Source organism: Streptomyces sp. NPDC058051, from assembly GCF_042885475.1.
Lineage (GTDB): Bacteria > Actinomycetota > Actinomycetes > Streptomycetales > Streptomycetaceae > Streptomyces.
In genome coordinates this window covers 1-57,070 of sequence record NZ_JBHVRW010000029.1, presented here as the reverse complement: position 1 = coordinate 57,070, position 57,070 = coordinate 1, and the positions used below count along the sequence as shown (strand labels likewise).

Genomic DNA, 57,070 nt, shown 5'->3' with positions numbered 1-57,070 from the left:
GCTCCGCGACGAAGATGACGTCGACGTCGGAGACGTAGTTCAGCTCGTGCCCGCCGCACTTGCCCATCGCGATGACCGCGAGCCGGCACTGGGCGGCGTCGGCGGGCGTGGCCGTACGGGCGATGGCGAGCGCCGCCCGCAGGGTCGCCGTGGCCAGATCGGCCAGTTCGGCGGCGGCCTCGGCGACGTCCGTGGTACCGCACACATCGCGGGCTGCTATGGCCAGCAGGCACCGGCGGTAGGCGACGCGCAGCGAGTCCGGGTCGTCGGCCCCGGCGAGTTCCTGCTCGAACTCGGCCACGCCGGGGTGCAGATCGGTGGCCTCGTAGGTGACGAGCGCATGCCAGTCGCGGGGGTGGCGGGCGAGATGGTCGCCGAGTGCTTCGGACGCCCCGAGCACTCCGAGCAGCCGGTCCCGCAGCGGTTTGGCGGTGACGAGGGTGTCCAGGAGGATCTGCCGCGCGTCCGGTTCCTCGGCCTCCACGAGCCGGACGACTCCCCGCAGGGCCAGATCGGGGTCGGCGGTGGCCCCGAGGGCGTCGAGAAGCACCGGATCGGAGCGTACGGAGGACAGCTCGGGCAGGTCGAGCAACCGCTCGGCGGCGGAGGGATCGGTGAAGCCGTGCCGCAGCAGTCGGGTGAAGGTACTGCTCCTGCGTCCCGGCACCGTCGTCATTCCGCGCTCTCCTGCTCGCCGCCCACACACCTTCCAGCGTTCCGAGCCTAGCCCCGCACCGGGGAATTCGTTGCGGGTGCGGGCCCGTACGTCGGAGGCACGACCGCGCGGAGCGACCCGGCCGGACGGCCCGGGTGTCCGGAACCGACCCCTTCGGGGGCCGGCCGCCTCCTACGGCACCGAGGGCGCGACGGCAGGTCCGTGACCGTCGGCGGACCGGCCAGCCGGCCCAGGTGTGGTCGGACTGACCGAGCACGGACCGCCCGGCCGGCCGGCCGCACGTCGCTCCTCTGATCGGGGCGTACTCGGACGGCGGGCCGCACGTCGCCACGGAGTCACCCGGCGCGAGGCCGGAATCCTGCCGTCCACCCTGACGTGGCGGTGACGGCCGGCGGCAAGCCCCTTTCGGACGAGTGGACGCGGTGGTCGAGCGCCGGACGGACGGCCACGGCCCGAGGCCGGCAGGGTGCCGGGCGGACCGGTCGCGTACAGCCGTCACAGGCCGGGGCCGCAGGGCGCCCTCAGCCTCGGGACGGGGCCGGCGGGCACGGTCTGGTCGCTACGACCACGGTCGCGTACAGCCGTCACAGGCCGGGGCCGCAGGGCGCCCTCAGCCTCGGGACGGGGCCGGCGGGCACGGTCTGGTCGCTATGACCACGGTCGCGTACAGCTCGCCGGAGGTGATGACGCGCGGGATCAGACCGCTGCGGGCGACGACCTCCTCGGCCCGTGCCGCCTGCCGTTCGCTCGTCTCGACCAGCAGATGCCCGCCGGGCGCCAGCCATCGATCGGCCTCGGCGGTGACCCGCCGCAGGACGTCGAGGCCGTCCCTCCCCCCGTCGAGCGCCACGCGCGGCTCGTGGATGCGGGCCTCCGGGGGAAGCAGCTCCACGTCCTTCGTCGGTACGTACGGCACGTTGGCGAGCAGAATCTCCACCCGGCCGCGCAGCGCTCCGGGAAGCGGCTCGAAGAGGTCGCCCTCGTAGACCCGGCCCGCCTCTCCGACGTTGCGGCGTGCGCACCGTACAGCCGCGGGATCGACATCGGCGGCGTGCAGCTCGATCCGGTCCAGCGTCGCGGCGAGCGCGGTACCGAGGGCCCCCGAACCGCAGCAGAGGTCGACGACGACCGTGCCGGGCCCGGCGAGCGCGGCGGCCTGCCGGACCAGGAACTCGGTGCGGCGGCGGGGTACGAAGACGCCGGGATCCACGGCGATCCGGAGGCCGCTGAACTCGGCCCAGCCGAGGACGTGTTCCAGGGGCAGACCGGCGGCCCGGCGTTCGGTCATGGACGCGAGCTCGGCGTGGTCGGCGGCCGTGGAGAGGATCAACTCCGCCTCGTCCTCGGCGAATACGCAACCGGCGGCGCGGAGTGCGGTGACGAGGGAGGCAAGGGTGAGCGGTGAAGCGGAAACCGGCATGAAGCGGAGCCTTTCGGGAAAGCCGATGGGCGCTCCGCAGCCGATTATGTCGGGTCGACCACGCGATCGTGCGGGATGAGCACCCAGCCTGACACAGCGTTGATGGGGCTCACCTCCTCGGTCGGTCCCGTATGGGGGACAGTCACATTACCTGACGCGTGCCCCGGCGTCTGCCGCACGCCGACGGGGAGTCATCTGCGGCGCCCGCCACCGCCGTCGAGGAACCGGTTGCGGACCGCCGCCGAGGTGTTGTTCGCGCGGGTGTGCCGGATCGTTTCGAGAGCCTGCCGCTCGACCTCCAGGCCGTCGAAGTTCTCGGTCCCGCGCCGCGCCCTCAGATGCAGCTTCACCACGAGCGCGACGGTCAGCGTCAGCAATCCGCCGAGCAGCACGAAAACCCCTGTCATGGAACTCCCCCGTCCGCGACGACCAGGCACTGTGCGGATTGTCCCCCGAGAACCCGTTCCGACGCGAGCGCTTGAACCACCGCACGGAATTCACCGGGCTCGGGCCGGCCGGAACGGGCTGTGCCCCGCGCTGTCGGGCGCGGGGCACAGGGAGGGACGCGGGGCCTGCTACAGGTCCACGCTGTCGCGCAGCTTCGTCGGCGTCAGGAACAGGGAGGCGATCACTCCGATCACCGCGATGCCCGCCGAGATCAGGAAGATGGTGCCGGTCGCGTCGCCGTACGCGGAGCGCACCACTTCCTGGATCTGCGGCGGCATCGCGGCGATGTTCAGGGTGGATCCGCCCGAGGAGGAGGCCGCCGGGTCGACACCGAGCTTCTCCAGGCCGTGGGTGATCTTCGTCGCGACCTGATTGGCGAGCACCGCCCCCAGCACCGAGACACCGATCGTGCCGCCGAGCGAGCGGAAGAAGGTGATCGCACCGCTGGCCGCGCCGATTTCACCGAGCGGGACGGTGTTCTGGAGGACCAGGACCAGGTTCTGCATCGACATGCCGACACCCACGCCGACGGCGAGCATGCCGATCGAGACGAAGACCAGCGACGTCTCGTGGTCGATGGTGGACAGCGCCAGGAAGCCCAGGGTGAGGACGATGACACCGGTGATGATGTACGGCTTCACCTTGCCGGTCTTGGAGACCAGGCGTCCGGCGACGGTGGAGGAGATCAGCACACCGACCATCAGCGGGATGGTGAGGAGTCCGGCCTCGGTCGGTGAGTAGCCGCGGCCGATCTGGAAGTACTGGCCGAGGAAGACCGCGCCGCCGAACATCGCCATGCCGACCGCGAGGCTCGCGACGATGGCGAGTGCGGGATCGCGGCGGCGCACGACGTGGAGCGGAACGACCGGCTCCTTGACCCGGTTCTCGACCACGACGGCCGCGATCAGGATCAGGGCGCTGGCGCCGACCATGACGAGGGTCTGCCAGGACACCCAGTCGAAGTCGTTGCCGACGAACGTGACCCAGAGCAGCAGGAGGCTGACGCCGCCGGCGATCAGGGCGGCTCCGAAATAGTCGACCTTCGTCTCGGGGCGGCGGACCTCGGTGAGGTGCAGGGTGCGGGTGAGCATCACGAAGGCGATCAGCGTGAACGGTACGGCGACGAAGAAGCACCAGCGCCAGCCGAGCCACGACGTGTCGGTGATGAAGCCGCCCAGCAGCGGACCGCCGACGGTGGCGACGGCCAGGACGCCGCCCAGGTATCCGTTGTACCGGCCGCGCTCCTTGGGGCTGACCATCGCGGCGATGATGACCTGGACGAGCACCTGCAGAGCGCCCATGCCGAGGCCCTGAACGGCACGGAAGGCGATCAACTGACCGGTGGACTGGGCGAATCCACAGGCCAGCGACGCGATCACGAAGATGCCGATGGATATCTGGAGCAGCAGCTTCTTGCTGAACAGGTCGGCGAGCTTGCCCCAGATGGGAGTGGAGGCCGTGGAGGCCAGCAGGGACGCGGTGACGACCCAGGTGTACTGCGACTGAGTGCCGTTGAGCGAGCCGATGATCTTCGGCAGCGCCACGGAGACCACCGTGGTGCTGATCATGGCCACGAACAACACGATCAGCAGCCCGCTCAGCGCCCGCAGCACGTGACGGTGATCCATCGGCGCCGCTTCGGTCGGCGCAGCCGTTTGTGCGCTCACGCGCAACCTCCGGAAGGTTCGAACAGGGGTTCAGGAAAGTTGACTTCACCTTACATGCTCATTGAGCAATTTTTCCCAACGTGCAATTATTCCCGGCCTGGAGATAATGAACCCATGGAGAGCTCTGTGGGACTGCGGGAACGCAAGAAGGAAGCCACCAGGCAGGCTGTGCACAAGGCGACCTTGCGGCTCACCATCGAGCACGGCTTCGACCACGTCACGGTGGAGGCCGTCGCGGACGAGGCCGGGATCTCCCGCAGAACGTTCTCCAACTACTTCACGGGCAAGGAGGACGCCCTCCTGTACGGGGAGGAGCAGCAGATCAGGGAACTCGTCCGCACCGTCCGCGAACGGCCCGCCGAGGAGACCGCGTGGGAGGCCCTGCGGGCGGCCATGACGCAGTTCGCCCAACGGGTTTCACCACCGGAGCGCGCATGGGCCCTGCGGACCCGGCTGGCGATGCGTCACCCTTCGCTGCTCGCCCGTCAGCTCGCCAACCACGCCGCCCTGGAACGGGACCTGGCCGACGCCGTGGCGCCCCGCCGGGGTCCGTCGGACGGGCCGGTCCGCCCCCTGGTCCTGGCCGCGGCGTTCCTCTCGTCGCTGCGGATCGCCATGCGCATGTGGATCGAGGAGGGCATGGCCCGGGAGCCCGCCGACGTGATCGACGAGATCCTGGACGAGATGGCCTGCCGGTTCGACTGAGCCCGACACATCGCGCAACGGCCGGAGGAAGAGACCACCGAAGAGCGGAAGAGACCGCCGAAGAGCCGCACGCCGACCTCGGGCGGGGACGGCCGCGGAAAGCCGGCACACCGACCTCGGGCGGGAACGGTCGCAGAAAGCCGGCACGCCGATTGGACGGGAACGGCCCGGAAAGCCGGCACACCGACCGCCGGGGGAAAATCGCCAGGGCGTCGAGCCGTCCGACCGCGGAGCAGCGCTCACGGGCCTGCCGGAAACCGTCCAGCACGCTCGCCGGACTGCGGGCCGGAGGCACGCCGCCCCCGGCCCGGATCGCACGAGGTCGCCGCGAGCGGCCGACCTCGTGTCACAGCACCGGCAGCAGCGCCTTCAGCTCGAAGGCCGTGACCTCGCTGCGGTACTCCTCCCACTCCTGCTTCTTGTTCCGGAGGAAGAAGTCGAAGACGTGCTCGCCGAGCGTCTCGGCGAGCAGTTCGCTCTTCTCCATCAGCGAGATCGCCTCGCCCAGGTTCTGCGGCAGCGGCTCGATGCCCATCGCACGGCGCTCGGCGTCGGACAGTGCCCAGACGTCGTCGTCGGCTCCGGCCGGGAGTTCGTACCCCTCCTCTATGCCCTTGAGGCCCGCGGCGAGCAGCACCGCGTACGCCAGGTAGGGGTTGGCTCCGGAGTCGATGGAGCGGACCTCGACGCGGGCGGAGCCGGTCTTGCCGGGCTTGTACATCGGGACGCGGATGAGCGCGGAGCGGTTGTTGTGGCCCCAGCAGATGTACGAAGGGGCCTCGCCGCCGGCGCCCGCGGCACGGGTGGAGCCGCCCCAGATGCGCTTGTAGGAGTTGACCCACTGGTTCGTCACGGCGGAGATCTCCGCGGCGTGGGTGAGCAGGCCGGCGATGAAGGAGCGGCCGACCTTGGACAGCTGGTACTCGGCACCCGACTCGTAGAAGGCGTTGCGGTCGCCCTCGAAGAGGGAGAGGTGGGTGTGCATGCCCGAGCCGGGGTACTCGGAGAACGGCTTCGGCATGAACGTCGCCTGCACGCCCTGCTCCAGCGCGACCTGCTTCATCACCAGCCGGAAGGTCATGATGTTGTCGGCCGTGGAGAGGGCGTCCGCATACCGCAGGTCGATCTCCTGCTGGCCGGGGGCGCCCTCGTGGTGGCTGAACTCGACCGAGATGCCCATGGATTCGAGCATGGTGATCGCCTGACGGCGGAAGTCCATGCCGACGTTCTGCGGGGTGTGGTCGAAGTAGCCGGAGTTGTCGGCGGGGGTGGGGCGACTGCCGTCGACCGGCTTGTCCTTCAGCAGGAAGAACTCGATCTCCGGGTGGGTGTAGAAGGTGAAGCCCAGGTCGGAGGTCTTGGCGAGGATGCGCTTGAGGACGAAGCGCGGGTCCGCGAAGGACGGCGAACCGTCGGGCATCAGGATGTCGCAGAACATCCGGGCCGTGCCGGGGGCCTCCGCGCGCCACGGCAGGATCTGGAACGTTCCCGGGTCCGGCTTGGCGATCATGTCGGACTCGTACACCCGGGCGAAGCCCTCGATGGCCGAGCCGTCGAAGCCGATGCCCTCGTCGAACGCCTGCTCCAGCTCGGCGGGCGCGACGGCAACGGACTTGAGGTAGCCGAGGACATCGGTGAACCACAGCCGCACGAAGCGGATGTCGCGCTCCTCCAGCGTCCTGAGGACGAATTCCTGCTGCTTGTCCATAGCCACATCCTTGCAGTTCAGACGGTCCGTGCACCACCGCCCGGGGTAGGGGAGAAGCTCCAGTATCACGACCCGGGATTTCACCCAGATTACGCACACGACGTGAGATGAAGCACCCGGCCACCCACTACGATCGGCGCCCATGGTGCGCACGGGGCGAAGCGGCCTCGCGACTGCCCGGTACGCACCGGTTTCACCCCCCTGCTTCTCGTCCCTGCCCACCCCCTCGCAGAAGGACCTGACGACATGAGCTTCGACCGCAGGACCCGTATAGAGCAGATGCGCAACGCCGACCGCACGCGGGACCGCCGCAACCGTGTCCTGGCCATAAGCCTGAGCGTCCTCGTCGTCGCGGGCCTGGTCGGTTTCGGCTCGTACCTGGTGCTGGACAAGTCCGAGGCGTCGGAGAAGAAGCAGGCCGCCCGGGCGGAGGACCAGAAGGCGTCCGCGGAGGAGCAGAAGGAGCTCGCCGCCGAGTCGATCGAGGGGCTGAAGACGTGGGACGCGAAGAAGCTCACCCGCAACCACGTCGACGAGACCGTCACCTACCCGATGAAGCCCCCGGTGGGCGGTGACCACAACCCCGTATGGATGAACTGCGACGGCGAGGTATACAAAAAGGCGATCCGTGATGTGAACGCCGTGCACTCACTGGAACACGGATCGGTGTGGGTGACGTACACGGACAAGGCGTCGGACGCCGACGTGGCGAAGCTCGCCGAGCGGGTCGGCAGGACGCCGTACACGCTGATGAGCCCGTACGAGGACCAGGCCGGGACGATCATGCTGAGTGCCTGGGGCAATCAGGTGACGGTGGACAGCGCCGACGACCGGCGGGTCGACCAGTTCTTCGCCAAGTTCGTCCAGGGGGCGCAGACACCCGAGCCCGGTGCGGCGTGCACGGGCGGACTGGGGGCCCCGTGACCGCTGTGGGACGTGGTCGGCGCGCCCGGTGGGCGGCGGGCTCCGCCGTCGTGGTCGCACTGCTGTTCGCGGGGGCGGCGACGGTCGCCTCCGCACGGGACGACGGGGCGGACCACGCCGCCGCCCCCGCTCCCCGCACGCCCGCGGTGGACTCGGCGGACGCCGGTTTCGCCCGCGACATGGCGGTCCACCACCAGCAGGCGGTGGAGATGTCCTTCATCGTGCGCGACCGCACGGGGGACGAGGAGGTTCGCCGTCTCGCGTACGACATCGCCAACACCCAGGCCAACCAGCGCGGCATGATGCTCGGCTGGCTGGATCTGTGGGAGCTGCCGAAGGCCGCCGCGGGGCAGGAGCCCATGGCGTGGATGGCGACCGGTCACGAGGGGCACACCAAGAACGGCACAGACGGCACAGACGGCATGGACGGCATGGACGGCATGGACGACATGGACGGCATGGACGGGATGGCGGGCACGGGGACCGGGTACCGGCCCCATGACGGTTCCCTCATGCCCGGCATGGCCACCAGGACCGAGCTGGACCGGCTCCGCGGCGCGAGCGGCAAGAAGGCCGAGGTCCTGTATCTCCAGCTGATGACCGACCACCACAAGGGCGGCATCGACATGGCCCGCGGCTGCGCACGACTGTGCACGGTGAAGGTGGAGAAGCGGCTGGCCCAGGGAATGGTCGAGGCCCAGCAGTCCGAGCTGGACGTGATGGCCCGCATGCTGGCCGCGCGGGGCGCGAAGCCCCGGCCCTGAAAGATTCCCTCCGCGCCACATATGCACCCGAACGGGTGATAGCGGTCGCGTACCCCGAACGGGCCCATGACGATGGGTTCGCTCGGGGTCGAACAGCATGCCCGACGGCACGCAGGAGGAATCCCTCATGACCACCGCCAAGGACATCATGCACACCGGGGCCACATGGATCCCCGCGCACGAGACACTCGACCGCGCCGCGCAGCTGATGCGCGACCACAAGGTGGGCGCACTGCCCATCTCGGCCCACGGCGAAGAGGACCGGATGATCGGCATCCTCACGGACCGCGACATCGTGGTCGGCTGTGTGGCGATGGGCCACGACCCGTCGAGGATGACCGCGGGCGACCTCGCCCACGGCACCCCTCGCTGGATCGAGTCGAACGCGGAAGTGGAGAGCGTTCTGGAGGAGATGCAGACCCATCGGATCCGCCGGCTCCCGGTGGTCGAGAACAAGAAACTGATCGGCATGATCAGCGAGGCCGATCTGGCACAACACCTCTCCGACGAGCAACTCGCCGCCTGGGTGGAGAAGGTCTACGCCCCCAGCTGACCCGCTCACGGACACGCTCCGAAGGCCCGGCACCCCTTGGCCACGAGAGGTGCCGGGCCGCCGCACATCCACCCATCGGGCCCTCCCCCGTTGTGGCGATACGTTTCCGCGCGCGGCACATACGGAGCGGGGGTAGGGTGCGAACATGACTCTGAGTGGATGCGTGGCATACGGACAGTTGCCTCCGTCCGTTGTGCTGCCCGCAGGATCCACTCGCCTCCTCGGGGGTGTCGTGCAGCGGGTGCGGTCGGCCGCGCGGCCGGTCCGGGCCCGTCTCGCCCCGTTGTCGGAGTTCCGCATAGGGAAGGGGTGCCTGCCCCTTCCCCAGCGGCCCGAACACCGACAACACCCCGAGGTGCCCCGCCATGCGTACTCCACCCACCCGACGTGCCGTGCTCGGCGCCGCTGTCGCCACTGCCGGAACGGCGGTCCTGGCCTCCTGCTCCGGTGAAGCCGACACGGGCCGCAGCGGTACGAAGTCCGGCGGCCCGAACGCCGGCGGCACGAGCCACGGCGGTGCGAACCACGGGGCCGCCCCCCGCGGGAAGGCCCAGGGCGAGTACGTCTCCCCGGACGGGGAGGAGGTCGCCGCGGCCGAGGCCCGGCGGGTCTCCGGCCCCGTGCACAAGGTCGACCTCATCGCGACCCCGTCACGCCTCGATCTGGGCGGCGGCCTCGTCGTCAGCTCCTGGGCGTACGACGCCCGGCTGCCCGGCAAGGAACTCCGGGTCAAGGTCGGCGACACCCTGGCGCTCACCCTCGCCAACCACCTTCCGACGACCACCAGCCTGCACTGGCACGGGCTCAATGTGCGCAACAACATGGACGGCGTACCCGACCTGACCCAGGCGCCCATCAAGCAGGGCGCGGCATACGCGTACCGCTTCAAGGTGCCGCATCCGGGAACGTACTGGTTCCATCCGCACACAGGTGTCCAGCAGGACCGCGGCCTGTACGCGCCGCTGATCGTCGACGACCCCAAGGAGCCCCTGAAGTACGACAAGGAGTGGGTCGTCGTCCTCGACGACTGGGTCGACGGGGTGGACGGCTCCACACCGGACGGGGTGCTCAACCAGCTCAGCGGGGGCAGGGGCGGCATGAACCACGGCGGGTCGGGACACGGCGGCGGGAACGGCGCGGACGGCGGGAGCGATGCGGGCCACGCCGGGCACGGGGGCTCCCCCGGGTCCGCCCAGGGCCGCTCCGGTCCCTCGCGGATGGCGAAGGATTCCTTCAGCGAACTGCTCGACAGCCACGGGGGCGATGTCGCCTACCCGTACTACCTGATCAACGGCCGCGTCCCGACGGACCCCACCTCCTTCGCCGCCAGGCCCGGCGACCGGATCCGGCTGCGCATCATCAACGCGGGCGGCGACACCGCGTTCCGTGTCGCGCTCGGCGGCCACCGGATGACGATCACCCACACCGACGGCTACCCGGTCCGCCACACCCCGACGGACGCCCTGCTGCTGGGCATGGGCGAGCGGTACGACGTGCTGGTCACCGCCGGGGACGGGGTGTTCCCGCTGACCGCGCTCGCCGAGGGCAAGAAGGCGTCGGCGCTGGCCCTCCTGCGCACCGGACAGGGCGCGGCACCCTCGTCCTCCGTACGGCCGAAGGAGCTGGACGGGGAGCTGGTGCAGGCGCACGACCTGTCACCGGACGAATCCGTGGCGCTGTCCGTCCGCGAGCCCGACCGGACGCTGCGGTTCAGGATGACCGGCGACATGGGCGCCTACAACTGGGCCTTCGACCACAAGCCCTACGACCCGCGGCAACGCCATCCGGCCAGGGAGGGCGAGCGGGTCCGGATGGAGTTCTACAACGTCACGGAGATGTGGCACCCCATCCATCTGCACGGCCACTCGTTCGGGGTGGTGGGCGCGGCGGGGCCGAGTCGCAAGGCCTCCCACCGGGGCCAGTCGGCCTGGGCGCGCAAGGACACCGCGATCATCCGGCCGAACAGCTCGCTGGCCGTGGAGTTCGACGCGGACAACCCGGGCCTGTGGATGCTCCACTGCCACAACATCTACCACTCGGACGTGGGCATGATGACGGTTCTCGGCTATCTCCGCTGAGCCGTTCCGGCGGGCGGCGCGGCGAACACGCGAGCCGTAACCGGCGGGCGGCGCGGCAATCACGCGAGCCGTTCCCAGCGGGCGGCGCGGCAATCACGTGAGCCGTTCCCGGTGGTGGGGCGCGGCAATCACGCGGCCCGCCAGGACATCGCGTCAGTCAGACGATTACACTGGTGCGCGTGCCTCAACTACGCCTCGCACTGAATCAGATCGACTCGACCGTCGGTGACCTCTCCGGCAACGCCGAGGCGATCGTCCACTGGACCCGGCACTCCGCCGAACAGGGCGCCCATCTGGTGGCGTTCCCCGAGATGATGCTGACCGGCTACCCCGTCGAGGACCTGGCCCTGCGGTCGTCCTTCGTCGAGGCCTCGCGTCAGGCGCTGCGCGCGCTCGCCGCCCGCCTCGACGCGGAGGGCTTCGGGGAGCTGCCGGTCGTCGTCGGCTACCTCGACCGCTCCGAGACGGCCCAGCCGCGCTACGGGCAGCCCGCCGGCGCCCCGCGGAACGCCGGCGCGGTGCTGCACCGCGGGCAGGTCGCGCTGACCTTCGCCAAGCACCACCTCCCCAACTACGGCGTCTTCGACGAGTTCCGTTACTTCGTACCGGGCGACTCGATGCCGGTCGTACGGATCCACGGCGTCGATGTGGCGCTCGCGATCTGCGAGGACCTCTGGCAGGACGGCGGCCGGGTGCCGGCCGCGCGGGCCGCCGGTGCCGGACTGCTGTTGTCGATCAACGCCTCGCCCTACGAGCGGGACAAGGACGACACCCGGCTGGAACTGGTCCGCAAGCGGGCCCAGGAGGCCGGCTGCACCACCGCGTACCTGGCCATGATCGGCGGCCAGGACGAGCTGGTCTTCGACGGTGACTCGATCGTCGTCGACCGGAACGGCGATGTGATCGCCCGCGCCCCGCAGTTCGCCGAAGGCTGTGTCGTGCTCGACCTGGACCTGCCGGCCGCCGCGGCCGACGCCCCCTCCGGTGTGGTGAACGACGGACTGCGCATCGAGCGCGTGGTGCTCTCCGAGGAACCTCTCCCGGCGTACGAGACGGAGCTGACCGGCGGTTACGCGGAGCGGCTCGACGACGACGAGGAGCTGTACTCGGCGCTGGTCGTGGGCCTGCGCGCGTACGCCGCGAAGAACGGCTTCGGCAGTGTGCTGATCGGGCTCTCCGGCGGGATCGACTCGGCGCTGGTCGCGGCCATCGCCTGCGACGCGCTGGGCGCGCAGAACGTGTACGGCATCTCGATGCCGTCGAAGTACTCCTCGGACCACTCCAAGGGCGACGCGGCCGAGCTGGCCCGCCGTACCGGGCTGAACTTCCGCACCGTGCCGATCGAGCCGATGTTCGACGCGTACATGGGCTCGCTGGGGCTCGTCGGCCTCGCCGAGGAGAACCTCCAGTCCCGGCTGCGCGGCACGATGCTGATGGCCGTCTCCAACCAGGAGGGTCAGATCGTCCTCGCCCCCGGCAACAAGTCCGAGTTGGCGGTCGGCTACTCCACGCTGTACGGCGACTCGGTCGGGGCGTACGGCCCGATCAAGGACGTCTACAAGACGTCGGTCTTCCGCCTCGCGAAGTGGCGCAACCGCGCCGCCGAGGAGCGCGGGCAGACCCCGCCGATCCCGGAGGCGTCCATCACCAAGCCGCCGAGCGCCGAGCTGCGCCCGGGACAGGTCGACACGGACTCGCTGCCCGATTACGACGTGCTGGACCGGATCCTGGAGCTGTACGTGGACCGGGACCAGGGTCTGGACGAGATCGTCGCGGCCGGCTTCGACGAGGCGCTGGTGGCGAAGACGCTGCGGATGGTGGACACGGCGGAGTACAAGCGACGGCAGTATCCGCCGGGCACGAAGATCTCTCCGAAGGGCTTCGGCAAGGACCGGCGGCTGCCGATCACCAACCGGTGGCGCGAGTCGGTGTGAGCGGTGGATCACCGGGCCACCGGTGATCGTTCTGTCCTCCGCCTCCGGGCGGGCTTGATATCAGGCCCGCCCGGAGACGGAGGGACGCGTACGGCCGCGCTTCAGCGTGCTTCAGCGCGCGTCTGCTCCGGCCTCGCTCAGCGTGGTCCGCGCCTCCGCACTCGCACTCGCACTCGCACTCGCACTCGCACTCGCACTCGCACTCGCGACGATCCGCGACACGCCCCGGCTCTCCCGGTCCAGCACACCCGCTGTGACCGCCACCGCCAGGCCCGCGACCGCGAGAGCGGCGCCGACCAGGGCCGGGGACGTCCAGCCCCAGCCCGCCGCGATCGCCGCGCCGCCCAGCCACGCGCCGCCCGCGTTGGCCAGGTTGAACGCGGAGTGGTTGGAGGCGGACGCCAGGGTCGGGGCGTCCTTGGCCTTGTTCATGACCAACATCTGGAGCGGGGTGGTCGTCATGAAGCCGACCCCACCGAGCAGCACCACCATCACCAGCGCCGCCCACCGCACGTGGACGACGAAGGGGAAGACGACCAGGACGACGGCGAGCGCGCCGAGCGCGCCGTACAGCGTCGGGCGCAGTGCCCGGTCCGTGAGCGGGCCCGCGGCGAGCGCCCCGAGGGTCATGCCGATGCCGAAGAGCGCGAGCACCAGTGTCACGGAGGTCTCGCCGAAGCCCATGACCTCGGTGGTCATGGACGAGAGGTAGGAGTACACGGCGAACACTCCGGCGAAGCCGAGTACGGCGGTGAGCAGGCCGAGCAGCACCTGCCGGTTGCCGAGGGCGCGCATCTCGCGGCCCAGGCCCTGGTGCTCGTCGACGGGTACGTGCGGCACGAGCCGGGCGAGCGCCGTCATCGCGCAGAGTCCGATCACCGCGACGACCAGGAACGTGGCCCGCCAGCCGAGGTGCTGGCCGAGCAGGGTGGCGGCCGGGACGCCGACGATGTTCGCGACGGTGAGGCCGAGGAACATGGTCGCCACGGCCCGCGCCCGGCGCCCTTCGGAGACCAGCCGGGCGGCGACGACCGCGCCGACGCCGAAGAACGCCCCGTGCGGCAGCCCGGCGAGGAACCGGCCGGCGAGCAGCCAGCCGAAGCCCGGAGCGAAGGCGGAGGCGAGGTTGCCGACCGTGAAGAGGGCCATCAGCAGCAGAAGCATCCGCTTCCGCGGGATCCGGGAGCCGACGGCGGTGAGCAGCGGGGCACCGAGGACGACGCCGATCGCGTACGCCGACACGAGATGGCCCGCGGTGGGTACGGAGGTGCCCAGGTCGTCCGCGACGTTGGGCAGGAGGCCCATCATCACGAACTCCGTGGTACCGATGCCGAAGGCGCTCACAGCGAGTGCGAGCAGGGCCAGGGGCATGAAGAAGAACCTCTTTCGGGGTGGGGCCGCCCGGCCCGGCTCAGGCGGGCGGCAGCAGCGGAGCGTCGGCTTCGTTGCCGGCCCAGATTAAGTATTCGCGCGGAACAAAGTGTGACAGACGATGTGCACCTGGAGGTAAACGGGCCGTTGCGACGGAGGGCGCGGCAGGCGGCGATCACGATTCGGCCGAGGTGCGCCGGAAGCGCACCGCCCCCTGCCCTTCAAGCCGATGCCCGCTCGACCGGTGGATTCCCGTCGCCCATGCGTGGCCGACCAGACCGCCGTGGCAGGCCGGGCGCCCTGTGGACTGTGGCCTGTCCGGCCGCCCCTGATCGTCCCTGCTCTGCGCGGTGCGGTGGGCCCGGGCGAGGTGGACAGACCCGGCCGTCCGCCGCTCAAAGCTCCGCAAACGCCCCGACCGGGCCCGGTCGGGAACCCCGCCGTCCCGCCGCTCACACCTCCACGCGCGCCCTGACCGGGCCCGTCGGGAACCCCGCCCTCCCGCCGCTCACACCTCCACGCGCGCCCCGACCGGGCCCGTCGGGAACCCCGCCCTCCCGCCGCTCAAAGCTCCACGGACGCCCCGACCAGGCCCGGTCGGGAACCCCGCCGTCCCGCCCGTCACACCTCCACGCGCGCCGCGATCGGAAGGTGGTCGCTGTCCGTCGCCGGGAGCGTCCACGACGACATCGGCTCGACACCCTTCACCATGATCTGGTCGATCCGTGCCATCGGGAACGACGCGGGCCAGCTGAAGCCGAACCCGTCGCCGGCGGCGCCCTGGGTGGACCTCATCTGGGAGGTGACCTCGTGGAGCGAGCGGTCGTTCATCGTGCCGTTGAGATCGCCGAGCAGGACCACCTTGCCGAGCCGTTCGTCGGCGATGGCCTCGCCGAGGGCGTCCGCGCTGGCGTCGCGCTGGTTCGCGGTGAATCCGGCGTGCAGCTTGACGCGCACGGACGGCATATGAGCCACGTAGACGGCGATCTTGCCCTCGGGTGTCGCCACCGTGGAACGCATCGCGCGGGTCCAGCCCATCTTGATGTCGACCGGCCGCGTCTGGCTCATCGGGTACTTGCTCCACAGTCCGACGGTCCCCTGCACCGAGTGATAGGGGAAGCGGTCGGCGAGCGCCGCCTCGTACGCCGAGACCTTGCCGCTCGGCAGCTCCTGAAGGGCGATGATGTCGGCGCCCGAGCCCGCGACCTGCCGGGCCGTGCCCGAGGGGTCGGGGTTGTCGGCGTTGACGTTGTGGGTGGCCACGGTGAGATCCCCGCCGCTGCCCGACTTGTCGGTGAGCAGCCCGCCGAAAAGATTGAGCCAGACCGCGACCGGCAACAGCAGGGCGATCAGCGCGGTCGCCGACCGCCGCACCAGGCCCAGGATCAGCAGCAGGGGGATGAACACCGCGATCCACGGCAGGAACGTCTCGGTGAGGCTGCCCAGATTGCCGATGGTGTTCGGGATGTCGGAATGCAGGAGCATCACGAGGGAGAGGAGGACCGCGCAGACGGCGAGAACGATGCCGCGCCGCCAGGTGCCCTTGTCCCGCGTCCAGCGGGTCCAGCGGGTCCATCTGTCCCGCAGGCCGCGGAACCGGGATCCGGCCCCTGTGCGCTGCGGCTCCGCACGGCCGTTCCCGGTGTCCGTTCCGTACGCCTGCACCATTGCGCTGTCCTCACTGCCTTGCCGTGCATGTCGCCGCGCCCTCGACCCTAGGCGATGCCCGGCGCGTTTCCCGCCGTCCACGACGGCGGTACTGCCACGAGGACGAAGGACGGGGTGCGAGGAGTTCCACCGCGGAGGAATCCGCGGGCGGCTTGTGACAGAACGATCACATACGGGCGGGTCCGGGTGCGTCAGTCGTCGGCACGGGGCCGCGGGGCGAGGCCCTCGGTCAGGGCCCGGATGATGCTGTCGGCGAGATCCTCGGGCAGCGGCGCGTCGGGCCGGTGAATGGTGCGGACGAGCATGGGGCCCAGGAACAGGTCGTCCAACAGCTCCGCATCCAGATCCCCGCGGAGTTCACCCGCGTCGACCGCCCGCCGCACGGCGGCCAGCATCGCGGCCCGGCGGGGCGCCACGATGGTGCACTGGTATTCGGACCACAGCTTGGGGTGGCTCTTCATCTGCACGAAGACGTTGTGGAGCAGGACGGAGGAGCGCTGGGCCAGGCCCCGTCTGCGCATCGACTCCAGCAACAGCCGCAGGTCGTCGAGGCCCGCGGTGCCCGAGACGTCGGGTTCCGGGAGCTCGATGTCGCGCAGGACGTCGACGAAGAGTTCTTCCTTGCCGTGCCACCGCCGGTAGATGGTCGCTTTGCCGACCCCCGCGGTCCGGGCAATACGCTCGATGGACAGGCCGGCCAGGGGCTCTCCGGCCTCCAGCAGTTCGACGACGGCGTCCAGGATCGCCCGCTCGGCCGCGGCGCTGCGCGGTCGGCCCCTGCGTGGTTCCGGATCCTCCCGGACCGGGAAGCCCTGGCCCTGTGCCTGTGTCCGCACGTGAATCCACCTCTCGCCGCACCGTCCGCCGTCCCGATTCTCCCCGACGGGGGCGGTGCCCCGGTGAGCCGCCTTCGGATTCCGGGGACTTCCGGAATCCGAAGGCGGCGTCGTTCGGTCGTCCGGGGCCAAACGCCGTCACCTGCCCGCCGTGGCACCCACCGGCTGTTCGCCCTTCTCCGCCCCGCCGGGCTTCTCTCCGTCGGGCGTCTTCCCCGGCAGGAACGCCACCACCACGAGAGCGCCCACGAGAGCGACGGCCGCCGAACCGATGGCGGTGACATGCATCGCCTTCAGGAAGGCGTCGTTGGCCGCGGTGACCAGCGGGGCGCCCGCCGGCCCCAGCTTTTCCGCGATGCCGAGCGTCGCCTCGATCGACTCCCCTGCCGCCTCCCTGGCACCCGCCGGAAGCGCACCGAGGTGGCCCTCGATGTCACCGCGGTAGACCGTGGACAGCACCGAGCCGAGCACGGCTATCCCGAGCGCCCCGCCGACCTGCCGGAAGGTGTTGTTGATGGCCGATCCGGAACCGGCCTTCTCCCTGGGCAGCGCCTGCATCACGGCGACCGTGACCGGCGTCATCACGTGCGCCATGCCCGTGCCCTGGACGAAGAACAGCACGCACATCACCCAGACCGGCGTGGTGGCGTCGAACAGGGCGAACGCCGCAAGGCCGATCGCGACCAGCAGCATGCCGACGGCGCAGACCGCACGGACGCCGAACCGGGCGACGACCAGCCGGGCGCGCGGCGCGAAGACCATCTGGGCGATGGCCAGGGGCAGGATCAGCAGGCCGGTCTGCAACGCGCTCCAGCCGCGCACGCTCTGCATGTAGAAGGCGGAGAAGAAGGTCACGCCCATCAGCGCGAAGAAGACCAGGGTGATGGCGGCGACAGCCGCGGAGAACGACGGCTGCTTGAAGTACGAGACGTCGATGGCCGGGTGGCTGGTGCGCTTCTCGTGCCAGACGAACGCGGCCAGGACGACCAGACCGCCGACGATCGAGAGGAGCACCACGGCGTCGGTGAAGTCGGCGAGCTCGCCACCGCGGATGATGCCGAACACCAGCAGGACCAGACCCACGACGGACAGCACGACACCGAGCGGGTCGATCCGGCCCGGGGCGGGGTCCTTGGAGTCCGGCACGAGCAGCACCATCGCGATCAGCGCAACGACCACCACGGGCACGTTGACCAGGAAGATCGAGCCCCACCAGAAGTGTTCGAGGAGCAGTCCACCGGTGATCGGGCCGATCGCGATGCCCAGGCCCACGCCGCCGGCCCAGATACCGATGGCCTTGGGCTGCTCGTCGCGTTCGAAGACGTTCATCAGGACGGCGAGCGTGGCCGGCATGACGAACGCCGCTCCGAAGCCCATCACGGCCCGCCAGGTGATCAGCTGGGCCGGCGAGTCGGACAGGGAGGCCAGGGCGGATCCGACGCCGAAGAGGAAGATGCCGAGAAGAAGGACCTTCTTGCGGCCGATGCGGTCGCCGAGCAGACCCGCGGTGAAGAGGAGACCGGCGAAGACGAGCGTATAGGCGTTGATCGCCCATTCCAGCTCGCTCTGCGTGGCTCCGAGACCGGTGGGTGCGGGGCTGGCGATCACCTTGATCGCGACATTCAGGATCGAGTTGTCCAGCACCACGATGAGCAGGCTGAACATCAGAACGGCGAGGATTGCCCAACGGCGGCGGTGTACCGCCTCGGGGACTTGGGGCTGGGCGACGCGAGCGCCCGACGGTATGGACATGGCGACGAGGCTATAGAGGTTTCGATACGAGACCGTCTCGTATTATAAAATCTTTACCAGGCGTATGCCTTCCGAAGGTGTGTACGCAGATTCCGGCCCGGGGTGCACGGGTTCCGGCCAGAGTGCGCGCGGGATTCGAGGGTGTGTGCGCGGGCCCACGCCCTGCGGCGTGCGGGCCCACTTCCCGTGGACGGCCGCGGGATGCCACCATGGAACCGGTCCGGGGACGCCGTCAGGGCGCCTCGAGATGACGAAGGAGCCGTCAGGCAATGTCGCTTCAGGCTGCGCAGAACAAGCCCGCCACACCCTCCTCGGGTGCCCCCGCCGACAGCAGCAAGGCGCTGTACGGAGGCAAGAGCACCCGCCGTATCTCCATCCACGACATCGCCGCCGCCACGGAGCGCGGCGAGAAGTGGCCCATGCTCACCGCCTACGACGCGATGACCGCGTCCGTCTTCGACGAGGCCGGCATCCCGGTCATGCTCGTCGGCGACTCCATGGGCAACTGCCACCTCGGCTACGAGACCACCGTCCCGGTCACGATGGACGAGATGGCCGTCCTCTCCGCCGCTGTCGTACGGGGCACCAAGCGCGCCCTGATCGTCGCCGACCTGCCCTTCGGGGCGTACCAGGAAGGGCCCGTCCAGGCCCTGCGCAACGCGACCCGGCTGATCAAGGAGTCCGGTGTCGGTGCGGTCAAGCTGGAAGGCGGCGAGCGCAGCCACGAACAGATCCGGCTGCTGGTCGACGCCGGTATCCCGGTCATGGCCCACATCGGCCTGACCCCGCAGTCCGTCAACGCGATGGGCTACCGGGTGCAGGGCCGCGGCGAGGAGGCCGCACAGCAGTTGCTGCGCGACGCCAAGGCCGTGCAGGACGCGGGTGCTTTCGCCGTCGTCCTGGAGCTCGTACCGGCCGAGCTGGCCGCCGAGGTCACCCGCACCCTGCACATCCCGACCGTCGGCATCGGTGCCGGTCCCGGCACGGACGCCCAGGTACTGGTCTACACCGACATGGTCGGACTGACCGGTGGCAAGGTGCCGCGCTTCACCAAGCAGTACGCGAACCTGCGCAAGACCCTCGGTGACGCGGCGAAGGAGTTCGCCGAGGAGGTCGTGGGCGGCGACTTCCCGGCAGCCGAGCACACCTTCCACTAGTCACGTCCGGCTCCACCAGTCACGTCCGGGCCCCGGGTCACGTCCGGTTCCCCCGGCCACGAGCCACTGCCCGCACCACCGACAGCCCGCCGACATCCCCCATCGGCGGGCTGTCGGCCTGTTGTCGGCGGACTGTCGGTGGCGCCTGGTCCCATAGGGGGCATGACGCGAATCGACAAGAACCCCAGGAGCGGCTCGAACGCCGTCGAGGTCCGGGGGCTGGTCAAGCACTACGGCTCGACCAAGGCGCTGGACGGCGTGGACCTCGATGTCCGCGAAGGCACCGTGCTCGGTGTGCTCGGCCCCAACGGCGCAGGCAAGACCACTCTCGTGCGCTGCCTGTCCACCCTGATCGTCCCCGACGCGGGGCACGCCGTCGTGGCGGGCTACGACGTGGTGAAGCAGCCCCGGCAGCTGCGCCGCGTGATCGGTCTCACCGGCCAGTACGCCTCGGTCGACGAGAAGCTCTCCGGCTGGGAGAACCTCTACATGATCGGACGGCTGCTCGATCTGCCGCGCAAGGCGGCCCGGTCCCGGGCCGACGAGCTCCTGGAGCGGTTCTCGCTCACCGACGCGGGCAGGAGGGCCGCGATGGACTACTCCGGCGGCATGCGGCGCCGGCTCGACCTGGCCGCCTCGATGATCGGCAGCCCGGCCGTCCTCTATCTGGACGAGCCGACGACGGGGCTCGACCCCCGGACCCGTAACGAGGTCTGGGACGAGGTCCAACGGATGGTCGCGGAGGGGGCGACCGTCCTGCTCACCACCCAGTACATGGAAGAGGCCGAGCAGCTCGCCAGCGAGCTGACGGTCATCGACAAGGGCAGGATCATCGCCAACGGCGGGGTGGACGAACTCAAGGCGAAGGTCGGCGGACGCACCCTCCAGATCCGGCCCTCGGACCCGGCTCAGCTGCCCGCGATGGCACAGGCCCTCAGGGAGGCCGGCCTCGACGGGGTCGCGGGCGCGCAGGCCGTCCCGGACGAGGGACTGCTGTACGTACCGATCCTCAGCGACCAGCAGCTGACCGCCGTCATCGGCCTGCTCGGCACCCGGGGCTTCTCGCTGGCGCACGTCGCCACCGCGCTGCCCAGCCTGGACGAGGTCTTCCTGGCCATCACCGGCGAGAAGAGCGCTTCCGCCGTCGACACGACACCCGAGGAGGTCGCGGCATGAGCACGACGACTCTGAAGCCCGCTCCCGCCGGCACCACCGCTTCCCCCCGGCCGCCGGCGGCCGGCGGCGAGGGCCGGATCGGGCTGCGGGGCAACCTGCGGCACATCGGGGCGCTGATGCGCCGCAATCTGCTCCAGATCAAGAAGGATCCGGAGTCGATGTTCGACGTGCTGCTGATGCCCATCGTCTTCACTCTGCTGTTCGTGTACGTCTTCGGCGGGTCGATCGGCGCGAGCCTGGGCGGCGACCGGCAGACCTACATCAACTACGTGGTTCCCGGTCTGATGGCGATGATGGGCATGAACATCGCCACCGCGGTCGGCACCGGTGTCAACGACGACTTCCGCAAGGGGGTCATGGACCGGTTCCGGACGATGCCGATCGCCCGTTCCTCGGTCCTCATCGCGAAGATCGTGGTCGAACTGGGCCGGATGATGGTCGCCACGGCGATCCTGCTGGGCATGGGCTTCCTGCTCGGCATGGAGCTGAAGACCTCGGTGTTCGGGCTGCTCGCCGCGGTCTGCCTGTCGGCGGCGTTCGGCGCCGCGATCATGTGGATCTTCATCCTGCTCGGGCTGACCCTGAAGACGCCCCAGGCAGTTCAGGGATTGGGGTTCCTGGTGCTCATTCCGCTGCAGTTCGGTTCTTCGATCTTCGCCCCGACCGCGACGATGCCCGGCTGGCTCCAGGCGTTCACCGACTACAACCCGCTGTCCAACCTGGCGGACGCGGCACGCGGGCTGATGACCGGCGGACCGGTCGCCCACGCGGCGTGGCTGACGCTCGGCTGGGCGGTGGCGATCACCGCGGTGACCGCTCCGCTCGCGGTCGCCCGGTTCCGCAAGAAGTCCTGACCGGCGGCCCGGCCCGGTACCGACGGCCTGCCACCCGGCCCGCCGTCGGTCCCGGGCCGGTCTCAGGTCCGGTACCCGTCGACGAGGGCGTCCGCCTCCTCCAAGGAGAGGCCGACGCCCTCGGCGTACGCGGCGTCGTAGGCGACCCGGCCGATCACGGCGACGATCAGTTCCTCCGCCTGGCCGAATTCCTGCCGCTCTATCGGCGCCGCCACATAGCCCTCGGGCAGCAGTCCCTGGCCGGCCCCCAGCAGCCTGGCGGCGAGCGCGGCCCGGTGCTCGCCGCCGATTCCGGCCAACGCCCGTGCGAGGGTGATGAGGTGGATGACGGGCATGTGGGGTGCCATGATCTGCGACAGCTGGTCGTGGCACCGTGACAGGGCCTCCAGGGCCCGGGGCACGGCTTCGGCGTACAGCCCGTCCTGGTTGTCCAGCCAGGCCAGCACACCCAGCACGAACCCGACAAAGGGCGCCAACACATCCGAATTGAAATCCGAGCGCAGCATGCCCAGTTGCTCGCGCGCCTCGTCCGTACGGCCACTGCGGCCCAGCCACAGGGCGAGAAAGAGCCGGACGGCGGGCAACGCCTCGTGTCCCCCCTGACGCCCTGCGGCGAGCAGTTCCCTCAGGATCGCCTCGCCCTCGTCGCCGCGGCCCAGTTCGGTGAGCACGGACGCGTACCTGGCGCGCAGGACCGACACCTGGGACTGGGCGCCGAGCTTCTCCGCGTAGCCGATGGCGGCCCGGAAGTCGTCGGCCGCGCGGGTGTACTCGCCCCGCTTCTCGTTGGCCTCGCCCCGGGACGAGAGGGCTTCCGCGGTGCCCCAGTCGTCGCTGAGCCGGGTGTAGATCTCCAGGCTCTCGTCGGCGTCCGCGTGTGCGTCGCCCGCCCACTCGGACCGGTTGGCCAGCACATTGGCCCGCATCTGGAGGGCCGAGGCCAGCTCCCATTCGTAGCCGAACTCCCGGCTGGCGCGGACCGTTTCGTCCAGCAGATCGCGCAGATCGCGCGCCTTCCCGGTCATCAGGACCGCGAAGATCCAGAGCGATGCCGGGGTGCGGCAGGTCTGCGGCTGGCCGGCCCGGTAGGTGTCCGCGATGACGCGCAGCCGGGCCATGCCCTTCTCATCGGTCCACACGTCCTGGCCGTGGTCCATGCTGGCCAGTTGGATCAGGGCGACCTGACGCCGGGCCTCCTGGAGCAGCTCGGGCCGCATGGGCGGCGGAGCGTCGGTGCAGCGCTCGTGGAGGGACGGCGCGGGCTCGGCGGGCGGGGCGAAGGGGTCCGGGCCCAGCGCGGCGGCGGCGTCGGCCCATTGCAGGGCGTCGGTGCGCAGATCGCGCATCTGCCAGTACCAGCACAGCGAGAGCACCATGCACAGCGCCTCCTGCTCGTCGCGGGCGGCGACGGCGCGGCGCAGGGCGGTGCGGAGGTTCTCGTACTCGCGCTGGAGGAGACCGATGACGGAGCGCTGTTCGGCGCCGCGGAGTCCGGGCTCCGCGCCGCGGGCCAGCTCCCGGAAGTACACCAGGTGGCGCCGTTCCACGGTGTCCCGCTCCTCGGCGCCGTCGAGCCGTTCGGCGGTGTACTCCGCGACGGTCTCCAGCAGCCGGTAGCGCATCCCTCCGTCGTCGGCGGGTGCGGCGACGACCAGGGACTTGTCGACGAGCGAGCCGAGCAGCCCGGCGACCTCGCGCGCGTCCTCGGGACCGTCCGCGCAGACGGCCTCGGCCGCGGCCAGGGTGCAGCCGCCCGCGAAGACCGACAGCCTGCGCAGGACGGCCCGCTCGGAGGTGTCGAGGAGGTCCCAGGACCAGTCGACGACGGCACGCAGGGTCTGCTGGCGCGGCCGTACCGTACGGGCTCCGCTGGTGAGCAGGCGGAACCGGTCGTCGAGCCGGTCGGCGATCTGGCGCGGGGTGAGCATCCGCAGCCGGGCCGCGGCCAGTTCGATGGCGAGCGGCAGTCCGTCGAGGCGGCGGCAGATCTCGGCGACGGCCGCCGCCGTCTCCTCGTCCGCGTCGATCCGGAAGCCCGGCTTCGCGGCGGCGCCGCGGTCGGCGAGCAGCCGCAGCGCCATCGGGTCGGGCAGCGGGCCGAGGGGGCGGACGAACTCGCCCGGCACCCCGAGGGGTTCGCGGCTGGTCGCGAGCACGGTGACGTCCGGGCAGCGGGCGAGCAGATGGTCGACGAGGGCGGCGGCGGCCCCGACCAGGTGTTCGCAGTTGTCCAGGAGGAGCAGCAGGTGGCGCCCGGAGCAGTGTTCGGTGAGGCGGACGAGGGGGTCGCCGGCGTTTCCTTCGACGACCCGGAGTTCCTCGGCGCCCGCCCCGCGCAGGACGGTCTCGCGGGCTCCGAGGGCCGTCAGCACGGCCTCCGGTACGGCCTCGGGGTCGTCGACGGGGGCGAGTTCGACCAGCCAGACGCCGTCCGGCCAGGCGGACGCGACGGATTCGGCGGCTTCCTGGGAGAGCCGGGTCTTGCCCGCCCCACCAGGACCCAGCAGGGTGACCAGCCGTGCGTGCGAGAGGTCCTCGCGCAGGGCGTCGATGTCGTCCTCGCGCCCGACGAAGCTGGTGAGCCTGGCCCGGAGATTTCCCTGCGGGGTGGCGGAGGTCCGGGGCGGGGAGGGGCGGTACGGGCCGGATGCCGTGGCCACCGCGGCTCCGGTGGCCGAAGCGGCCGGACGCACCGGGTCCTGGCGGAGCAGTTCCGCGTGCAGGGCGCGCAGTTCGGGTCCGGGGTCGGTGCCGAGGCGGTCGGCGAGTACGGTGCGCACCTCGTCGTACGCGGCCAGCGCCTGCGCCGTACGCCCGTCGTCGCGCAGGGCCCGCAGCCGCAGCGTCTGAAGGGGCTCGTCGATCGGGTGCTCGGCGCAGAGCGCGGCCAGTTCGGGCAGGGCCTCGTCCGCGCGGCCGAGCGCGAGGGTCGCGGCGAGTCTGCCGCGGCGGGCGTCCAGGCGCCGGGCCTCCCAGCGGGCCGCGACGGCACCGCGGTCGGGCAGATCGGCCAGGGCCGGTCCGCGCCACAGGGCGAGCGCGTCGTCGAGCACGGCGCGGGCCTTCGCCGCGTCGCCCTCCTCCAGCGCCCGCATCCCCTCCCCCGCGAGCCGCTCGAAGCGGTACAGGTCCACCGCTTCCGGCTCGACGGCGAGCAGGTAGCCGCTGTCCGCCAAGGTGATCGCGGCATGACCGAGGGCCCGGCGGAGCCGGCCGACGAGCGCCTGCAGGGCTCCCACCGCGTCGGCCGGTGGATCACCGTCCCACACCTCGTCGACGAGCACGGCGGCCGGGACGGTGCGGCCGGGACGCAGCGCGAGGACGGCGAGCAGGGCACGCAGCCGTGCCCCGCCGACGGGGACGGCCGTGCCGTCGTCGCAAAGTGCCTGGGTGGTTCCGAGGATGCAGTAGCGCACGCGCCTATTCTCCGCGACCGGGGACGGGGGGTGGACACACGTACGATCGTCTCGGTGTTCGCCGGGGGCCGGGATCGCTCGTCATACCCCCACCCTTCAGGAACCATCGCCCGGACGCGAGGCGTTTGTGGCGTGTCCCTTGTACGGTCGCACTCGCCGCCCGCTCCCCGTCCGGCCAGCCACCTGGAGTCCACCGATGACCACCGCAGCAGCCCGCAGCGACCGGCGGATCAGCCCGGTCTTTCTCGGAATCGTCGCCGTGGCGGCGGTATCGGGCTGGGCGGTGTGGACGGACTTCGCACAGCGGCCCGGTGTCCCGCTCTTCCTCTTCGTGACGGCGGCCTGGGTGGTGTCGCTCTGCCTGCACGAGTACGCCCACGCCCGTACCGCGCTCCACAGCGGGGACATCTCCGTCGGGGCCAAGGGCTACCTCACCCTGAATCCGCTGAAATACACGCATGCGCTGCTGAGTATCGTCCTGCCGGTGCTTTTCGTGATCATGGGCGGGATCGGTCTGCCCGGCGGTGCGGTCTTCATCGAGCGGGGCCGGATCAGGGGGCGCTGGAAGCACAGTCTGATCTCGGCGGCGGGCCCGCTGACGAACGTGCTGTTCGCGGTCGTCTGCACGGCGCCCTTCTGGTTGCACGCGCTGGACGGCGTCCCGGTCGTCTTCCAGTACGCGCTGGGCTTCCTGGCGCTGCTCCAGGTCACCGCGGCGATCCTGAACTTCGTCCCGGTCCCGGGGCTGGACGGTTACGGGGTGATCGAGCCCTGGCTCCCCTACCGGATCCGCCGGCAGGTCGAGCCGTTCGCCCCGTTCGGGCTGATCGCGGTCTTCGGCCTCCTGTGGATCCCCGAGGTCAACCACGCGTTCTTCGACGCGATCCACACGCTGCTGCGGGCACTGGGCATCAGCGACTTCACGACGTACTGCGGTTTCGACACGTACCGCTTCTGGCGAGCAGCCGAACCGGTCTGCGCCGTCAACGGCTGACCGTCGGCGCTCCGCGGCGCTGTCCGCCGCTCCGGGGCGCTGTGGCGGTCAGGGGCGCTGTGGCGGTCAGGGGCGCTGTGGCGGTCAGGGGCTCCGCCGGGTGTCCCTCACGCCGCTGCGGACTCGGAGCGCCGCCGGCGCACGTAGTACCACGCCATGTTGGACGAGAGCCCGGCCAGCAGCACCCAGACGATCCCGAGCCAGCTGCCCCGGGCGAACGAGATCACGGCCGCGACGACGGCCAGGACGCAGACGAGGGTGGCGTAGAGAGCGAGGCGGGGCATGGGGAGCGGCTCCTGTCCGGGGTGGTGCACGGTCCCGTCCAGTGTCCCTCATGCCCCTTTCCGCTCGCGGCAGGGTGTCGTCGGGGGCTCGCGGCAGGGTGCCGCCGGGAAGCTGTCCGGCTCAGACGTCGGTGGTCCGCAGGCCCGCGTGTGCCTTGTAGCGGCGGTTGACCGAGATGAGGTTGGCGACCAGCGACTCGACCTGGTGGGCGTTGCGCAGCCGCCCGGCGAAGATGCCGCGCATGCCCGGGATCCGGCCTGCCAGCGCCTGGACGAGGTCGGTGTCGGCGCGGGCCTCGCCCAGCACCAGCACATCGGTGTCGATCTCCTCGATGGCCTCGTCCTGGAGGAGCACCGCCGACAGGTGGTGGAAGGCGGCGGTGACCCGGGACTCCGGCAGCAGGGCGGCGGCCTGCTCGGCGGCGCTGCCCTCCTCGGGCTTCAGGGCGTAGGCGCCCTTCTTGTCGAAGCCGAGCGGGTTGACGCAGTCGATGACGAGCTTGCCCGCGAGCTCGTCACGCAGCGACTCCAGGGTCTTGGCGTGGCCGTCCCACGGCACGGCCACGATCACGACGTCGCTGCGCCGGGCGCACTCCGCGTTGTCCAGGCCCTCGACACCGTGGCCCAGCTCGGCGGCGGCGGCCTGTGCGCGCTCGGCGGCACGGGAGCCGATGATCACCTTCTGGCCGGCGCGGGCGAAACGGTAGGCGAGTCCGCGGCCCTGCGGTCCGGTGCCGCCGAGCACGCCGACGGTCAGCCCGGACACGTCGGGGAGGTCCCAGGGGTCCTTGGCCGGAGGCTTGGGTGCGCTGCCACTGTCATTCGTAGTCATGGCTTCGACACTACTGCCCGCGATGAAGGGAAACGCTCCGTCGCGGGCCGGTCGTCGGACCGCTGCGGGCCCGTCGTCCGGACCGCTGCAGGCCCGCCGGCGGCCCGCTGTCGGCCCGTCGTGGGTCGCGCGGTCCGGATCTCGCCCCGCGGGGCCCCGTTCGCATGGTTCCGGCGGCGTTCGCCGGTGGCGGGTGCCGGTCCTGGGGCATGATGCCGGGCCATGGATGCCGTACGCGTCGCCCTGCTGCGTGAAGTGCTCGCCGGGACCGAGTGGCCCGCGGCGGTCCGGCGGTTCGCCGGGGCGCTCAGGTCGTCCGTCGTCCCGCACGGCGGTGGACTGCTGCTGGTGGGAACGGCGGCGTACGAGCCGTGGCATCTGGCGGCCCATCTGGTCGACGAGTCCACCTGGTCCGGGCGGCCGGAACTGATCCCCACCCTCGTACGCCACCGGGTGGAGCCGGGCGATCCGGCCCACCTGACCGTCGGCCTGGGCCGGATCGAGGCCGCCGGACGGGGCGAGACACTGCTCCTGGTGGCCCCGGCGCGGCCAGGAGCCGGGCTGCTGGAGCGGGTGCACGACGCCCGCCGGGCCGGGGCGACGGTGCTCTCGCTGAACGACGGCGACCCGGAGGTGCGGGGGCTCGCCCACGAGACCCTGGCGGTGACCGGCGCCGACGATGTCGACCTGGACACCGTGCAGCACCTGGTGAGCGCGGCAGCCGGGGAGAACAGCTCCCCCGCGCCGCGCGGGGGTCGCGGCTTCCGGGACCGGCTGTCCCGGCTCGCCGACCGGCTGACGGCGCCGCCGCCGGCCCGGTGGTGAGAGCCCGGCGTTCACGCGAGCCGGGCTGCCCGACGGCCCGGCGGCCCGGCAGTCCGACGGCCCGGCGGCCCGGCTCGCGAGCCGTTGCGAAAATATGTTGCACAGGATGTCCGCGGCGACACACGATGGCCCCTCGTGACCTCATCTCCTTCCCCGGCCGCTCGTCTGACCGCCCTGCTGCCGGACCTCGCACCCCTGCGTTCCTCGGCCGACTTCCGGCTGCTGTGGATCCAGGGCCTGGTGACGTACTTCGGCAGCTTCATGGCGTTGATCGCGCTGCCGCTCCAGATCAAGGAGCTGACGGGTTCACCGCTGGCCGTCGGCGCGATGGGCGCGGTCGAACTGGTGCCGCTGATCGTCTTCGGCCTGTACGGCGGGGCGCTCGCAGACTCCGCGGACCGCCGCAAGGTGATCCTGGGCACCGAGGCGGGGCTGGGCCTGCTCGCCCTGGTACTCCTGGTCAACGCCGCGCTGCCGGAACCGACGCTCTGGCCGCTCTACCTGGTCGCGGGCGGGGTCTCCGCGCTCTCCGGGCTCCAGCGACCCGCGCTGGACTCCCTGATGGCCCGGATCGTGCCGCACGACCAGCTGACCGCAGCCGCCGCGCTGAACTCGCTGCGCTGGCAGTTCGGCGCGATCACCGGCCCCGCGGTGGCAGGACTGGTGGTGGCCTACGCCGGACACGCCACGGCGTACACGGTCACGGTGGTCACCTTCGCCGTGTCCGTGCTCCTCTGCCTGCGGCTGGCGCCCGCGCCGCCCGCCCGGGACAGCGGCAGGCCCTCCCTGCGTGGCATCGCCGAGGGAGCGCGGTACGCCTGGAGCCGGCCGGTGCTCCTGGGGACGTACGCGGTCGACCTGGCGGCGATGTTCTTCGCCTTCCCGAACACGATCTTCCCGTTCCTCGCCGACGAGCTGGACGCCGAGTGGTCGCTCGGCCTGATGTACGCGGCGGGGTCGGTCGGCTCGCTGGCCCTGGGCCTGACCAGCGGCTGGACGTCACGGGTACGCCGGCACGGACTGTTCGTGGTGTTCGGGGCGGCGGTCTGGGGGCTGGCGATCGCGGCGGCCGGCTGGTTCGACACCGTGTGGCTCGTGCTGGTCTGCCTCGCGGTGGCGGGCGCGGGCGACATGCTCAGCGGTCTGGGCCGCTCCACGATCTGGAACCAGACCATCCCGGAGGAGCTGCGGGGCCGACTGGCGGGCATCGAGGTGCTCTCGTACAGCGTCGGCCCCCAGCTGGGTCAGGTGCGGGCCGGAGCGATGGCGGGCTGGACGGGAACCCGCTCCGCGATCTGGAGCGGGGGTGTGGCGTGCGTGGCCTCGGTCGCGCTGCTCACGGCGGCCCTGCCGAAGCTGCTGACGTACGACGCGGAGACGGACGAGGACGCGGTCCGCAGGCGCGCACAGCGCACGGCACAGGAGACGGCCGGATCCAGCGCCACCGTCGCGTGAGGAACGGGCCGGAAGCACCCCCGGCCGACAGCGCGCCCCCACTGCGGCAACCCCGGCTCGGCAGCGCGCCACGCCGTCGAGCCGGGCGGCGAAACCCGGCCGGTGCCGTGCCCGGGCCGTCGGACCGGACCTCTGCCCCGGCCGGTGCCGCGCTCACGCCGTCGAACCGGGCCACCTGCCCTGACCTGCGGCGCGCTCACGCCTCCGGGTCGGGCGGAGTGCCCCGGTCGTGCCATCGCGGATCCGTCTCCCATTCGAGATTCCGCTCCTGCGCCGTCCGCATCGCGTGCTCCGCCTCCTCGCGGGAGGTGTACGGCCCGAAACGGTCCTTGGCCGGGCACTCGGGTCCTTCTTCGACCTTGCGGTGCTGGAGGCAGTAGTACCACTCGCCCGGCTTGCCGACCGTGCGCTTCTTGAACAGGGCCATCTTCGGCTCCTTCCCTCGGGGCCATGCTGCCCCACGCACGCTGGTTAGACTCGCTGACATGTCTGGCCAGTCGTTGCTCGTACCCGGGGAGATCACTCCCATCCGTTCCGTACCCGGAAACATCCGACGCCCCGAATACGTGGGCAAGCCGGCCCCCACCCCGTACACCGGTCCGGAGGTCCAGGACGCCGACACCATCGAGCGCATGCGCATCGCGGGGCGGATCGCCGCGCAGGCGATGGCGGAGGCCGCGAAGCACATCGCCCCGGGCGTCACGACGGACGAACTCGACCGGGTCGCCCACGCGTTCATGTGCGATCACGGCGCCTACCCGTCGACGCTCGGCTACCGGGGATTCCCGAAGTCGCTCTGTTCCTCGCTGAACGAGGTGATCTGCCACGGCATCCCTGACTCCACGGTGCTGCGCGACGGCGACATCGTGAACCTCGACGTCACGGCGTACATCAACGGCGTGCACGGCGACAACAACGCCACGTACCTGTGCGGCGACGTGGACGAGGAGTCCCGGCTGCTCGTGGAACGCACCGAGGAGTCGCTGAACCGGGCCATCAAGGCAGTCCGGCCGGGCCGGCAGGTCAATGTGATAGGGCGGGTCATCGAGTCGTACGCGAAGCGCTTCGGGTACGGGGTGGTGCGGGACTTCACCGGGCACGGGATCAACTCCTCGTTCCACTCCGGCCTGATCATCCCGCACTACGACAGCCCGCACGCGACCACCGTGATGCGGCCCGGGATGACGTTCACCATCGAACCGATGCTGACGCTGGGCAGCCACGACTACGACATGTGGGACGACGGCTGGACCGTGGTGACGAAGGACCGCAAGCGCACCGCCCAGTTCGAGCACACGCTGGTGGTGACGGAGACGGGCGCCGAGATCCTGACGCTCCCGTAACCACCCGCCCCGGACAGTTCCCTTCGTAACCATCCACTCCGGACAGTTCCCTTCGAAAGCGGCCGCCCCCGGGCGGCCGCTTTCGCGTGCGCCTCCACGGCGCCCCACTACCGCGTCCGCGTTCCACCCGCGCGGAGGCAGAACCCGGCGTATGGTTTTTACCGACAGACTGTCGGGAAGCTGTTGACTTAGGTAAGCCTAAGTAGAAAGATCGGGGATGTCGACAGCCACTGCCGCAGGCGGTCGCTGCCGACACCCATGTCCCCTTCATGTCCCCTTGCACCGCTCTTCACCCCTTCCCCTTTCGGGACTTTCCGTCCCTCCTCGGTCCCCGGAGGCCCGCCTTGGACACCACCGCCGCCACGCCCTTCTCGACGCTCATCCGCACCGCGTCGCACGAGCAGCACACCGAGGCGGAGACCTCGACCTTCATGAGCGACCTGCTGGGCGGGCACCTCGGGGTGGACGCGTACACGCGGTACACCGAACAGCTCTGGTTCGTGTACCAGGCGCTGGAGGAAGGGGCCCAGACGCTGCGGAACGACCCGGTCGCCGGTCCGTTCATCCAGCCCGAGCTGATGCGCACCCCCGAGCTGGAGCGCGATCTCGCCCACCTGCGGGGTGACGGCTGGCGGGAGGGCCTGGAGCCGCTGCCCGCCACGGCCGCCTACGCCGCCCGGGTCGCCGAGTGCGCCCGCACCTGGCCCGCCGGTTACATCGCGCACCACTACACCCGTTACCTCGGCGACCTGTCGGGCGGTCAGATCATCCGCGACAAGGCGGAGAAGACCTGGGGTTTCGCGCGCAAGGGTGACGGGGTCCGGTTCTATGTCTTCGAGGAGATCTCCAACCCCGCCTCGTTCAAGCGGGGTTACCGCGACCTGCTGGACGCGGTGAACGCGGACGACTTGGAGAAGCAGCGCATCATCGACGAGTGCAAGCAGGCGTTCGCGCTGAACACGGCGGTGTTCCGGCAGTTGGGCGAGGTGTTCCCGCTCAGCGCGTAGGGATCCTCTGCCCTCAAGAACCCAAGCACCCAGGCACCCAGGCACTCAGGCACTCAGGCACTCGCATCGTCGCCCCGACCATCCGCCGGCCCTCGGCCCTCGGCCGTCAGCCTCGGAGAGCCAACAGGACGCGGCCCCCGATCTCCACCCTCCCGTCAGGTGCGGGTGCGGTGAGGATCTGGGAGCCGCGTCCTTGTGCGATGTTCAGGGCGCGGCCGAGCCGGTCGCTGAGCAGCAGCGCCGCCGCGCCGGTGGCCTCGTCCTCCACGATGCCGTCGTCGCGCCGCGGGAACGCCCGCGCCCTGACCCGGCCCGCCGCCTCGTCCTCCCAGGCCCATACGTACACCCAGCCCTCGCCGGGCGGCGGACCGGTCAGCGCCTCGACCTCGGCGACGGACGCGTACTGCTCCAGCGTGCGCGACGGCGCCCACTCGGGGCGGGCGGTGATCCAGGTGAATTCCCCGTCCTGGCGGGCGAAGACCTCCCCGACCGGCAGCTCCAGGATCTCCAGGTCGAGCAGCCAGGCGGTGCCGACGAGCGGATGCCCGGCAAAGGGGAGGCGGAGCCCCGGGGTGTAGATGTCGACGTGCCCGCGCTCGGGGTCGTCCACGAACACGGTCTCGCTGAAACCGAGTCGGCGGGCCAGCGCCTGCCGGGACTCTTCGTCGGGGTACGTACGCCCGTCGCGTACGACCCCGAGGGGATTGCCGTGCCGGCCGTCGGGGCCGCAGAACACGCGCAGTACGTCGATGCCTGCGGGTACGTCGAAGTCGCTGTCGCTCACGTGGGCATTCAAGCACCGCCCGGGTGACGGCCGTACGAATGGGCCGTCACCCGGGCGGTGTCGTCGGGCGGTGGTGTCCTGCGGGGCGGTCGGATCAGGCGGTACGGCGACGGCGCGTGACGATCACGGCTCCGGCGCCGGCCGCCACGACCACACCCGAGGCAGCGAGCAGAGCGCCCGTCGGCACGTCGGAGCCGGTGGCGGCGAGGGAGGCCGAACCGCCGACCGAGCCTCCGCCCACGCTGCCGCCACCGGCGGTCGTGGCGCCTCCCGCCTGGTCCGTCGAACCCGTCGAACCCGTCGAACCCGGCAGTTCGGCGTCCTTGTCGAGGGCGACGGCGACGGTCAGCGCGTCGAGCTGCTCGCCCGCCCGGTACATGCCGCCGAAAGCCTTGGTTCCGTCGGCGGTGAGGGTCGCCGGGACGGCGGAGAGGGTCACCACGCCGTCCTCGGCGGCGAGTTCGCCCTTCGGCAGCTTCAGGTCGGCGACGGCCAGGCCGGTGTACGTGGTGACCTTCTTGGTCTCGCGGTCCTTGCTGGAGACGTCCGCGATGAGGGTGCCCTTCGTCCCGTTCACCTGGATCTCCATGCCGGTGAAGGTGAGGTCGAGGGTGTAGGCGCCGTTCTCCTCGTGGCCCAGGAAGCGGACCGTGCCGTCGAAGCCGGCGTCGAGGGTCTGCTCGTCGGCGTCGAAGTGACCGGTGGCGTCCGGGAACCGGTAGCCGTCGCCGGACGCGGTGGCCCCGGCCGTCGTCTCGACCTTGCCCTGGGCTATCGGACCGGTGACGTACGTACGGAAGGACTTCTTGACGCCCCAGTCCAGGGTGCCGTCGACGATCGTGCCCTCGGCGGCGACCGGCTTGCCGGAGGCGGACGGCGACGAGGTCGAGGTGGGCTTCTGCGTGGGCCCGGTGGTCGGCTTCCCGGTCGGCTCGGTGGTCGGCTCTCCCGTCGGCTCTCCCGTCGGCTCCACGGTCGGTTCGGTGGTCGGCTCCTCGGTCGGGGCGGCGACCGGCGTCACCGAGAGCGTGGCCGGGTCGAGCGCGTCGCCCTCCTTGTACTGGCCGTTGAACGCCTCGGAACCGGCCTTCGTCAGCGTCGCCGGGATGTCCTTGAAGACCATCGCGCCGCCCGCGCCCTGGCCCGGCTTCACCGCCGACAGGTCGAGAGCCGCGAACGCCACGTCGTCCTGCGTGCCTTCCGGGGTCGTGACATCGACGGTGATCGCACCGCCGGTTCCGGCCGTGGAGAGCTTCACGTCCGAGAGCGTGATGTCGAGAACGCCCCCGTGGGCGTAGAAGTTGACGCCGCCGTCGAAGGCGGTGTCGGTGCCGTGCGTGGCCGTGTCGTAGGTGCCCTTGCCGTTGACGAAGGTGAACACACCGTTGTCGGGCGCCTGGGTGGCACCGTCCTTGACGGTGATCTTCCCGCCGGAGTACGACGCGGCGAGGTAGGAACGGAAGGACTCCTTGAAGCCCCATTCCAGGGTGCCGTCCTTCAGGTCCAGCTTCGGCGCCGCGGCGGACGGCCCGTCGGCGGCGGCGTTGTCGGCGGCGAGCGCCGGAAGGGCGAACACGGTCGCGCCGAAGGCGGCTGCCGTGGCGACAGCGGCGGCGAGAGCCAGGGGACGGCGGGTGGCTGCCATGGTTCGGTGGTCTCCTCAGAAAGTGAAACGGGGGTGGGGCGAGGGCTAGTCGTTGTTCCGTGTGCTGCCGCGGCGGCGGGCGAGGTACAGCGCGCCCGCCGCCGCGGCGAGCACGCCCGCTCCGCCGATGCCGAGATACAGCCCGGTGCGGGAGCCGGAGCCGGACGACGATGCCGCGGTGGTGGTTGCGGTCGTCGCGGCGGGCGGGTCGGACGGGTCGGGAGCGCTGCCCAGGTCGGGCAGGGCGGGCAGTTCGGCCCCGGTGTCGACGGCGACGGCCAGGGACACCGGGTCCATCGCGGTGCCCGCCCGGTAGAGCGAGCCGAACGCCTTGGCGCCGTCGGCCGTGAGGGTGGCGGGGGCTTCGGCGAGGGCGGCGAGACCGTCCTTGGGTGCGAAGTCCTTCGCGGTGAAGGTGACGAGCGGGACGGCCTGTTGGCGGTCGCCGTCGCTCAGGACGTCGGCCGAGAGCGTGCCCCTGCCCGCCCGCACCCGGACCGCGACCGCCGACAGCTTCAGGTCGAGCCCGTCGGCCGCCGTGAAGCGGACGCTGCCCGCGAAACGGGCGTCCAGGGTCTGCTCCTCCGGGTCGTACGTGCCCGTGCCCCGTGGGAAGCGGAAGAGCGCACCGCCGTCCTGGGCGCCGTCGGCGAGGGTCCATTCACCCTTGCCGATGGAGCCGGTGACGTACTCGCGGAAGGTGCGGCGCACCCCCCAGTCGACGGCGGCGTCCTCGAAGCGGCCCTCGGCCTTCTTGGACTTCGCGGTCTTCTCGGGCGTGGCGGACCTCTCGGGGGACGGGGACGCGGCCGGCTTTTCGGCAGGGGCGACGGTGTCCACGGAGAGGCTGACCGGGTCGAGCGGGGTGCCGGCCGTGTAGTAGCCGGCGAATGCCTTCGCACCCTGTGACGTCAGCGTTGCCGGAAGGGAGTTGAGGGCGACGGGCGTGGAGCCGCCCGTCATCCGGATGCCGGAGAGACCGAGGGTCGCGAGCGGCACCTGGGAGGACGAGGTGACGCGTCCGCTCCCCCGCTCCTTGCTGACCATGTCGGCGTACACGGTGCCCCTGCCGCCCGTGATGCGGACGGTGGGGCGGCTGATGGTGAGGTCCAGTTCATAGCCGCCGCCGGACTTCTTGTGGCCGACGAAGCGGACTCCGCCCGAGAAGCCCGCGGTGAAGGCGCCGCTCGCCGGATCGTAGGAACCGGTGGCGGAGTGGAAGCGGAACTGGCTGCCGCCGACCGTGGCGGCGCCCCCGGTCAGGCTCCAACTGCCGTTCGCGATGGGGCCGGTGACATAGCTCTGGAAGGAGGACTTGATGCCCCAGTCCAGTCTGCCGCCCTGCACCGTGCGGCTCGCCGCCTGCGCGGTGGTGGCCGGGAGCAGGGCTCCCCACAGCACCGCGAGCAGCGCGACAGCGAGCGGGCGGGCAGGTCTGAACGGCAGCATGGGGCCCCTCCGAGGTCCAGCGAGTGAGGTAAGGCTAACCTAAGCTATGTGCGTTCTGTGGTGGTACCCCCCTTCCACCGCATTGCCCGCAGACCATGGCCAACTTCTCGCCGCAGAAGGACAGGACGGTGCCCCAGTGCGCTTCTCGCAGGACTTCGCCCCGCCGGACCCCGGCACCCGGCGGCCGGGACGCGGGCCGGTCGGGCACCGTGGCCCCCTGGGCGCGCTCACAGCCGTCGTCGCCCTGGCCCTCCTCCTGACGGGGTGCGGCGGCGGCGGCACGGACACGGGGACTTCCGACGGCGGTTCCCGGAGTTCCCGGAGCGCCGACGCCGACCGCGTGGAGCCCCTGTCCACCGCGCCGAAGCCGCGTCTGCCGGTCACGGTGACGTCGGCGGACGGCGCGACGGTCACGGTCTCCTCGGCGGACCGGATCGTTCCGCTGACCGGCAGCCTGAGCGAGATCGTCTTCACGCTCGGTCTCGGCAAGCAGGTCGTGGCACGCGACATCACCGCCACGTTCGAACAGGCGGCGAAACTCCCGGTGGTGACCCGCGCCCATGACGTCTCGGCGGAGAGCGTGCTGTCGCTGAAGCCGACCCTCGTCCTCGCGGACACCACGACCGGTCCCGCGGAGGCCATCGGCCAGATCCGCGATGCGGGCGTTCCGCTCGTCGTCGTCGAACCGGCCAAGGAACTCGCCGATGTCGGACCCCGGATCGAGACCGTGGCGGCGGCCCTGGGCGTGCCCGACTCCGGCACCGAACTCACCTCGCGCACCCGGTCCCGGCTCGAAGCCGTACAGAAGTCCGTCCCCGCCCCGGCGGGCGGACGCACGAAGCCCCGGGTCGCCTTCCTCTATCTGCGCGGCTCGGCCTCCGTCTATCTGCTGGGCGGCCGGGAGTCCGGCGCGAGTTCGCTCCTCGAAGCGGCGGGGGCGGTCGACGCGGGCAAGGCATCCGGGCTGAAGAAGGACTTCACCGCCATCACCAGCGAAGCCCTAGCCAAGGCCGCTCCCGACGCCATCCTGGTGATGACCAAGGGACTCGAATCCGTGGGTGGCGTCGACGGCCTGGTGAAGATCCCGGGCGTCGCCGAGACCCCGGCCGGAATGGACCGGCGGATCGTCTCCGTCGACGACGGCGTGCTGCTCAACTACGGGCCGCGCACGGACCGGGTGCTGAGCGAACTGGTCGCACAGCTCTATCCGGAGGACGGGGCGGGCACGTGACCACCTCGCACGAACGGCGCTCCCGCGCCGGCGCCCCGCAGCCACCGCCCGAGCAGAACGGCCCGGCGCCCTCGAATCCCCGCCGCTCCTCCGGATTCGCCCTGACCGCGGGGCTGCTCGCCGCTCTCGTGGTGTGCGCCCTGATCTCCGCCGGGCTCGGCGCGTACGACATCCCGCTCGGCGACGTCCTCGGCTCCGTCCAGCACCGGCTCGGTCTCGGCGGAGCCGCGCTGGACCGGGTCGGCGAGAGCGTGCTGTGGAACGTACGGCTGCCGAGGGTCGTCCTCGCCCTGCTCGTCGGGGCGTCGCTGGGCTGCGCGGGCGCCCTGATGCAGGGCGTGTTCGGCAACCCGCTCGCCGAGCCCGGGGTGATCGGGATCTCCTCCGGTGCGGCGGTCGGCGCGGTCGCCTCGATCGCGCTCGGGCTGAACTTCCTCGGCAACTGGACCATCACCGTCTGCGCGTTCGTCGCCGGGCTCGTGACCGTGGCGCTGGTGTACGCGCTGTCGCGGTCGGGCGGCCGGACGGAGGTCGTGACGCTGATCCTCACCGGGATCGCGGTCAACGCCTTCGCCGGCGCGCTGATCGGACTGTTCGTCTTCTTCGCCGACAACGCGCAGGTCTCGCAGATCACCTTCTGGCAGCTCGGCTCGCTGGCCCAGGCGACCTGGCCCAAGGTGCTCGCCGTGCTGCCGTGCGCGGCGGCCGGGCTGCTCGTCGCGCCGTTCTACGCCCGGAAGCTGGACCTCCTCGCCCTGGGCGAGCGGCCCGCCCGGCATCTGGGCGTCGATGTCGAACGGCTGCGGATCGTGCTCGTCCTCGTCGTGGCGCTGCTGACCGCGGCCGCGGTGGCGGTCGCCGGAATCATCTCGTTCGTGGGGCTGCTGGTTCCGCATCTGCTGCGGATGGCGAACGGCCCGGGGCATCGCTTCCTCGTCCCCGGCAGCGCACTGGGCGGCGCTCTGGTGCTGGTGGCGGGCGATCTCGCGGCCCGTACCGTCGCCGATCCCGCCGAGTTGCCGCTCGGTGTGCTGACCGCGCTCTTCGGCAGCCCGTTCTTCTTCTGGCTGCTGCGCAGGACCCGTCGTAGGCAAGGTGGTTGGGCATGAGGGCCTTGAAGAACCCGTTCCGAGCGCGGGGCCGGCGGCTGCCCGCTCCGGCCTCCCCCGGCTCCCCCGTCGCCGAGGCGCGCGGGCTGGGGGTGCGGCTGGGACAACGGCCCGTGCTCGACGGCATCGAACTGACCGCGCACGCGGGCGAGGTGCTGGCGCTCGTCGGGCCCAACGGGGCCGGGAAGTCGACCCTGCTGGCGGCGCTGGCCGCCGATCTGGCCGCCGAGAGCGGTGAGGTGCGGATCGACGGGCGCCCGGCCGCCGACTGGTCGTCCTCCGAACTGGCCCTGCGCCGGGCCGTGCTGCCGCAGTCCGCCGCGCTGTCGTTCCCGTTCCCGGTGGAGGACGTCGTACGGATGGGGCGGGCGCCGTGGGCCGGGACGGAGCGGGCGGACGAGGACGATCCGGCCGTCGCCGCGGCGATGGCGGCCACCGAGGTGACCGAGTTCGCCGGACGGCCCTTCTCCGCACTGTCCGGCGGCGAGCGGGCCCGAGTCGCCCTGGCCCGGGTGCTGGCGCAGCGCGCCCCGCTGCTCCTGCTGGACGAGCCGACCGCGGCGCTCGATCTGCGCCACCAGGAACTGGTGCTGAGGATCTGCCGGGAGCGGGCCGCCGCCGGTGACGCGGTCGTCGTCGTGCTGCACGATCTGGGGCTGGCCGCGGCGTACGCGGACCGGGCGGCCGTGCTGCACGGCGGACGGATCGCGGTGGCGGGCCCGCCCGCCGGGGTGTTCACGGGCGAACTGCTCGGCGCGGTCTACCGGCAGCCGGTCGAGGTGTTCCCGCATCCGCGGACCGGGGTGCCCCTCGTCGTACCGACACGGGGCGCTTGACCGTCACTTGACCCTTCCATGGGTCGTTCGGGAGTCATCCGTGATCGCCCCGTTCCCGCCCCGCGGTGATGAGAGCTGAATCACTGCACGGGTGGGTATCGGTGAGGTAAGCCTCGGTTAAGTTAGGTTCGCCTCACCTGCCTTTGTCCCGTCTCATCCTCCTTCCCTCTTCGTCCTGTGGAGTCCGCATGCGAGCCGTTCGTCTCTCCGTCGTCACCGCTGCCGCGACCGTGGCCGCCCTGACCGCTGTCACGGGCTGCGCCGAGAAGAGCGACGGCAAGGGCGAGGGGGCCGTGCAGGTCGTCGCGAAGGACGACTCCTGCGAGGTCTCGAAGAAGGAACTGCCGGCCGGTCATGTCCAACTGGCCGTGCAGAACAAGGGATCGAAGGTCACCGAGGTCTACGTCCTGTTCCCGGACGACCGCATCGTCGCCGAGCGCGAGAACATCGGCCCCGGCACCCGCGCCACCATCACGGCCGAGATCAAGGCCGGTTCGTACGAGATCGCCTGCAAGCCTGGCATGAAGGGCAACGGCATCCGGCAGAAGATCGAGGTCACCGGGGACAACGCGGCCAAGCGCAGCCCCGAGATGGACAAGGCGGTCGCCGCCTACCGCACGTACGTCCAGGAGCAGGCCGACGAGACGCTGCCGAAGGCCAAGGCCTTCACGGACGCCGTCGCCGCGGGCGACATCGAGACCGCCAAGAAGCTCTACGCCGAGTCCCGGCTCGGCTGGGAGCGCACCGAGCCGGTCGCCGAGTCCTTCGGTGACATCGACCCGAAGGTCGACATCCGGGAGGACGGCCTGGAGGACGGCCAGAAGTGGACCGGCTGGCACCACCTGGAGAAGGCGCTGTGGCAGGACAAGAAGCTGGGTGCGGAGGAGAAGGCCCTCGCTCCGGTCCTCTACAAGGACCTGCTCGACTGGCAGAAGCGGGTCGGCACGGCGGACATCACCCCGACGTCGATGGCCAACGGCGCCAAGGAACTCCTCGACGAGGTCGCCACCGGCAAGGTGACCGGTGAGGAGGAGCGCTACAGCCACACCGACCTCATCGACTTCAAGGGCAATGTCGAGGGCGCGGAGAAGTCCTACGAGCTGCTGAAGCCGATCGCCTCGAAGAACGACGCGGCGCTGACGGCGTCCCTGGACAAGCAGTTCGCGGCGCTGAACGCCCTGCTGGACACGTACCGCAAGGACACCGGTTCCTACGACTTCACCTCCTACGAGAAGGTCGGCAAGGCGGACCGCAAGAAGCTGTCGGACGCGGTCAACGCGCTGGCCGAGCCGCTGTCCAAGCTCGCCGCCGCGGTGACGAAGTAGCGGACGGGAAGGCTTCGGTCATGTCCGACCAGACGCAGAGCACCGCCGGCGCCGCGGCTCCGTCCGCCGGTTCCGACAGCACCGCTCCGTCCGCCGGTTCCGACAGCGCCGCTCCGTCCCGCCGGGCACTGCTCGGCTGGGGCGGCGCCGGGCTGGCCCTGGGCGCGGTGGCGGCCGGTGGCGCGGTCGCCGCGGTGCGTACCGGGAGCGACGCGGTACCGGCCGCGGACAGTGGTGCGGCCGTGCCGTTCCACGGCGCGCACCAGGCCGGTATCGCCACCGCCGTGCAGGACCGGCTGCATTTCGCCGCGTTCGACGTGACGACGGAGGACCGCGCCGAACTGGTCGCGCTGCTCAAGGAGTGGACGCGGGCCGCCGAGCGGATGACGGCCGGTCACGCGGTCGGCGACGGCGCGTACGGCGGTCCGGCCGAGGCGCCGCCGGACGACACGGGCGAGGCGCTCGGGCTGAAACCGTCCCGGCTCACGCTCACCCTCGGCTTCGGCCCCTCGCTCTTCGCCAGGGACCGGTTCGGGCTGGAGGACAGACGCCCCGAGGCGCTCGTCGACCTGCCGAAGTTCCCCGGCGACAACCTCGAACCGGCGCGCAGCGGCGGCGATCTGTGCGTGCAGGCGTGTGCGGACGACCCGCAGGTCGCGGTGCACGCCATCCGCAACCTCGCCAGGATCGGCATGGGCCGCGCCGCGGTCCGCTGGTCCCAGCTGGGCTTCGGCAAGACGTCGTCGACGACGCCCGACGCCCAGACCCCGCGCAACATGATGGGCTTCAAGGACGGCACCCGGAACGTCTCCGGCACCGACACCGCCGCCCTGGACCAGCACGTGTGGGTGGGCGGGAAGGACGGGGCGGGCTGGATGACCGGGGGTTCGTACCTGGTGGCCCGGCGCATCCGGATGCACATCGAGACCTGGGACCGGGCACCGCTCCAGGAGCAGGAGGACGTCTTCGGCCGCGACAAGGGCGAAGGCGCACCGGTCGGCAAGTCCAGGGAGCGCGACGAGCCGTTCCTGAAGGCGATGCTGCCGACCGCCCATGTGCGGCTCGCCCATCCGGACAGCAACGGCGGTGCGACGATCCTGCGCCGCGGCTATTCCTTCACCGACGGCACGGACGGCCTCGGCCGGCTCGACGCGGGCCTGTTCTTCCTCGCCTACCAGCGGGACACCCGCGAGGCCTTCATTCCGTTGCAGCGGCGCCTCGCGGCGCACGACGCGCTCAACGCGTACATCCAGCACGTGGGTTCGGCGCACTTCGCCGTCCCGCCGGGCGTCCGCGACAAGGACGACTGGTGGGGTCGGGCGCTGTTCGCGTAGAGGAACCGACGAGGGGGGCCGCGCGACGCCGCCGCCCCTCGCCGGCCCCCTCTGCGGGGCTCAGAGAGAAAAGGAGAACCGAGACGTGTTCAGCAACTTCCTGATCGGCCTGCGCGAGGGCCTGGAGGCCTGCCTGGTCGTCTGCATCCTCATCGCCTACCTGGTGAAGACCGGCAACAGGAACAAACTGCTGCCGATCTGGACCGGTGTCGGGATCGCGGTCGTCGTCAGCCTGGCGTTCGGCGCCGGCCTCGAATTCGGTTCGCAGGAGATGACGTTCAAGGCCCAGGAGGCGCTGGGCGGCTCCCTGTCGATCATCTCGGTCGGCCTGGTCACCTGGATGGTCTTCTGGATGCGGCGCACCGCGCGGCATCTGAAGTCGGAGCTGCACGGCAAGCTCGACGCGGCTCTCGCGATGGGCACCGGCGCACTGGTCGCCACGGCTCTCCTCGCGGTGGGCCGGGAGGGCCTGGAGACCTCGCTGTTCGTGTGGCGTGCGGTGCATGCGGCGGACGACGGCTGGCATCCGATGATCGGCGCGCTCCTCGGTATCGCGGCCGCCGTGGTGCTGGGCTGGCTGTTCTACCGCGGTGCGCTGAAGATCAATCTGGCGAAGTTCTTCACCTGGACCGGCGGGATGCTGGTGGTCGTCGCCGCGGGTGTGCTCGCGTACGGCGTCCACGACCTGCAGGAGGCCGAGTTCATCGGCGGTCTCCACAACCAGGCGTTCGACATCAGCGCCACGATTCCGCCGGACAGCTGGTACGGCACGCTGCTGAAGGGCACGTTCAACTTCCAGCCCGACCCGACCGTTCTCCAGATCACGGTGTGGGCGCTGTATCTGATCCCCACTCTCGCTCTGTTCCTCGCACCGGTAGGGTTCGGACGGTCAGTGGGGGCGACGGATCAGAAGGCGCAGAAAGCAACGGATGAGAATCCTGAGGCCGATTCGGCTGGCGACGGGGATCGCGGCGGCGACGGTGCTGTCCTTGACGGCGAGCGGGTGCGTGACGGTGCACGGCGAGCTGGAAGTGGTACCGGCGGCAACGAGGTCTGAGGCCGCCGAAATCCTGAAGGAGTTCACCGCCGCGTACAACGCGGCGGACAAGGCGTACGACCCGACTCTGGACGCGGACCATGTCACGGGCGCCCTCGGGGCGATCAACCAGGCCGGGCTGAAGGCACGGCAGAAGAACAATCCGGACGGCAACGCGAACCACCGGCCGCTGGAGCTGACCGACGCCACGTATCTCATCCCGAAGAAGGCCGGCTGGCCGAGGTGGTTCCTCGCGGACACCGACTCCAACCGCGACGAGGACAACGGGAAGCTGGACACCCGCTGGCTGGTCGTCTTCGTCAAGTCCGGGCCGCGGGCCGGATGGAAGGCGTCCTATCTGTCGGTCGTCGCACCGTCGGCACTGCCCCGCTTCACGAAGGACAGTGACGGCAGGGCCGAACCGGTCACCGCGGACACCACCGAACTGGCCGTGGCTCCGGAGGACTTGGGCACCCAGTACACGGAGTACCTGCAGAAGGGTTCCCCGGACGTCTTCGCCCCCGGCAGCGCCACTTCGGGCTGGCGGGAGGCGCGCCGCACCACCCGGCGTGCGGGCTTCTCGTACCAGTACATCGACCGGCCGCTGGACAGCGGCGCGTTCGCCCCGCTCGGCCTTCGGACGGACGACGGTGGCGCGCTGGTCTTCTTCAGCAGCAAGCACTTCGAACGGCAGACAGCGGCGGCGGGGCTGCGTCCGCCGGTCAACGAGGATGTGGAGGCGCTGCTGACCGGTGAGGTGAAGTCCACCCTCACCAAGGAGCGGATCTCCGGCCAGCTGGTGTACGTCCCGAAGAAGGGGGCGGCGGACGGCAAGGTGGTCATCCTGAACCGGCTGCCGGGACTGACGTCCGCGAAGGGGTCGTGACCGGGGACGGCCTGCCCGGTCACCTCACCGACCGCTCAGCGGCTCACACGGCTCAGCGGCTCAGCGGCCACGCCACCGAGCTGTGGTCGAGATCACTCTGGTCGGCCGCGTCCGCGTATCGCGCACAGGCGTCGGTGAGCGTCTCCAGCAGCGTCAGCGGATCGGGCAGCGGGTTCTCCGGCCCCCGCTCCCACCGCACGTCCAGCTCACCGGGGAGTGCGGCCGGCGGCAGGAGTACGTAGCTGCCGCGGCAGTGCCAGCGCAGCCCGGGATGCTCGTCCATGGTCTCGGGGTGGCAGTCCAGCTCGCACGGCCACCACTCGTCCTCGTCCTCCGGCGTCCCGCGGGTGGCGGTGAAGAACAGCATCCGGTCGTCGCCGGACCGGGCGACGGGGCCGACGTCGACACCCGCGGCGAGAAGCCGCTCCAGCGCCTGACTGCCCGCGGACAGCGGAACGTCGAGTACGTCGTGGATCATGCCGGTGGCGGTGATGAAGTTGGCCTGCGGCTGGCTGCGGGCCCAGCGCTCGATCTGGGCACGGTCGGTCGTGGACTGCGTCTGCCAGGCGAAGGAGACGGGGTGCCGGGCGGGGGTGGGACAGCCGATGCGTTCGCACGAACATCGGTAGCCGATGGGGTGGGCAGCGGGTGCGATCGGCATTCCGGCCTCGGCGACAGCGAGGAGCAGCGCCTCCCGGGCGGTTTCGTCGCCCTCGCCCCGCCGCGGTTTGGGCCGACGGCGGAGCCATTGGGAAAATTTGCTCTCTGAGCCGCGATAACGGCCGAAATCGACGCCCATCTATCCCCTTACCTCAGCGTTGTCCCTGCCCCATGGTCCCACCATCCTGCGCCTCACGTGGCCCGAGTCCCGAAGCGGGGTGCGGGAGACGAAGCGGCAAGCCGGGCACTATGACAGTTCTTGTCATGAAATGACGGGTGCGCCTCCTGACCGTGACGGGCGCGCCTCCTGACCGTGACGGGCGCGCTCGCGATCAGGACGGGGCGCACCTCTCCTGACCGTGACGGGCGCGCTCACGGTCAGGACGGGTGCGCCTCTCCCGCGGGCGTGGCGGGGCGTCTCAGAGCGGTGTCAGTCCGCGCGGCGCGCAGCCGGCAGCGGGGTCACCGGTGTGCAGCAACTCATCACCGTGCGGAACCACCCGATCGGATCACTGCGCACGGACCCCGGAGAGCGGACCATGGCCTCACGCACACACCCGGTGCGATGTCTTCCGGCAGGCGACCCCTGCTTTCCGTGAGGAGCCCTCATTGCCCACCCGTCGCACGGCCGCCGCCCCTCACCGAGGCGTCGCACGCCGCACCCCCGCTCGTCGGGCCACTCCCCGCCGATACCTGATGTGCGCTCCGGCCCACTTCAGGGTGACGTACTCCATCAATCCCTGGATGGATCCCAGCAAGCCCGTGGACCTCCCCCTGGCCCAGACCCAGTGGGAGGACCTGCGCGACCGGTACCGCGCCCTCGGGCACACCGTGGAGCTGCTCACTCCCCACCCCGGGCTGCCCGACATGGTCTTCGCCGCCAACGGCGCCACCGTCATCGACGGCCGGGTGCTGGGGGCCCGGTTCGCGTACCGGGAGCGGTACGCGGAGGCCGGGGCCCATCGCGCGTGGTTCGTGGACCACGGCTTCACCGAGGTCCACGAACCGGCCCACGTCAACGAGGGCGAGGGGGACTTCGCGGTCACCGCGTCGTACATCCTGGCCGGCCGGGGCTTCAGGTCCAGCCCGCTCTCGCACGACGAGGCGCAGGAGTTCTTCGGGCGCCCGGTGATCGGGCTCGATCTGGTCGACCCGCGCTACTACCACCTGGACACGGCCCTGTCCGTGCTCGACGACGCGGGCGACGAGATCATGTACTACCCGGGCGCGTTCTCGCCGGGCAGCCGCTCGGTGCTGGCGCGGCTCTTCCCCCATGCGCTGATCGCCCAGGAGGCGGACGCGGCGGCGCTCGGCCTGAACGCGGTGAGCGACGGGCTGCACGTGCTGCTGCCGCAGGGCGCCACGGGGCTCCTGGAACCCTTGCGGGCGCGCGGCTTCGAGCCGGTGCCGATGGATCTGGGTGAGCTGCTGAAGGGCGGCGGCAGCGTGAAGTGCTGCACGCAGGAGCTGCGCGGGTAGCCGGGGGCGCCTGTGGCCGAAGGCGCCCCCGGAAGCCGCCCGAGCGGCCGGAGGCGGTCCGGCCCGGGGCCGTCCGGCCGGGCCCTCAGGCGCCGGACGGCCCCGTGTCGCGTGGCGGCCACGCGTCGCCCCAGGCGATGTCCCGGGCGGCCCGGTACAGCTCGCCGTGCCGCTTGGTGACCGTGGAGCGGCGCAGGGCCTCGTCACGGGTGCACAGGTCCAGCAGTACCTGCCCCTTGCGGATCTGCGGCTTGCGGATGACGCGCTCCCGGACGGGCTCCGTCCCGAAGCGGGTCGCCACGACATAGCTGAACTTCTCGTCCTCGTAGGGCAGCGAGCCGCCCTTGACCTGCCGGTGCAGCGAGGAGCGGCTGACCCGGGCCGAGAAGTGGCACCAGTCCGCGCCCGGCTCTATGGGGCAGGCGTCGTCGTGCGGGCAGGGCGCGGCGACCTCAAGCCCGGCGGCGATCAGACGGTCGCGGGCCTCGATGATCCGGTCGTAGCCGTCGGGGGTGCCCGGCTCGACGATCACGACCGCTTGTGCGGCGGCTGCCGCCGCGGCGACGAGACCGGCGCGGGCCTCTTCCGTCAGCTCCTTGAGCACGTAGGAGACGGTGATCAGGTCCGTGGGGGCGAGTTCGAGGCCCGCGCCGATGCGGGCCCGGCGCCACTCGGCGGCACGCAACGCGGGGACGCCGGAGGCGGCGGCCAGTTCACGGCCGAGGGCGAGTGCGGGCTCGGCCCAGTCCAGGACGGTGGTCCGCGGCCCCTCCCAGGCCCCTGCCACGGCCCAGCTCGCCGCTCCGGTGCCGCCGCCGACGTCGGTGTGCGTGGCGGGCACCCAGTCCGGGGCGGCCTCCTGGAGCGCGGCGAGGGCGGACCGTACCGCTTCGAAGGTCGCGGGCATCCGGTACGCGGCGTACGCGGCGACGTCGGAGCGGTCGCGGAGCACCGGGGCGTCGGTGGGGGTGGTCCCGCGGTAGTTGGCGATGAGCCGGTCGACGGCCTGGGCCGCCTGCTTGGGCGGCAGCCCGTCGAGCAGTCCGGCCAGCGCCGTGCGCAGGACTTCCGCGGTGGGGAGGGTGGCGTTCACCGACGAATTGTAGGCGGAGGTGAACCACCTGTTTCCGGCCTGCCACCGGAAGTGGAAGACGCCGGATCCGAACTGCCCCGAGGTCTCCGCCAGTTGCTACGCTGACCGGCGCGAGGTCGGGATCGCCCATAGAGGGAAACCATGAGACAGAAGATCGTGCGCCTGGTACTGGTCGGCGGAATCCTCCTGCTTGCCATGCTTCTTCTGCTGGCCACCTGCGGCAGCGGCGAGAAGAGCTCCGACAAGCCGAAGAAACAGGTCGCCGCGAGTGCGGCACCGGTGACCCAGCTCACCGTTCCCTCCGTGTTCTCCACGAAGGACGGCTGGGAACTCATCGGTACGTCGCCCGACTACGCGCTCTCCCGGACGACGGGCGCTCTCGCCTACCTCGTGCGGATCTCGGACACGCAGTACCAGCTGCGGACCATCGATTCGGAGACCGGGGAGGCCGGCTGGCACGGCGAGACCTGGCGTCCCCCGTCCCCGCAGCACTTCCCGAAGCTGCTCCCGGTCACCGTGGACGACCACGAGTACTTCGTGACGTGGGCGTACGGGAAGGTCGGCGAGAACGCGCTGACGCCTGCCGACACGATCGTCTCGCTGGACGTCTACGACGTGGAGGACGGCTCCCGGCGCCGCATCGAGGTGCCGTGGGGCTCCGTGCCGACGGTCTCCACCACCGGTCCCGGCATCCTCATCAGCGACGGCCGGACGAACAGTGCGGTGGTCGACCCGGTGTCCGGCCGGGTGTCGAAGGTCGCCGCCGACGCGCTCAAGTACCCGAAGGGCTGCAAGACCTGCAAGCAGCTCACCGAGGTGCGCGGGTTGACGGGGGCGGGGCTGCTGGTCAGCGGGGCCAAGGAGTTCTGGGTGCAGGGCGGCTGGTTCAGCCGCAATGTCGCCCCCAAGGGCACCGACCGGGTCAGCGGAATCCCGACCTCGGTGATCCCGGGGCTGATCCTGGCCAAGTGGCAGCTCGCGAAGGGGGCGAAGCGCGCCGCCACGCACGACCTGTGGGCGGTGCACGACCTGGAGACGGGCAAGCCGCTCGCCTCGGTGGAGTGCAGCAAGCCCGCGATCAAGCCGGGGCAGTACCCGCAGCTCGTCTCCGCCCCGTCGGGCAACTTCCTGGTGGCCGGGCCGCTCGCCTTCGACCTGTCGACGAAGCGGGGGTTCTGCTTCGAGGGGACGGACGGTACGAAGCCGCTGACGCTGGCGTCGGTGAACGACGAAGGCGTCGCGTACGGCGCGGCCAACGCGCGCAACGCCGCGGACGTACTGGCCGGTGGCGGCGCCCCCGTCGCGGTCGCGGTCAGGAGCGGCTCGACGGGTGCGCTGCCCTCCAACCAGCGGGTTCCGGGCGCGGTGACGTCGGACGGCGTGGGCCTGTTCCGCTGGACGGACGAGAAGGACCGCCCGCATCTGATCGGCTACCCGAGCGCGCACTAGTCCGCGTCACCGTGTCACGCGGCGGGGCACGGCCCGGCCCGCGTGACACGGCCGGGCAGTGCCGCGCCCCGCTGCTACCCGCTACGGGTGGGGCGCGGGAAGGCCGGAGCGGCGCACCCGGCGCGTGGGGCCGGCCCCGTCACGCAGCCCGCTGCCAGGGCCGGCACATCCCCAGGAAGCAGGCCATCGCGCCCACCGCGCACACCAGTTGCACGACGGCCATGGGAACGGCGGTCTCCTCGCCCGCGATCCCGACGAGCGGCGAGGCGATGGCACCGATCAGGAACGACGACGTACCGAGAAGCGCGGAGGCGGACCCGGCGGCGTGCTTCGTCCGCATCAGGGCCTGCGCGTTCGTGTTCGGCATCGCGAGCCCCATCGCCGACATCAGCACGAAGAGCCCGGCGGCCACCGGGACCAGACCCACGTCCCCGAAGACCCCGGTCGTCATCAGCAGCAGCGCCACCGCGGCCAGCACGATGACCGAGAGCCCGAAGCCGAGCGCCCTGTCCAGGCTGATCCGGCCGACCAGCACCTTGCCGTTGATCTGGCCCACGGCGATCAGACCGATCGAGTTGATGCCGAAGAGCAGGCTGAACGTCTGCGGTGAGGCTCCGTAGATCTCCTGCACGACGAACGGCGACGCGCTCACGTACGAGAAGAGGGCGGCGAAGGCGAGGCTGCCCGCGATCATGTAGCCGGTGAAGACCCGGTCGGCGAGCAGCCCGCGCATGGTGCGCAGCGCGTCGCCGATGCCGCCGGTGTGCCGGTCCTGCGGCGGCAGGGTCTCGTGCAGCCACTTCCAGACGACCAGGGTGAGCAGCACGCCGACGACGGTGAGGACGGCGAAGATCCCCCGCCAGTCGGTGAACCGCAGCACCTGCCCGCCGATCAGCGGCGCGATGACCGGTGCGACGCCCGAGATCAGCATCAGGGTGGAGAAGAACGAGGCCATCTCCAGGCCGTCGTACAGGTCGCGCACCACCGCGCGGGAGATGACGATCCCCGCCGCGCCGGCCAGCCCCTGGAGGAGGCGGAAGCCGATGAGGAGTTCCGGAGTGGGCGCGAAGACGCAGATCGCGGTGGCGACGACGTAGACGATCATGCCGAGGAGCAGCGGCCTGCGCCTCCCCCACCGGTCGCTCATCGGTCCGACGACGATCTGTCCGAGCGCCATGCCGGTGAGACAGGCGGTGAGGGTGAGCTGCACGGTCGCGGCGGAGGCGTGCAGCGAGTCGGTGACCGCGGGCAGCGCCGGGAGGTACATGTCCATGGAGAGCGGCGGCAACGCCGTGAGGCCGCCGAGAACCAGGGTGACGAGGAGTCCGGTGCGCCGGGCCGCGGTGGAGGCGGCCGGATGTCCCGGAGGTGTGCCGGTGTCCAGGGATCCCGCGGTCCCGGTCCCGGTGGTCGGTATGTGTGTGCGTTCCTGCTGGGCCCGGCTCGCGCCGCTCTCCGGCATTTCCATCTCCATGTCGTTGAATCCGCATCTATGCTCTCAGCTCAGCGGGGCTGGTCGAGACCTTTTTGGAGCAGGCATGGCGGATATGAGCGGAAAGGTGCGCTGGGGCGTACTGGCCACGGGCGGAATCGCCGCGACGTTCACCGAGGACCTGCGGTCGATGCCGGACGCGGAGGTGGTGGCCGTCGCGTCCCGTACGGACGCCTCGGCGAAGGCGTTCGCGGAGCGGTTCGGCATCCCCCGGGCGTACGGCAGCTGGGCCGACCTCGTCGCCGACGACGAGGTCGATGTGGTGTACGTCGCGACGCCGCACTCGGCGCACCGGGAAGCCGCCGCGCTGTGCCTGGAGGCCGGGAAGCACGTGCTGTGCGAGAAGGCGTTCACGCTCAACGCGCGGGAGGCGGACGAGCTGGTGAAGCTCGCCCGCGACCGCGGCCTCTTCCTGATGGAGGCGATGTGGACGTACTGCAACCCGGTGGTCCGGCGCATGACGGAGCTGGTCCGGGACGGCGCCATCGGCGATGTCCGCACCGTGCAGGCCGACTTCGGGATCGCGGGTCCTTTCGGTCCGGAGCACCGGCTGCGCGACCCGGCGCTGGGCGGCGGCGCGCTGCTGGATCTCGGGGTCTATCCGGTGTCGTTCGCGCATCTGCTGCTGGGCGAGCCGGACGGGGTGCAGGCCGACGCGCTGCTTTCGCCCGAGGGCGTCGACCTGAACACCTCGATGCTGCTGACCTGGTCGGGGGCGGGCGCCTCGGCACTGCTGAACTGCTCGATCGTCGGGGACACCCCGCAGACCGCCTCGATCACGGGCACGAAGGGGCGGATCGACTTCCCGCGCGGCTTCTTCTACCCGGAGCGGTTCGTGCTGCACCGGGAGGGGCGCGAGCCGGAGACGGTCACCGCTCCGGCGACGGGTCCGGATCTGCGCGGCATGCAGTTCGAGCAGGCCGAGGTGGCGCGGGCGCTGCGGGCGGGCGAGACGGAGTCGCCCCTGGTGCCGCTGGACGGATCCCTCGCCGTGATGCGGACGCTCGACGCGGTGCGTGAGCGCATCGGCGTCCGCTACCCGGCCGACGGCCTCGGCTGACCGGCCCCGGCCGCCAGGGCCTCGGCCTGAGTTCTGTCCTGCGGCGGTTCGACGGGCGGCGAGGCTGCCGGGGGCCTCTGATCGGGCGGCCCGCGGCGTCGGACGGCCGCCCGTCCGGCCGGGCCGGGAATGCCCCGGGGCGCGGCTGGGTTGACCTCCGGCATGAGCCGAAATCCAGGTGCCGAGGTCCTGCGCTACACCGCCTTCTCCACCGACCCGGAGGGCGGCAATCCGGCAGGGGTCGTCCTTGACGCGTCCGGCCTCGACGACGCGGCGATGCTCGCGGTGGCGGCGGAGCTGGGTTACAGCGAATCGGCCTTTCTGACCGGGAGCGGCGACCCGGGCGGCGAAGGGCCGTCGGCTGCCCGCGCCTACACGATCCGCTACTTCAGCCCGAAGGCCGAAGTCCCGTTCTGCGGCCACGCCACCGTGGCGACGGCCCTCGCGCTCGCCGAGCGCGACGGCCCCGGCGATCTGGTGTTCCACACCCGCGCGGGTGCGGTCCCGGTCACGGTCGCCCAGGAGGGCGGCGAGCTGCGCGCCACGCTCACCAGCGTCGAACCGGACGTCGTGGACATCGCCCCGGACGACCTGTCGGAGGCGCTGGCCGCCCTGGACTGGCCGGCTGCCGACCTCGACCCCGCCCTGCCGCCCCGCATCGCCTTCGCGGGCGCCCGCCACCTGGTGCTGGCCGCCGCGACGCGTGAGCGGCTCGCGGGCCTCGCGTACGACTTCGCCCGCCTCGAAGCCCTCATGCACCGGCTGGACCTGACCACGCTCCAACTGGTGTGGCGGGCATCGCCGACCGTCTTCCACGTCCGCGACCCGTTCCCGGTCGGTGGCGTGGTCGAGGATCCCGCGACGGGCGCGGCGGCGGCCGCCTTCGGCGCCTATGCGCGCACCCTGGGCCTCGTCCCGGACACCGCGGCCCTCACCCTGCACCAGGGCGAGGACATGGGCCGCCCCGGCACGCTGTCGGTGGAGCTGCGGGCGGGCGACGCCCGGGTGCGGGTGAGCGGTACGGGCACGCGGATCGAGGCGTGACGCGGAGGCGCCGCGGGGCCGTCAGCCGCTGAGGTGCCGGCGGTACCAGGACGCGTGCCGGGCGAACGCGGCCGGGAACCCTTCGCCCGGCTCCCAGCCGAAGTCCCGGCCGACCCGTTCGTCGGTGAACCAGTGGTCCACGGCGAGCATGCCGAGGTGGTGCAGCGCGTACGGGACGCCGGCGAGCCGCTCGCGGGCCGTGTCCACGTCGACGCCGGTGGTTCCCCAGGGCAGCCGGAGTTCGTCGACGACCGTGGACAGCAGCTGCGAACAGCTCACCGGATCGGGGTGGTTGACGTGGTAGACCCCGGCCGGGCTCTTCGGGGACAGCGCCGCACCGAGCAGCGCCCGGCCCAGCGCCTCCACGTCGATCATCGAGTGCCGCGCCTCGCAACCGGTCAGACCGGCCGAGAGCTGCCGGACCAGCGCGACCAGACCGGGCACGGCCCATCGGTCCCCGGCCCCGTACACGATGTGCGGGCGCAGAACGACGCCGCCGGCCGCCAGGACGTGCTGTTCGGCGGCGGCGCGGGTGCGGCTGGTGGCCGAGGACGGGGCAGGCTCGGCCTCTCCGGGCCGCAGCCGGGTGAACGGGCCCCGGCCGTAGACGGATGCCGTGCTCAGGTACACGATCCGGGTGACCCCGCAGCGGTTCGCCTCTTCGACCAGAGCACGGGTTCCATGATCATTTACGGACCGGGCGGTCGGTTCGTCGCCACCGATCCAGGAGGCGCAGTGGATCACCGCGTCGATGCCCTCGCAGCTGCCGCGCAGTGTCGCGGGGTCGGCGAGATCTCCGTACACCGTCTCGACGCCGCTCCCGGCGCTCTCCGTCGCCGATACGGCGAGGGCTGTCCTGTGGGTCATGAGACGCGGCCGGAGGCCGGGGGTGGCCCGGGCCGCGGCCACGACGTGACCGCCGATGAAGCCCGTCGCTCCGGTGATGAGTATGCGCAGTGTCATGACTGGTCATTCTGCCGGTCGCCCGGCCGGCTCCCCCGGCTCCCGGCCGTACCGTGCCGGCCGACCGGAGAGCCGAGGACGCAGGCGAAGACCTGCTCGCCGTCCTGGGTCGCCGAGACATGCACCCGGGTCGTCGCACGGTCGGCGGACGGGACGGACCGGGCCTCGATCCAGCAGGGGCGGTCCAGTTCCACGTAGCGGAGGAAGTCGGTCTTCACCGACGCCGGAAGGAAGTCGTGGCCGGGAGTGGCGGCGACGGCGGCCTGCCGGGCCGCCTCCAGCAGCAGGATGCCCGGCACATGGTCGTTGGGCCGCCCGAACAACGTCGGATGCCCGGTGTCGAGCCGCAGTTGCCACACGTTCCGCTGCGGTCCGGGTGCCAGTACGACGTCGCGTTCATCGGTCCTGCCCACCTCGGCCGGTGCGAGGGCGGGCAGGAGGGGTATCGGAGCGCCGATCACGCCCTGCCGGTCGCCCCGCAGCCTGTCGTACACCTTGGCCGAGGTGCAGCTGATGCGCCCGCCGCCGCGGGCGAGGACGGTGCCGAGGCGGTGCAGGAGCAGTTCGACGTGCATGGAGCCGAGGCTCCGGCCGCGCCGCCGGATCCGGGAGCAGGACACATCCACCGTGATGTCCCAGGACTCCTCGTCCAGGAGGAGCTGATCGGGCTCGGAGACGTACGCCAGCTCCCACATCACGAACTGGTCCCCCACCGGGACGTCGAACGCCGCGTGCCCCAGCAGCATCGTGGTCTGTCGCATGGTCTCCGCGATCAGCAGCGGGTCCTGGTAACGGCCGGACACGGGGGTGAAGAAACGGTGCGCCTGCGGCCAACGCGCCGCTACGGAGAACTGGGTGTCGGTCTGCGGCGTCCAGGCGGTCGGGAAGACGTCCTCGGCATCGGACCGGTGCACCAGATGTCTCGGGAAGGCCGGCTCCCCGTGCCTGCCTCTCAGCGCCGTCCCGTCCCCCGCGGGCGTGCTGGGGAATTCGGTGGCGTCGGCGTCCCCGACGGGCACCAAAGCGCTGTGCGAGGTGAGCTGAACCATGAATTTTCCTCCCAGGGGATCCTTACCGGGAGGGCGGGCCACCCTCGCAGTAAGATACTGACAGTCCGGTTTTCCTATCCAGCCATATCCCAGTGGCGCTGACCACGCCACGACCGAGAGAGACTCGTAGCTGATGGCACAGCAGGCGCGCGCGATCCAGACTCGGCGGTCGATCCTGGTGGCGGCCGCCGCTGTTTTCGATGAACGCGGCTACAGCAGCGCCACCATCAGTGAAATCCTCACGCGGGCCGGGGTGACAAAAGGGGCGCTCTACTTCCATTTCACCTCGAAGGAAGACCTGGCACTCGGGGTGATGGACGTGCAGCTGGACAGCGATCCGCTGCCTCCCCAGCTGACGAAGCTTCAGGAACTGGTCGATCAGGGCATGCTGCTCGCCCACCGGCTCCGTCATGAGCCGCTGGTGCGTGCCAGCGTCGGACTGGCCATGGACCAAGCCGTGGAGGGCCTCGACCGCGGCACCCCGTTCCGTGCCTGGATAGACCGGCTCGAACAGCTGCTGAACGCGGCGAAGGACCAGGGCGAACTCCTGCCGCACGTCCAGCCGCGCGAGACCGCGGAGATGCTGGCGGGTTCCTTCTCCGGTATTCAGGTGATGTCCCAAGCCCTGTGCAAGCGGGAGGACTTGGGGCGTCGGATCTCCGTCCTGCTGCATTACGTACTGCCGAGCATCTCCACCCCGGCCGTACTGGCCACCCTCGACATGGCCGAGGACCGCGGTGAGCGGCTGTTCGGCACCCTCGAAACGGTGCCCAGTCAGGCAGGCGCGTCCGGCTGACGGGCACGGGGAGCGGCGCGGCGCCGTTCCCACACCGGGGCCATGACGACGGGCAGCACCGGGTCATGACGCCCGGCAGGACGTGGAGGCCGAACTCTGCGACGTCATCGTGACGGCGATGGTCGCCCTGCGCACCCTCATCCCCGATGCGGCAGCCGTCTTCGACGGACATGTGCGGCGCATCGCGGCGCGCTCGCGGGGCCGGGTCGACTCCGCACGGAATGCCCCGGGGGCATCGTCCTGACGTCGCTCTGACGTCGTCCTGCACATTGCTCCGGCGTCCCTCTGGCCCCGTCCTGACGAAGAGTCACCCGGTATGACACGGCGGCGACCACCCGTTGAACATCGGGTGACGAGAGGGCCGCTACGATCGCGGGCACCGCAGCGAAATCAGGAGTGCCGACCGTGTCCCCACCGCGCATCGCCGTATCCATCGTCACCATGGGCGATCGCCCGCGGCAGGTCGAAGCGCTGCTCGCCTCGGTGGCCGGGCAGGACGTCCGGCCGGACCGGGTCGTCGTCGTGGGCAACGGCTCACCACTCCCGGACTTCACCGCCTTTCCCGGTCTGTCCGATCTGCCCGGCGGCGTCACGGTGATCGAGCTCGACGAGAACCTGGGCTGCCCCGGGGGCCGCAATGTCGCCCTGCGCGAGCTGGCGGAGTTCGGCGACACGGACGTCGTCATCGAGCTCGACGACGACGGACTCCTCGTCGACAACGGGGTGTTCCGCAAGGTCCAGGAGCTGTACGCCGCCGACCCGCGGCTGGGCATCGTCGGCTTCCGGATCGCCGACGAGCACGGCGAGACCCAGCGCCGCCACGTCCCGCGCCTGCGCGCGGCCGACCCGATGCGGCGCGGCCCGGTCACCGCGTTCCTGGGTGGCGGCCACGCATTCTCCATGAAGATGCTCGCCGAGACGGGGCCCTGGCCCGCGGAATTCTTCTTCACGCACGAGGAGACGGACCTGTCCTGGCGGGCGCTCGACGCCGGCTGGCAGATCCTGTACGAGCCCGATCTGCTGCTCCAGCACCCCAAGACCTCCCCGGCCAGGCACTCCGTCTACTACCGGATGACGGCCCGCAACCGCGTCTGGCTGGCACGCCGCAATCTGCCGCTCCCCCTGGTCCCGGCCTACCTGGGCGTCTGGACGCTCCTCACCGTGGCCCGCACCCGGTCCGCGACGGGCCTGCGCGCCTGGGCCGGCGGCTTCACCGAGGGGGTCCGCACGCCGTGCGGCAGGCGCCGGCCGATGCGGTGGCGCACGGTGTGGCGGATGACGAAACTGGGACGGCCGCCCGTCATCTGACCGCCGTCCCGTGTCGGGCCCGCCGGGACCACTGCGTGCTCAACGCGCCGGTCCCCCTCCGAAGGTCCCCGGCGCGGTGGCACCGTCCCCGTACGGGAGGATGCGACGCAGGAGCCCCTTGGGATGGCCCCGCTTCCGCCACTCCCTGGGGTAGCCGATCGAGACCTCCTCGAAGCGCACCCCGTCGTACCAGGTCGTGCGGGGAATGTGCAGATGTCCGTAGACCATGGCGGCCACGTTGAAGCGCCGGTGCCAGTCGGCGGTGAGTTCCGTACCGCACCACTGGGCGAACTCGGGATACGTCAGGACGGCCATCGGGTCGCGGACCAGGGGCCAGTGGCCGGCGATGACCAGCGGAATCTCCGGGTCGTGCGCGGCAAGACGCTGCTCGGTCTCCGCCACCCGCGCCCGGCACCAGGCGTCACGGCTCGGGTACGGGTCGGGGTGCAGCAGATACTCGTCGGTGCACACCACCCCCGTCTCGTGCGCGTATGCCAGGGACTGCTCCTTGGTCGTCGTGCCCGGCGCCCGGAAGCTGTAGTCGTACAGCAGGAACACCGGCGCGACGGCCACCGGTCCTTCGGGGCCGGGCCACACCGGATACGGGTCCTGCGGCGTGGACACCCCGAGCCCCCGGCACACCTCGACCAGATGCTCATACCGTTCCTGGCCCCGCAGTTGGACCGGATCGCGCGTGGGCGTCCACAGCTCGTGGTTCCCCGGGGTCCAGATCACCTTGGAGAAGCGGTCCGCGAGCAGCCGCAGCCCCCACTCCACGTCCTCGGCGTGTTCCGCGACGTCTCCGGCGACGATGAGCCAGTCCTCGTCCGATTCCGGCCGCAGCGACTCGATGATGGGACGGTTTTCCCCGATCCCGACGTGAAGGTCGCTCACCGCGAGCAGCGACCCGCGGTTTCCATCAGCACGATCGGACATGGAGACCCTTTCCCGAGGAGTGACTGAACAAGATCGTGCCTCATGGACGGTCTCGACACAGCACCCTTCGGCCGGCTGTCACGCGTGTGTCACAGGAGTTGCCAACGATTGCCTCGGGGCTCCCGAGTCGATAATCATGGGACTCACGGGTATTCGAACGGCTTGGCAGGGGGACTGGATGAAGTTCGACATGGGGGCGCAGGTTCTTACGAGTCTGTCGTCGAAGTCGCGTGGTTCGAGTGATGATCTGGGGACGTTGA

50 protein-coding genes (1 of these 50 cut by a window edge) are annotated in these 57,070 nt (G+C 71.1%); 28 read left to right on the top strand and 22 right to left on the bottom strand.

The genetic code is table 11. The features are described 5' to 3' along the window. The 4 genes from ACFVUT_RS32095 to ACFVUT_RS32080 form a co-directional block, all read right to left on the bottom strand. Positions 1-676, bottom strand: the start of a protein-coding gene (locus tag ACFVUT_RS32095) for a bifunctional [glutamine synthetase] adenylyltransferase/[glutamine synthetase]-adenylyl-L-tyrosine phosphorylase (protein WP_389657134.1). The gene continues 2,315 nt to the left of window position 1, outside the view; only the first 676 of its 2,991 coding nucleotides appear in the window; the start codon lies at positions 674-676; its stop codon lies off the left edge, out of view. A 610-nt stretch (positions 677-1,286) separates the two neighbouring features. Next, a complete protein-coding gene (locus ACFVUT_RS32090; RefSeq protein WP_389657131.1) occupies positions 1,287-2,096 on the bottom strand; it encodes a putative protein N(5)-glutamine methyltransferase in 810 nt (269 codons plus the stop codon). Between the two features lie 191 nt (positions 2,097-2,287). After that, a complete protein-coding gene (locus ACFVUT_RS32085; protein ID WP_389657128.1) occupies positions 2,288-2,503 on the bottom strand; it encodes a hypothetical protein in 216 nt (71 codons plus the stop codon). 168 nt (positions 2,504-2,671) lie between these two features. Beyond that, the gene (locus tag ACFVUT_RS32080; RefSeq protein WP_389657232.1) at positions 2,672-4,171 is read right to left on the bottom strand and encodes an MDR family MFS transporter; all 1,500 of its coding nucleotides are present in this window, start codon (positions 4,169-4,171) and stop codon (positions 2,672-2,674) included. 153 nt (positions 4,172-4,324) lie between these two features. Between ACFVUT_RS32080 and ACFVUT_RS32075 the strand changes: the two genes are divergently transcribed. Continuing rightward, on the top strand, positions 4,325-4,915 hold the full coding sequence (locus ACFVUT_RS32075; RefSeq protein WP_389657125.1) for a TetR family transcriptional regulator: 591 nt from the start codon (positions 4,325-4,327) through the stop codon (positions 4,913-4,915). A 346-nt stretch (positions 4,916-5,261) separates the two neighbouring features. Here ACFVUT_RS32075 and glnA read toward each other — a convergent pair whose 3' ends face one another. Then, entirely contained in the window at positions 5,262-6,623 is a 1,362-nt protein-coding gene (gene glnA / locus ACFVUT_RS32070) for a type I glutamate--ammonia ligase (protein ID WP_389657122.1), read from the bottom strand. 246 nt (positions 6,624-6,869) lie between these two features. Between glnA and ACFVUT_RS32065 the strand changes: the two genes are divergently transcribed. The 5 genes from ACFVUT_RS32065 (at position 6,870) to ACFVUT_RS32045 (ending at position 12,876) form a co-directional block, all read left to right on the top strand. Next, positions 6,870-7,547: a DUF3105 domain-containing protein gene (locus ACFVUT_RS32065; protein WP_389657119.1), complete on the top strand. Its 678-nt coding sequence runs from the start codon at positions 6,870-6,872 to the stop codon at positions 7,545-7,547. Further along, positions 7,544-8,311, top strand: coding sequence for a DUF305 domain-containing protein (locus tag ACFVUT_RS32060; RefSeq protein WP_389657116.1), 768 nt, complete (start codon positions 7,544-7,546; stop codon positions 8,309-8,311). Before ACFVUT_RS32065 ends, ACFVUT_RS32060 begins: the two co-directional genes overlap by 4 nt. A 127-nt stretch (positions 8,312-8,438) precedes the next feature. Continuing rightward, positions 8,439-8,864: a CBS domain-containing protein gene (locus ACFVUT_RS32055; protein WP_389657113.1), complete on the top strand. Its 426-nt coding sequence runs from the start codon at positions 8,439-8,441 to the stop codon at positions 8,862-8,864. Positions 8,865-9,229: 365 nt separating this feature from the next. Further along, positions 9,230-10,942, top strand: coding sequence for a multicopper oxidase family protein (locus tag ACFVUT_RS32050; protein WP_389657109.1), 1,713 nt, complete (start codon positions 9,230-9,232; stop codon positions 10,940-10,942). A gap of 179 nt (positions 10,943-11,121) precedes the next feature. Continuing rightward, positions 11,122-12,876, top strand: coding sequence for an NAD+ synthase (locus tag ACFVUT_RS32045; RefSeq protein WP_389657106.1), 1,755 nt, complete (start codon positions 11,122-11,124; stop codon positions 12,874-12,876). Positions 12,877-12,987: 111 nt separating this feature from the next. On the opposite strand, the gene ACFVUT_RS32040 is transcribed toward ACFVUT_RS32045, so the two are convergent. From ACFVUT_RS32040 to ACFVUT_RS32025, 4 genes are all read right to left on the bottom strand, one after another. Beyond that, the gene (locus ACFVUT_RS32040; RefSeq protein WP_389657103.1) at positions 12,988-14,247 is read right to left on the bottom strand and encodes an MFS transporter; all 1,260 of its coding nucleotides are present in this window, start codon (positions 14,245-14,247) and stop codon (positions 12,988-12,990) included. Positions 14,248-14,868: 621 nt separating this feature from the next. Next, on the bottom strand, positions 14,869-15,915 hold the full coding sequence (locus ACFVUT_RS32035; protein WP_389657100.1) for an endonuclease/exonuclease/phosphatase family protein: 1,047 nt from the start codon (positions 15,913-15,915) through the stop codon (positions 14,869-14,871). A gap of 191 nt (positions 15,916-16,106) precedes the next feature. Beyond that, positions 16,107-16,751 carry a TetR/AcrR family transcriptional regulator gene (locus tag ACFVUT_RS32030; RefSeq protein WP_389657097.1) on the bottom strand — a complete coding sequence of 215 codons (645 nt, stop codon included), beginning with the start codon at positions 16,749-16,751 and terminating at the stop codon, positions 16,107-16,109. Positions 16,752-16,889: 138 nt separating this feature from the next. Next, a complete protein-coding gene (locus tag ACFVUT_RS32025) occupies positions 16,890-18,503 on the bottom strand; it encodes an MFS transporter (RefSeq protein ID WP_389657094.1) in 1,614 nt (537 codons plus the stop codon). Between the two features lie 269 nt (positions 18,504-18,772). Between ACFVUT_RS32025 and panB the strand changes: the two genes are divergently transcribed. The 3 genes from panB to ACFVUT_RS32010 all read left to right on the top strand — a co-directional run bounded on the left by panB (position 18,773) and on the right by ACFVUT_RS32010 (position 21,690). After that, positions 18,773-19,660: a 3-methyl-2-oxobutanoate hydroxymethyltransferase gene (gene panB, locus ACFVUT_RS32020; RefSeq protein ID WP_389657091.1), complete on the top strand. Its 888-nt coding sequence runs from the start codon at positions 18,773-18,775 to the stop codon at positions 19,658-19,660. Between the two features lie 162 nt (positions 19,661-19,822). Beyond that, positions 19,823-20,836: an ATP-binding cassette domain-containing protein gene (locus ACFVUT_RS32015; RefSeq protein WP_389657088.1), complete on the top strand. Its 1,014-nt coding sequence runs from the start codon at positions 19,823-19,825 to the stop codon at positions 20,834-20,836. Beyond that, on the top strand, positions 20,833-21,690 hold the full coding sequence (locus ACFVUT_RS32010) for an ABC transporter permease (protein ID WP_389657085.1): 858 nt from the start codon (positions 20,833-20,835) through the stop codon (positions 21,688-21,690). The genes ACFVUT_RS32015 and ACFVUT_RS32010 overlap by 4 nt, the downstream gene beginning before the upstream one ends. A 62-nt stretch (positions 21,691-21,752) precedes the next feature. Here ACFVUT_RS32010 and ACFVUT_RS32005 read toward each other — a convergent pair whose 3' ends face one another. Then, positions 21,753-25,106 carry a BTAD domain-containing putative transcriptional regulator gene (locus tag ACFVUT_RS32005; protein ID WP_389657082.1) on the bottom strand — a complete coding sequence of 1,118 codons (3,354 nt, stop codon included), beginning with the start codon at positions 25,104-25,106 and terminating at the stop codon, positions 21,753-21,755. Positions 25,107-25,302: 196 nt separating this feature from the next. Between ACFVUT_RS32005 and ACFVUT_RS32000 the strand changes: the two genes are divergently transcribed. Then, positions 25,303-26,100 (top strand): site-2 protease family protein, encoded by a 798-nt coding sequence (locus tag ACFVUT_RS32000; RefSeq protein WP_389657079.1) that lies wholly within the window; start codon positions 25,303-25,305, stop codon positions 26,098-26,100. 107 nt (positions 26,101-26,207) lie between these two features. Here the strand turns inward: ACFVUT_RS32000 and ACFVUT_RS31995 are convergent, their stop codons facing one another. Both ACFVUT_RS31995 and npdG read right to left on the bottom strand, forming a co-directional pair. Next, entirely contained in the window at positions 26,208-26,384 is a 177-nt protein-coding gene (locus ACFVUT_RS31995) for a hypothetical protein (protein WP_389657076.1), read from the bottom strand. 121 nt (positions 26,385-26,505) lie between these two features. Beyond that, positions 26,506-27,216, bottom strand: a complete 711-nt coding sequence (gene npdG, locus ACFVUT_RS31990; RefSeq protein WP_389657073.1) for an NADPH-dependent F420 reductase — start codon at positions 27,214-27,216, stop codon at positions 26,506-26,508. A 222-nt stretch (positions 27,217-27,438) separates the two neighbouring features. Between npdG and ACFVUT_RS31985 the strand changes: the two genes are divergently transcribed. Both ACFVUT_RS31985 and ACFVUT_RS31980 read left to right on the top strand, forming a co-directional pair. After that, entirely contained in the window at positions 27,439-28,041 is a 603-nt protein-coding gene (locus ACFVUT_RS31985; RefSeq protein ID WP_389657070.1) for a hypothetical protein, read from the top strand. Between the two features lie 135 nt (positions 28,042-28,176). Beyond that, positions 28,177-29,496 (top strand): MFS transporter, encoded by a 1,320-nt coding sequence (locus ACFVUT_RS31980; RefSeq protein ID WP_389657067.1) that lies wholly within the window; start codon positions 28,177-28,179, stop codon positions 29,494-29,496. A 196-nt stretch (positions 29,497-29,692) separates the two neighbouring features. Here ACFVUT_RS31980 and ACFVUT_RS31975 read toward each other — a convergent pair whose 3' ends face one another. Beyond that, a complete protein-coding gene (locus tag ACFVUT_RS31975) occupies positions 29,693-29,923 on the bottom strand; it encodes a hypothetical protein (RefSeq protein WP_389657064.1) in 231 nt (76 codons plus the stop codon). A gap of 58 nt (positions 29,924-29,981) precedes the next feature. Between ACFVUT_RS31975 and map the strand changes: the two genes are divergently transcribed. Then, complete coding sequence (gene map, locus ACFVUT_RS31970) at positions 29,982-30,839, top strand: type I methionyl aminopeptidase (protein ID WP_389657061.1); 858 nt, start codon at positions 29,982-29,984, stop codon at positions 30,837-30,839. A 344-nt stretch (positions 30,840-31,183) separates the two neighbouring features. After that, positions 31,184-31,846 (top strand): heme oxygenase (biliverdin-producing), encoded by a 663-nt coding sequence (locus ACFVUT_RS31965; protein ID WP_389657058.1) that lies wholly within the window; start codon positions 31,184-31,186, stop codon positions 31,844-31,846. Positions 31,847-31,952: 106 nt separating this feature from the next. On the opposite strand, the gene ACFVUT_RS31960 is transcribed toward ACFVUT_RS31965, so the two are convergent. From ACFVUT_RS31960 to ACFVUT_RS31950, 3 genes are all read right to left on the bottom strand, one after another. Next, the gene (locus ACFVUT_RS31960) at positions 31,953-32,630 is read right to left on the bottom strand and encodes a PhzF family phenazine biosynthesis protein (RefSeq protein ID WP_389657055.1); all 678 of its coding nucleotides are present in this window, start codon (positions 32,628-32,630) and stop codon (positions 31,953-31,955) included. A 94-nt stretch (positions 32,631-32,724) separates the two neighbouring features. Then, complete coding sequence (locus ACFVUT_RS31955; protein ID WP_389657052.1) at positions 32,725-34,275, bottom strand: HtaA domain-containing protein; 1,551 nt, start codon at positions 34,273-34,275, stop codon at positions 32,725-32,727. Between the two features lie 45 nt (positions 34,276-34,320). Continuing rightward, a complete protein-coding gene (locus tag ACFVUT_RS31950) occupies positions 34,321-35,724 on the bottom strand; it encodes an HtaA domain-containing protein (protein WP_389657049.1) in 1,404 nt (467 codons plus the stop codon). Between the two features lie 136 nt (positions 35,725-35,860). Here ACFVUT_RS31950 and ACFVUT_RS31945 point away from each other — a divergent pair, with 136 nt between their 5' ends. The 7 genes from ACFVUT_RS31945 to ACFVUT_RS31915 all read left to right on the top strand — a co-directional run bounded on the left by ACFVUT_RS31945 (position 35,861) and on the right by ACFVUT_RS31915 (position 43,481). Further along, positions 35,861-36,955, top strand: coding sequence for a hemin ABC transporter substrate-binding protein (locus tag ACFVUT_RS31945; RefSeq protein ID WP_389657046.1), 1,095 nt, complete (start codon positions 35,861-35,863; stop codon positions 36,953-36,955). Beyond that, positions 36,952-38,064, top strand: a complete 1,113-nt coding sequence (locus ACFVUT_RS31940) for a FecCD family ABC transporter permease (protein WP_389657043.1) — start codon at positions 36,952-36,954, stop codon at positions 38,062-38,064. Before ACFVUT_RS31945 ends, ACFVUT_RS31940 begins: the two co-directional genes overlap by 4 nt. After that, positions 38,061-38,900, top strand: a complete 840-nt coding sequence (locus ACFVUT_RS31935; protein ID WP_389657039.1) for a heme ABC transporter ATP-binding protein — start codon at positions 38,061-38,063, stop codon at positions 38,898-38,900. The genes ACFVUT_RS31940 and ACFVUT_RS31935 overlap by 4 nt, the downstream gene beginning before the upstream one ends. A gap of 188 nt (positions 38,901-39,088) precedes the next feature. After that, a complete protein-coding gene (gene efeO / locus ACFVUT_RS31930; RefSeq protein WP_389657036.1) occupies positions 39,089-40,225 on the top strand; it encodes an iron uptake system protein EfeO in 1,137 nt (378 codons plus the stop codon). Positions 40,226-40,245: 20 nt separating this feature from the next. Beyond that, positions 40,246-41,559: an iron uptake transporter deferrochelatase/peroxidase subunit gene (gene efeB, locus ACFVUT_RS31925; RefSeq protein WP_389657033.1), complete on the top strand. Its 1,314-nt coding sequence runs from the start codon at positions 40,246-40,248 to the stop codon at positions 41,557-41,559. Between the two features lie 85 nt (positions 41,560-41,644). Then, positions 41,645-42,616, top strand: coding sequence for an iron uptake transporter permease EfeU (gene efeU / locus ACFVUT_RS31920; protein ID WP_389657030.1), 972 nt, complete (start codon positions 41,645-41,647; stop codon positions 42,614-42,616). After that, positions 42,549-43,481 (top strand): hypothetical protein, encoded by a 933-nt coding sequence (locus ACFVUT_RS31915; protein WP_389657027.1) that lies wholly within the window; start codon positions 42,549-42,551, stop codon positions 43,479-43,481. The genes efeU and ACFVUT_RS31915 overlap by 68 nt, the downstream gene beginning before the upstream one ends. Before the next feature lie 52 nt (positions 43,482-43,533). Here ACFVUT_RS31915 and ACFVUT_RS31910 read toward each other — a convergent pair whose 3' ends face one another. After that, complete coding sequence (locus ACFVUT_RS31910) at positions 43,534-44,280, bottom strand: bifunctional DNA primase/polymerase (protein ID WP_389657024.1); 747 nt, start codon at positions 44,278-44,280, stop codon at positions 43,534-43,536. Positions 44,281-44,750: 470 nt separating this feature from the next. Here ACFVUT_RS31910 and ddaH point away from each other — a divergent pair, with 470 nt between their 5' ends. Beyond that, positions 44,751-45,620 carry a dimethylargininase gene (gene ddaH / locus ACFVUT_RS31905; protein ID WP_389657021.1) on the top strand — a complete coding sequence of 290 codons (870 nt, stop codon included), beginning with the start codon at positions 44,751-44,753 and terminating at the stop codon, positions 45,618-45,620. A gap of 85 nt (positions 45,621-45,705) precedes the next feature. On the opposite strand, the gene ACFVUT_RS31900 is transcribed toward ddaH, so the two are convergent. After that, complete coding sequence (locus tag ACFVUT_RS31900) at positions 45,706-46,713, bottom strand: small ribosomal subunit Rsm22 family protein (RefSeq protein ID WP_389657018.1); 1,008 nt, start codon at positions 46,711-46,713, stop codon at positions 45,706-45,708. A gap of 141 nt (positions 46,714-46,854) precedes the next feature. Here ACFVUT_RS31900 and ACFVUT_RS31895 point away from each other — a divergent pair, with 141 nt between their 5' ends. Continuing rightward, entirely contained in the window at positions 46,855-48,162 is a 1,308-nt protein-coding gene (locus tag ACFVUT_RS31895) for a hypothetical protein (protein ID WP_389657015.1), read from the top strand. A gap of 139 nt (positions 48,163-48,301) precedes the next feature. Here the strand turns inward: ACFVUT_RS31895 and ACFVUT_RS31890 are convergent, their stop codons facing one another. Next, positions 48,302-49,624: a multidrug effflux MFS transporter gene (locus ACFVUT_RS31890; RefSeq protein WP_389657012.1), complete on the bottom strand. Its 1,323-nt coding sequence runs from the start codon at positions 49,622-49,624 to the stop codon at positions 48,302-48,304. A gap of 85 nt (positions 49,625-49,709) precedes the next feature. Here ACFVUT_RS31890 and ACFVUT_RS31885 point away from each other — a divergent pair, with 85 nt between their 5' ends. Together ACFVUT_RS31885 and ACFVUT_RS31880 are read left to right on the top strand one after the other, a co-directional pair. Further along, positions 49,710-50,714, top strand: a complete 1,005-nt coding sequence (locus ACFVUT_RS31885; RefSeq protein ID WP_389657229.1) for a Gfo/Idh/MocA family protein — start codon at positions 49,710-49,712, stop codon at positions 50,712-50,714. Positions 50,715-50,876: 162 nt separating this feature from the next. Further along, positions 50,877-51,758 carry a PhzF family phenazine biosynthesis protein gene (locus tag ACFVUT_RS31880; RefSeq protein WP_389657009.1) on the top strand — a complete coding sequence of 294 codons (882 nt, stop codon included), beginning with the start codon at positions 50,877-50,879 and terminating at the stop codon, positions 51,756-51,758. Positions 51,759-51,779: 21 nt separating this feature from the next. Here ACFVUT_RS31880 and ACFVUT_RS31875 read toward each other — a convergent pair whose 3' ends face one another. Both ACFVUT_RS31875 and ACFVUT_RS31870 read right to left on the bottom strand, forming a co-directional pair. Continuing rightward, complete coding sequence (locus ACFVUT_RS31875) at positions 51,780-52,721, bottom strand: NAD-dependent epimerase/dehydratase family protein (protein ID WP_389657006.1); 942 nt, start codon at positions 52,719-52,721, stop codon at positions 51,780-51,782. Beyond that, positions 52,718-53,770 carry a ScbA/BarX family gamma-butyrolactone biosynthesis protein gene (locus tag ACFVUT_RS31870; RefSeq protein WP_389657003.1) on the bottom strand — a complete coding sequence of 351 codons (1,053 nt, stop codon included), beginning with the start codon at positions 53,768-53,770 and terminating at the stop codon, positions 52,718-52,720. The genes ACFVUT_RS31875 and ACFVUT_RS31870 overlap by 4 nt, the downstream gene beginning before the upstream one ends. Positions 53,771-53,903: 133 nt before the next feature. On the opposite strand from ACFVUT_RS31870, the gene ACFVUT_RS31865 reads away from it, so the two are divergent. The 3 genes from ACFVUT_RS31865 to ACFVUT_RS31855 all read left to right on the top strand — a co-directional run bounded on the left by ACFVUT_RS31865 (position 53,904) and on the right by ACFVUT_RS31855 (position 55,874). Beyond that, positions 53,904-54,566 carry a ScbR family autoregulator-binding transcription factor gene (locus ACFVUT_RS31865; protein ID WP_389656998.1) on the top strand — a complete coding sequence of 221 codons (663 nt, stop codon included), beginning with the start codon at positions 53,904-53,906 and terminating at the stop codon, positions 54,564-54,566. A gap of 82 nt (positions 54,567-54,648) precedes the next feature. Continuing rightward, positions 54,649-54,810, top strand: a complete 162-nt coding sequence (locus ACFVUT_RS31860) for a hypothetical protein (RefSeq protein ID WP_389656995.1) — start codon at positions 54,649-54,651, stop codon at positions 54,808-54,810. A gap of 161 nt (positions 54,811-54,971) precedes the next feature. Next, positions 54,972-55,874 (top strand): glycosyltransferase family 2 protein, encoded by a 903-nt coding sequence (locus ACFVUT_RS31855; RefSeq protein WP_389656992.1) that lies wholly within the window; start codon positions 54,972-54,974, stop codon positions 55,872-55,874. A 39-nt stretch (positions 55,875-55,913) separates the two neighbouring features. Here ACFVUT_RS31855 and ACFVUT_RS31850 read toward each other — a convergent pair whose 3' ends face one another. Further along, a complete protein-coding gene (locus ACFVUT_RS31850; RefSeq protein WP_389656989.1) occupies positions 55,914-56,810 on the bottom strand; it encodes a metallophosphoesterase family protein in 897 nt (298 codons plus the stop codon). Positions 56,811-57,070 lie beyond the last annotated feature (260 nt).

Coding starts and splice junctions, on each gene's coding strand:
- ACFVUT_RS31885 (WP_389657229.1), top strand. CDS start 49,710: ATGAGCGGAAAGGTGCGCTGGGGCGTACTGGCCACGGGCGGAATCGCC.
- ACFVUT_RS31870 (WP_389657003.1), bottom strand. CDS start 53,770: ATGGTTCAGCTCACCTCGCACAGCGCTTTGGTGCCCGTCGGGGACGCC.
- ACFVUT_RS32090 (WP_389657131.1), bottom strand. CDS start 2,096: ATGCCGGTTTCCGCTTCACCGCTCACCCTTGCCTCCCTCGTCACCGCA.
- map (WP_389657061.1), top strand. CDS start 29,982: ATGTCTGGCCAGTCGTTGCTCGTACCCGGGGAGATCACTCCCATCCGT.
- ACFVUT_RS32010 (WP_389657085.1), top strand. CDS start 20,833: ATGAGCACGACGACTCTGAAGCCCGCTCCCGCCGGCACCACCGCTTCC.
- ACFVUT_RS31955 (WP_389657052.1), bottom strand. CDS start 34,275: ATGGCAGCCACCCGCCGTCCCCTGGCTCTCGCCGCCGCTGTCGCCACG.
- ACFVUT_RS31950 (WP_389657049.1), bottom strand. CDS start 35,724: ATGCTGCCGTTCAGACCTGCCCGCCCGCTCGCTGTCGCGCTGCTCGCG.
- ACFVUT_RS32085 (WP_389657128.1), bottom strand. CDS start 2,503: ATGACAGGGGTTTTCGTGCTGCTCGGCGGATTGCTGACGCTGACCGTC.
- ACFVUT_RS32075 (WP_389657125.1), top strand. CDS start 4,325: ATGGAGAGCTCTGTGGGACTGCGGGAACGCAAGAAGGAAGCCACCAGG.
- ACFVUT_RS31935 (WP_389657039.1), top strand. CDS start 38,061: ATGAGGGCCTTGAAGAACCCGTTCCGAGCGCGGGGCCGGCGGCTGCCC.
- ACFVUT_RS31880 (WP_389657009.1), top strand. CDS start 50,877: ATGAGCCGAAATCCAGGTGCCGAGGTCCTGCGCTACACCGCCTTCTCC.
- ACFVUT_RS32035 (WP_389657100.1), bottom strand. CDS start 15,915: ATGGTGCAGGCGTACGGAACGGACACCGGGAACGGCCGTGCGGAGCCG.
- ACFVUT_RS31910 (WP_389657024.1), bottom strand. CDS start 44,280: ATGGGCGTCGATTTCGGCCGTTATCGCGGCTCAGAGAGCAAATTTTCC.
- ACFVUT_RS31895 (WP_389657015.1), top strand. CDS start 46,855: ATGAGACAGAAGATCGTGCGCCTGGTACTGGTCGGCGGAATCCTCCTG.
- ACFVUT_RS31850 (WP_389656989.1), bottom strand. CDS start 56,810: ATGTCCGATCGTGCTGATGGAAACCGCGGGTCGCTGCTCGCGGTGAGC.
- efeB (WP_389657033.1), top strand. CDS start 40,246: ATGTCCGACCAGACGCAGAGCACCGCCGGCGCCGCGGCTCCGTCCGCC.
- ACFVUT_RS31985 (WP_389657070.1), top strand. CDS start 27,439: ATGGATGCCGTACGCGTCGCCCTGCTGCGTGAAGTGCTCGCCGGGACC.
- ACFVUT_RS32015 (WP_389657088.1), top strand. CDS start 19,823: ATGACGCGAATCGACAAGAACCCCAGGAGCGGCTCGAACGCCGTCGAG.
- ACFVUT_RS31975 (WP_389657064.1), bottom strand. CDS start 29,923: ATGGCCCTGTTCAAGAAGCGCACGGTCGGCAAGCCGGGCGAGTGGTAC.
- ACFVUT_RS31995 (WP_389657076.1), bottom strand. CDS start 26,384: ATGCCCCGCCTCGCTCTCTACGCCACCCTCGTCTGCGTCCTGGCCGTC.
- ACFVUT_RS32000 (WP_389657079.1), top strand. CDS start 25,303: ATGACCACCGCAGCAGCCCGCAGCGACCGGCGGATCAGCCCGGTCTTT.
- npdG (WP_389657073.1), bottom strand. CDS start 27,216: ATGACTACGAATGACAGTGGCAGCGCACCCAAGCCTCCGGCCAAGGAC.
- ACFVUT_RS31865 (WP_389656998.1), top strand. CDS start 53,904: ATGGCACAGCAGGCGCGCGCGATCCAGACTCGGCGGTCGATCCTGGTG.
- ACFVUT_RS31875 (WP_389657006.1), bottom strand. CDS start 52,721: ATGACACTGCGCATACTCATCACCGGAGCGACGGGCTTCATCGGCGGT.
- ACFVUT_RS31890 (WP_389657012.1), bottom strand. CDS start 49,624: ATGCCGGAGAGCGGCGCGAGCCGGGCCCAGCAGGAACGCACACACATA.
- panB (WP_389657091.1), top strand. CDS start 18,773: ATGTCGCTTCAGGCTGCGCAGAACAAGCCCGCCACACCCTCCTCGGGT.
- efeO (WP_389657036.1), top strand. CDS start 39,089: ATGCGAGCCGTTCGTCTCTCCGTCGTCACCGCTGCCGCGACCGTGGCC.
- ACFVUT_RS32050 (WP_389657109.1), top strand. CDS start 9,230: ATGCGTACTCCACCCACCCGACGTGCCGTGCTCGGCGCCGCTGTCGCC.
- ACFVUT_RS32025 (WP_389657094.1), bottom strand. CDS start 18,503: ATGTCCATACCGTCGGGCGCTCGCGTCGCCCAGCCCCAAGTCCCCGAG.
- glnA (WP_389657122.1), bottom strand. CDS start 6,623: ATGGACAAGCAGCAGGAATTCGTCCTCAGGACGCTGGAGGAGCGCGAC.
- ACFVUT_RS32065 (WP_389657119.1), top strand. CDS start 6,870: ATGAGCTTCGACCGCAGGACCCGTATAGAGCAGATGCGCAACGCCGAC.
- ACFVUT_RS32080 (WP_389657232.1), bottom strand. CDS start 4,171: ATGGATCACCGTCACGTGCTGCGGGCGCTGAGCGGGCTGCTGATCGTG.
- ACFVUT_RS32040 (WP_389657103.1), bottom strand. CDS start 14,247: ATGCCCCTGGCCCTGCTCGCACTCGCTGTGAGCGCCTTCGGCATCGGT.
- ACFVUT_RS32055 (WP_389657113.1), top strand. CDS start 8,439: ATGACCACCGCCAAGGACATCATGCACACCGGGGCCACATGGATCCCC.